Origin of the sequence: Pontibacillus marinus BH030004 = DSM 16465, from assembly GCF_000425225.1 — a bacterium.
Lineage (GTDB): Bacteria > Bacillota > Bacilli > Bacillales > BH030062 > Pontibacillus > Pontibacillus marinus.
In genome coordinates, this window is sequence record NZ_AULJ01000040.1 from 1 (window position 1) to 54,882 (window position 54,882).

59 protein-coding genes, 1 tRNA gene and 1 pseudogene are annotated in these 54,882 nt (G+C 38.6%); 24 read left to right on the top strand and 37 right to left on the bottom strand.

The window, feature by feature from the left end:
* Positions 1–295: 295 nt before the first annotated feature.
* Complete coding sequence (locus H514_RS0109360; protein WP_027446734.1) at positions 296–499, bottom strand: gamma-type small acid-soluble spore protein; 204 nt, start codon at positions 497–499, stop codon at positions 296–298.
* Between the two features lie 151 nt (positions 500–650).
* Here H514_RS0109360 and H514_RS0109365 point away from each other — a divergent pair, with 151 nt between their 5' ends.
* Complete coding sequence (locus tag H514_RS0109365; protein ID WP_027446735.1) at positions 651–875, top strand: hypothetical protein; 225 nt, start codon at positions 651–653, stop codon at positions 873–875.
* Between the two features lie 8 nt (positions 876–883).
* On the opposite strand, the gene mutY is transcribed toward H514_RS0109365, so the two are convergent.
* Entirely contained in the window at positions 884–1,966 is a 1,083-nt protein-coding gene (gene mutY / locus H514_RS0109370; protein ID WP_027446736.1) for an A/G-specific adenine glycosylase, read from the bottom strand.
* Positions 1,967–2,066: 100 nt separating this feature from the next.
* Here mutY and H514_RS0109375 point away from each other — a divergent pair, with 100 nt between their 5' ends.
* On the top strand, positions 2,067–3,047 hold the full coding sequence (locus tag H514_RS0109375; RefSeq protein ID WP_027446737.1) for a metal-dependent hydrolase: 981 nt from the start codon (positions 2,067–2,069) through the stop codon (positions 3,045–3,047).
* A gap of 65 nt (positions 3,048–3,112) precedes the next feature.
* Here the strand turns inward: H514_RS0109375 and H514_RS0109380 are convergent, their stop codons facing one another.
* Positions 3,113–3,406, bottom strand: a complete 294-nt coding sequence (locus tag H514_RS0109380) for a YfhJ family protein (protein ID WP_407946874.1) — start codon at positions 3,404–3,406, stop codon at positions 3,113–3,115.
* A 107-nt stretch (positions 3,407–3,513) separates the two neighbouring features.
* Here H514_RS0109380 and sspK point away from each other — a divergent pair, with 107 nt between their 5' ends.
* On the top strand, positions 3,514–3,666 hold the full coding sequence (gene sspK / locus H514_RS0109385; RefSeq protein ID WP_027446739.1) for a small, acid-soluble spore protein K: 153 nt from the start codon (positions 3,514–3,516) through the stop codon (positions 3,664–3,666).
* Positions 3,667–3,679: 13 nt separating this feature from the next.
* Positions 3,680–3,856, top strand: coding sequence for a YpzG family protein (locus tag H514_RS24305; protein ID WP_081672985.1), 177 nt, complete (start codon positions 3,680–3,682; stop codon positions 3,854–3,856).
* A gap of 82 nt (positions 3,857–3,938) precedes the next feature.
* On the opposite strand, the gene H514_RS23975 is transcribed toward H514_RS24305, so the two are convergent.
* The 3 genes from H514_RS23975 to H514_RS0109405 form a co-directional block, all read right to left on the bottom strand.
* The gene (locus tag H514_RS23975) at positions 3,939–4,550 is read right to left on the bottom strand and encodes a TetR/AcrR family transcriptional regulator (RefSeq protein WP_027446740.1); all 612 of its coding nucleotides are present in this window, start codon (positions 4,548–4,550) and stop codon (positions 3,939–3,941) included.
* A gap of 130 nt (positions 4,551–4,680) precedes the next feature.
* Positions 4,681–4,947: a phosphocarrier protein HPr gene (locus H514_RS0109400; protein ID WP_027446741.1), complete on the bottom strand. Its 267-nt coding sequence runs from the start codon at positions 4,945–4,947 to the stop codon at positions 4,681–4,683.
* A 1,012-nt stretch (positions 4,948–5,959) separates the two neighbouring features.
* Positions 5,960–6,298 (bottom strand): YfhH family protein, encoded by a 339-nt coding sequence (locus H514_RS0109405; RefSeq protein WP_027446742.1) that lies wholly within the window; start codon positions 6,296–6,298, stop codon positions 5,960–5,962.
* 103 nt (positions 6,299–6,401) lie between these two features.
* Between H514_RS0109405 and H514_RS0109410 the strand changes: the two genes are divergently transcribed.
* Positions 6,402–7,061, top strand: a complete 660-nt coding sequence (locus H514_RS0109410) for an SDR family NAD(P)-dependent oxidoreductase (protein WP_027446743.1) — start codon at positions 6,402–6,404, stop codon at positions 7,059–7,061.
* A 41-nt stretch (positions 7,062–7,102) separates the two neighbouring features.
* On the opposite strand, the gene recX is transcribed toward H514_RS0109410, so the two are convergent.
* Positions 7,103–7,909, bottom strand: coding sequence for a recombination regulator RecX (gene recX / locus H514_RS0109415; RefSeq protein WP_027446744.1), 807 nt, complete (start codon positions 7,907–7,909; stop codon positions 7,103–7,105).
* 120 nt (positions 7,910–8,029) lie between these two features.
* Between recX and H514_RS0109420 the strand changes: the two genes are divergently transcribed.
* The 5 genes from H514_RS0109420 (at position 8,030) to H514_RS23980 (ending at position 12,122) form a co-directional block, all read left to right on the top strand.
* Complete coding sequence (locus tag H514_RS0109420) at positions 8,030–8,932, top strand: TIGR01777 family oxidoreductase (RefSeq protein WP_027446745.1); 903 nt, start codon at positions 8,030–8,032, stop codon at positions 8,930–8,932.
* Positions 8,933–8,954: 22 nt separating this feature from the next.
* Complete coding sequence (locus tag H514_RS0109425; protein WP_027446746.1) at positions 8,955–10,067, top strand: amidohydrolase; 1,113 nt, start codon at positions 8,955–8,957, stop codon at positions 10,065–10,067.
* Between the two features lie 364 nt (positions 10,068–10,431).
* Complete coding sequence (locus H514_RS0109435; RefSeq protein ID WP_027446747.1) at positions 10,432–10,983, top strand: GNAT family N-acetyltransferase; 552 nt, start codon at positions 10,432–10,434, stop codon at positions 10,981–10,983.
* 104 nt (positions 10,984–11,087) lie between these two features.
* Positions 11,088–11,210 carry a YfhE family protein gene (locus H514_RS24650; RefSeq protein WP_154657358.1) on the top strand — a complete coding sequence of 41 codons (123 nt, stop codon included), beginning with the start codon at positions 11,088–11,090 and terminating at the stop codon, positions 11,208–11,210.
* A gap of 483 nt (positions 11,211–11,693) precedes the next feature.
* Positions 11,694–12,122, top strand: coding sequence for a helix-turn-helix domain-containing protein (locus H514_RS23980; RefSeq protein ID WP_161625882.1), 429 nt, complete (start codon positions 11,694–11,696; stop codon positions 12,120–12,122).
* Positions 12,123–12,183: 61 nt separating this feature from the next.
* Here the strand turns inward: H514_RS23980 and H514_RS0109450 are convergent, their stop codons facing one another.
* From H514_RS0109450 to nikC, 10 genes are all read right to left on the bottom strand, one after another.
* The gene (locus H514_RS0109450; protein WP_027446748.1) at positions 12,184–12,714 is read right to left on the bottom strand and encodes a chromate transporter; all 531 of its coding nucleotides are present in this window, start codon (positions 12,712–12,714) and stop codon (positions 12,184–12,186) included.
* The gene (locus tag H514_RS0109455) at positions 12,711–13,265 is read right to left on the bottom strand and encodes a chromate transporter (RefSeq protein ID WP_027446749.1); all 555 of its coding nucleotides are present in this window, start codon (positions 13,263–13,265) and stop codon (positions 12,711–12,713) included. Before H514_RS0109455 ends, H514_RS0109450 begins: the two co-directional genes overlap by 4 nt.
* A gap of 56 nt (positions 13,266–13,321) precedes the next feature.
* The gene (ggt, locus tag H514_RS0109460) at positions 13,322–14,932 is read right to left on the bottom strand and encodes a gamma-glutamyltransferase (RefSeq protein WP_027446750.1); all 1,611 of its coding nucleotides are present in this window, start codon (positions 14,930–14,932) and stop codon (positions 13,322–13,324) included.
* 177 nt (positions 14,933–15,109) lie between these two features.
* On the bottom strand, positions 15,110–16,366 hold the full coding sequence (locus tag H514_RS0109465) for a hypothetical protein (RefSeq protein WP_027446751.1): 1,257 nt from the start codon (positions 16,364–16,366) through the stop codon (positions 15,110–15,112).
* A gap of 3 nt (positions 16,367–16,369) precedes the next feature.
* Positions 16,370–17,068 carry a response regulator transcription factor gene (locus tag H514_RS0109470; RefSeq protein ID WP_027446752.1) on the bottom strand — a complete coding sequence of 233 codons (699 nt, stop codon included), beginning with the start codon at positions 17,066–17,068 and terminating at the stop codon, positions 16,370–16,372.
* A 12-nt stretch (positions 17,069–17,080) separates the two neighbouring features.
* Positions 17,081–17,839: a sensor histidine kinase gene (locus H514_RS0109475; RefSeq protein WP_027446753.1), complete on the bottom strand. Its 759-nt coding sequence runs from the start codon at positions 17,837–17,839 to the stop codon at positions 17,081–17,083.
* 143 nt (positions 17,840–17,982) lie between these two features.
* Complete coding sequence (locus tag H514_RS22825; protein WP_036842208.1) at positions 17,983–18,963, bottom strand: ABC transporter ATP-binding protein; 981 nt, start codon at positions 18,961–18,963, stop codon at positions 17,983–17,985.
* Positions 18,950–19,981, bottom strand: a complete 1,032-nt coding sequence (locus tag H514_RS0109485; RefSeq protein ID WP_027446754.1) for an ABC transporter ATP-binding protein — start codon at positions 19,979–19,981, stop codon at positions 18,950–18,952. Before H514_RS0109485 ends, H514_RS22825 begins: the two co-directional genes overlap by 14 nt.
* Positions 19,982–19,995: 14 nt before the next feature.
* Positions 19,996–20,916 (bottom strand): nickel ABC transporter permease, encoded by a 921-nt coding sequence (gene nikB, locus H514_RS0109490; RefSeq protein ID WP_027446755.1) that lies wholly within the window; start codon positions 20,914–20,916, stop codon positions 19,996–19,998.
* A gap of 25 nt (positions 20,917–20,941) precedes the next feature.
* Positions 20,942–21,847: a nickel transporter permease gene (nikC, locus tag H514_RS0109495; protein ID WP_027446756.1), complete on the bottom strand. Its 906-nt coding sequence runs from the start codon at positions 21,845–21,847 to the stop codon at positions 20,942–20,944.
* Between the two features lie 230 nt (positions 21,848–22,077).
* Between nikC and H514_RS0109500 the strand changes: the two genes are divergently transcribed.
* Positions 22,078–23,154: a M24 family metallopeptidase gene (locus H514_RS0109500; protein ID WP_027446757.1), complete on the top strand. Its 1,077-nt coding sequence runs from the start codon at positions 22,078–22,080 to the stop codon at positions 23,152–23,154.
* A gap of 43 nt (positions 23,155–23,197) precedes the next feature.
* Positions 23,198–24,778 (top strand): glutathione ABC transporter substrate-binding protein, encoded by a 1,581-nt coding sequence (locus H514_RS0109505; RefSeq protein ID WP_027446758.1) that lies wholly within the window; start codon positions 23,198–23,200, stop codon positions 24,776–24,778.
* A 125-nt stretch (positions 24,779–24,903) separates the two neighbouring features.
* On the opposite strand, the gene H514_RS0109510 is transcribed toward H514_RS0109505, so the two are convergent.
* From H514_RS0109510 to H514_RS0109565, 12 genes and pseudogenes are all read right to left on the bottom strand, one after another.
* Entirely contained in the window at positions 24,904–26,199 is a 1,296-nt protein-coding gene (locus tag H514_RS0109510) for a (Fe-S)-binding protein (protein ID WP_027446759.1), read from the bottom strand.
* Positions 26,192–27,595, bottom strand: a complete 1,404-nt coding sequence (locus H514_RS0109515; protein ID WP_027446760.1) for an FAD-binding oxidoreductase — start codon at positions 27,593–27,595, stop codon at positions 26,192–26,194. The genes H514_RS0109510 and H514_RS0109515 overlap by 8 nt, the downstream gene beginning before the upstream one ends.
* A 23-nt stretch (positions 27,596–27,618) precedes the next feature.
* Positions 27,619–28,497 carry a DUF6282 family protein gene (locus H514_RS0109520; protein ID WP_027446761.1) on the bottom strand — a complete coding sequence of 293 codons (879 nt, stop codon included), beginning with the start codon at positions 28,495–28,497 and terminating at the stop codon, positions 27,619–27,621.
* Positions 28,498–28,499: 2 nt separating this feature from the next.
* Positions 28,500–29,387: pseudogene (locus tag H514_RS0109525) on the bottom strand (alpha/beta hydrolase); the annotation flags it as partial.
* Between the two features lie 35 nt (positions 29,388–29,422).
* Entirely contained in the window at positions 29,423–30,268 is an 846-nt protein-coding gene (locus H514_RS22830) for a nitrilase-related carbon-nitrogen hydrolase (protein ID WP_051255097.1), read from the bottom strand.
* 76 nt (positions 30,269–30,344) lie between these two features.
* Complete coding sequence (locus H514_RS0109535) at positions 30,345–31,685, bottom strand: MmgE/PrpD family protein (protein ID WP_027446763.1); 1,341 nt, start codon at positions 31,683–31,685, stop codon at positions 30,345–30,347.
* Positions 31,686–31,720: 35 nt separating this feature from the next.
* Complete coding sequence (locus tag H514_RS0109540) at positions 31,721–32,641, bottom strand: glycine betaine ABC transporter substrate-binding protein (protein ID WP_027446764.1); 921 nt, start codon at positions 32,639–32,641, stop codon at positions 31,721–31,723.
* Between the two features lie 16 nt (positions 32,642–32,657).
* Positions 32,658–33,395, bottom strand: a complete 738-nt coding sequence (locus tag H514_RS0109545; RefSeq protein WP_027446765.1) for an ABC transporter permease — start codon at positions 33,393–33,395, stop codon at positions 32,658–32,660.
* 12 nt (positions 33,396–33,407) lie between these two features.
* On the bottom strand, positions 33,408–34,409 hold the full coding sequence (locus tag H514_RS0109550; RefSeq protein ID WP_027446766.1) for an ABC transporter ATP-binding protein: 1,002 nt from the start codon (positions 34,407–34,409) through the stop codon (positions 33,408–33,410).
* Between the two features lie 17 nt (positions 34,410–34,426).
* Positions 34,427–35,077, bottom strand: a complete 651-nt coding sequence (locus tag H514_RS0109555) for an ABC transporter permease (protein WP_027446767.1) — start codon at positions 35,075–35,077, stop codon at positions 34,427–34,429.
* A 192-nt stretch (positions 35,078–35,269) separates the two neighbouring features.
* Positions 35,270–36,622: a sigma-54-dependent transcriptional regulator gene (locus H514_RS0109560; RefSeq protein ID WP_027446768.1), complete on the bottom strand. Its 1,353-nt coding sequence runs from the start codon at positions 36,620–36,622 to the stop codon at positions 35,270–35,272.
* Positions 36,619–38,733 (bottom strand): PAS domain-containing sensor histidine kinase, encoded by a 2,115-nt coding sequence (locus H514_RS0109565; RefSeq protein WP_027446769.1) that lies wholly within the window; start codon positions 38,731–38,733, stop codon positions 36,619–36,621. Before H514_RS0109565 ends, H514_RS0109560 begins: the two co-directional genes overlap by 4 nt.
* Positions 38,734–39,225: 492 nt before the next feature.
* Here H514_RS0109565 and ectA point away from each other — a divergent pair, with 492 nt between their 5' ends.
* Both ectA and ectB read left to right on the top strand, forming a co-directional pair.
* On the top strand, positions 39,226–39,735 hold the full coding sequence (gene ectA, locus H514_RS0109570) for a diaminobutyrate acetyltransferase (RefSeq protein ID WP_027446770.1): 510 nt from the start codon (positions 39,226–39,228) through the stop codon (positions 39,733–39,735).
* 42 nt (positions 39,736–39,777) lie between these two features.
* A complete protein-coding gene (gene ectB / locus H514_RS0109575) occupies positions 39,778–41,058 on the top strand; it encodes a diaminobutyrate--2-oxoglutarate transaminase (RefSeq protein WP_027446771.1) in 1,281 nt (426 codons plus the stop codon).
* A gap of 53 nt (positions 41,059–41,111) precedes the next feature.
* On the opposite strand, the gene H514_RS0109580 is transcribed toward ectB, so the two are convergent.
* Positions 41,112–41,735 carry an NUDIX hydrolase gene (locus H514_RS0109580; protein ID WP_027446772.1) on the bottom strand — a complete coding sequence of 208 codons (624 nt, stop codon included), beginning with the start codon at positions 41,733–41,735 and terminating at the stop codon, positions 41,112–41,114.
* 180 nt (positions 41,736–41,915) lie between these two features.
* On the opposite strand from H514_RS0109580, the gene H514_RS25370 reads away from it, so the two are divergent.
* Positions 41,916–42,974, top strand: coding sequence for a M23 family metallopeptidase (locus H514_RS25370; protein ID WP_051255098.1), 1,059 nt, complete (start codon positions 41,916–41,918; stop codon positions 42,972–42,974).
* Here H514_RS25370 and H514_RS0109590 read toward each other — a convergent pair whose 3' ends face one another.
* The 3 genes from H514_RS0109590 to H514_RS0109600 all read right to left on the bottom strand — a co-directional run bounded on the left by H514_RS0109590 (position 42,975) and on the right by H514_RS0109600 (position 45,406).
* Complete coding sequence (locus tag H514_RS0109590) at positions 42,975–43,532, bottom strand: hypothetical protein (RefSeq protein WP_027446773.1); 558 nt, start codon at positions 43,530–43,532, stop codon at positions 42,975–42,977. It lies immediately after the preceding gene.
* 117 nt (positions 43,533–43,649) lie between these two features.
* Entirely contained in the window at positions 43,650–45,071 is a 1,422-nt protein-coding gene (locus H514_RS0109595) for an MDR family MFS transporter (RefSeq protein ID WP_027446774.1), read from the bottom strand.
* Positions 45,072–45,333: 262 nt separating this feature from the next.
* Positions 45,334–45,406 (bottom strand) — tRNA-Ala (locus tag H514_RS0109600).
* Positions 45,407–45,590: 184 nt separating this feature from the next.
* Here H514_RS0109600 and H514_RS0109605 point away from each other — a divergent pair.
* From H514_RS0109605 to H514_RS0109630, 6 genes are all read left to right on the top strand, one after another.
* Complete coding sequence (locus H514_RS0109605; RefSeq protein ID WP_036842204.1) at positions 45,591–45,800, top strand: PLD nuclease N-terminal domain-containing protein; 210 nt, start codon at positions 45,591–45,593, stop codon at positions 45,798–45,800.
* Complete coding sequence (locus tag H514_RS0109610; RefSeq protein ID WP_027446776.1) at positions 45,801–46,709, top strand: ABC transporter ATP-binding protein; 909 nt, start codon at positions 45,801–45,803, stop codon at positions 46,707–46,709.
* Positions 46,709–47,485, top strand: coding sequence for an ABC transporter permease (locus H514_RS0109615; protein ID WP_027446777.1), 777 nt, complete (start codon positions 46,709–46,711; stop codon positions 47,483–47,485). The genes H514_RS0109610 and H514_RS0109615 overlap by 1 nt, the downstream gene beginning before the upstream one ends.
* Positions 47,486–47,548: 63 nt before the next feature.
* A complete protein-coding gene (locus H514_RS0109620) occupies positions 47,549–48,385 on the top strand; it encodes an alpha/beta fold hydrolase (protein ID WP_027446778.1) in 837 nt (278 codons plus the stop codon).
* Positions 48,378–48,866 carry a tetratricopeptide repeat protein gene (locus tag H514_RS0109625; RefSeq protein WP_027446779.1) on the top strand — a complete coding sequence of 163 codons (489 nt, stop codon included), beginning with the start codon at positions 48,378–48,380 and terminating at the stop codon, positions 48,864–48,866. Before H514_RS0109620 ends, H514_RS0109625 begins: the two co-directional genes overlap by 8 nt.
* Positions 48,867–49,053: 187 nt before the next feature.
* Positions 49,054–49,833: an SDR family NAD(P)-dependent oxidoreductase gene (locus H514_RS0109630; protein WP_027446780.1), complete on the top strand. Its 780-nt coding sequence runs from the start codon at positions 49,054–49,056 to the stop codon at positions 49,831–49,833.
* A gap of 38 nt (positions 49,834–49,871) precedes the next feature.
* On the opposite strand, the gene H514_RS22840 is transcribed toward H514_RS0109630, so the two are convergent.
* Positions 49,872–50,597 carry a peptidoglycan recognition protein family protein gene (locus H514_RS22840; protein ID WP_051255099.1) on the bottom strand — a complete coding sequence of 242 codons (726 nt, stop codon included), beginning with the start codon at positions 50,595–50,597 and terminating at the stop codon, positions 49,872–49,874.
* Positions 50,542–50,811, bottom strand: coding sequence for a hypothetical protein (locus H514_RS25070; RefSeq protein ID WP_197063077.1), 270 nt, complete (start codon positions 50,809–50,811; stop codon positions 50,542–50,544). Before H514_RS25070 ends, H514_RS22840 begins: the two co-directional genes overlap by 56 nt.
* Before the next feature lie 238 nt (positions 50,812–51,049).
* Here H514_RS25070 and H514_RS0109645 point away from each other — a divergent pair, with 238 nt between their 5' ends.
* Together H514_RS0109645 and H514_RS0109650 are read left to right on the top strand one after the other, a co-directional pair.
* Positions 51,050–51,952 (top strand): pseudouridine-5'-phosphate glycosidase, encoded by a 903-nt coding sequence (locus H514_RS0109645; RefSeq protein ID WP_027446781.1) that lies wholly within the window; start codon positions 51,050–51,052, stop codon positions 51,950–51,952.
* Entirely contained in the window at positions 51,949–52,830 is an 882-nt protein-coding gene (locus H514_RS0109650) for a carbohydrate kinase family protein (RefSeq protein ID WP_027446782.1), read from the top strand. The genes H514_RS0109645 and H514_RS0109650 overlap by 4 nt, the downstream gene beginning before the upstream one ends.
* 73 nt (positions 52,831–52,903) lie before the next feature.
* On the opposite strand, the gene H514_RS0109655 is transcribed toward H514_RS0109650, so the two are convergent.
* Positions 52,904–53,233 (bottom strand): DUF3139 domain-containing protein, encoded by a 330-nt coding sequence (locus tag H514_RS0109655; protein WP_027446783.1) that lies wholly within the window; start codon positions 53,231–53,233, stop codon positions 52,904–52,906.
* A 127-nt stretch (positions 53,234–53,360) separates the two neighbouring features.
* Positions 53,361–53,657: a hypothetical protein gene (locus H514_RS0109660; RefSeq protein WP_027446784.1), complete on the bottom strand. Its 297-nt coding sequence runs from the start codon at positions 53,655–53,657 to the stop codon at positions 53,361–53,363.
* Between the two features lie 249 nt (positions 53,658–53,906).
* Here H514_RS0109660 and H514_RS0109665 point away from each other — a divergent pair, with 249 nt between their 5' ends.
* On the top strand, positions 53,907–54,503 hold the full coding sequence (locus H514_RS0109665) for a hypothetical protein (protein ID WP_027446785.1): 597 nt from the start codon (positions 53,907–53,909) through the stop codon (positions 54,501–54,503).
* The last annotated feature ends 379 nt before the right edge of the window (positions 54,504–54,882 follow it).

The window sequence follows — 54,882 nt, forward strand, 5'->3', positions numbered from 1 at the left end:
AAGGTGGGCTGTGGAACGGGTTGACTCCAGCGGAAGAACGGAGTGACGAGACCCCGCAGAGAGCTTGCGAATGAGGAGGCTCGGCGCTTCGTCCGCAGGAAAGCAACCCGTTCCACAGCCCGCCGATCTGCAAAAAAGCAACGGAACCATACGCACTTTATCTCGAAACCAAGTCTTCAAGATAAGGGGGCTTTTCTGGAAGAAGAAATAAAATAAAAGAGCACTCCACTTAAGGAGTGCTCTCTTTTAGGAAGGTCGTAGAGAATTCGGGGGTAACGACTTTCCGTTTATCGTGTTACTGTTGGTTTTTCTTTTGTGCAGACTGTTGGTTCTGTTGCTTAACACGTTGCACATCAGTTTTGCTCTGAGCAAATTCAGCACCGTATTGGCCTTGACCTTGCTGAGCTTGTTGGTTCTGTTGTTTCACGTGTTGAACGTTAGTACCAGCAGCTGTTTGGTTTTGTTGTTGCTGTTGTTGCTGTTGTTGTTTTTTAGCCATCTTAATCACCTCCGCAACAATTAGATTGTGCAAAATCGCAGAGGTTATCCAAAAAAATTAAAACCCATTTATAACCAATAAAGATAAACCGTTCCATGATTGAATAGAACCCTTACCATCGACAAAACATATAGGTAAGGAGGGGTGCAACATGTATGTAGGCCGCGATATGACAGAGCTAACCATGACCAAAAAGGATGACTGGAGCGACTCTGAACTTACCTACTTTCAACATGCTTTAAGTCAAATGGTGCCTTATTTGAATTCAGAAGGTACCACCATCTTACGAGAAATTAATCATGAAATCGAAAGTCGCGGAGGCCTTAGTCGTAAAGAAGCAACTTGGACCTCAGGCACACGACCAATCAGCGATTAGTTTACCGTTTACAGAATGTGCTTCATGATTTTCTGATGAGATACTGGGAATGGAAGTTGTTGCAGTTCTTCTTTTGTAACAAAACGGGCGTCTTCATGTTCAAGTGTCCCGTTTTGGGCTACTCCTGTGACAACTTCTAAATCCCAAATAACATGGGAGAATGTGTGTTTTAACGTATCCATTGTTGTGCCAAATGCAACATCAATTCCATATTCATGATGGAACCATTGCTGAATTTTGTTTCGATCATACTCATGCAATGGCATCATTGGGAACTGCCACATATTTGCTAGTAAACCTTCATCTGATCGTTTTTGTACAACATAACGTCCCATTCCATCTTGGACTAGTACAACAATGTAAGGAACACGTTTTTGTTTCTTTTGAGATGATTTAATAGGCAATTCCTTTTCCTTCCCTTCATGAAAAGCTCGGCAATGTTCTTGAACTGGGCATAACATACATGATGGATTTTTCGGTGTACATACAATAGCTCCTAACTCCATCAAACCCTGATTAAATGCTGAGGGATTCTCTTCTGAAATAGTTTCCCTAATAATCGACTCAAAAATCTTCCTTGTTGCAGGTTTTGCAATATCATCTTCAATCATTAATATTCGAGAAAGGACTCGCATCACATTTCCATCAACAGCTGGAGAGGGAATATTATACGCTATGCTTAAAATGGCTCCCCTTGTATAAGGACCTACGCCTTTTAAAGCACCTAGCTCTTTCTCATTATCAGGGACTTTGCTGTCATAAGAGTGAACAACTTCACGGACAGCCGTTTGTAAATTCCGTGCACGGGAATAGTACCCTAAGCCCTCCCATGCTTTTAATACATCTTGCTCGTCCGCTTCAGCTAGCGCATTTGGTGTAGGGAATTTCTCCATAAAATGATTAAAATAAGGAATAACCGTATCAACACGAGTTTGCTGAAGCATAATTTCGGATACCCATACTTTATAAGGGTCTTGATCTTGTCTCCAAGGAAGCTCTCTTTGCTCTTGTTTAAACCAATGGATAAGGTCTTGTTGAAATTGTTGTTTATCAAAACCTTCAAGGATTTTTACAGTTTGTTCATTTTTCACTACGTTCACCCTTTTTGTTACAATTAGAACATTCAAATGATTATATGGCTTTATTACTTTTATATACCATCCCACATACCTCAAAGGAGGAAACCTATAAATGGATACAGGTACCCATACTGTAATGGGGGTTGCCCTTGGTGGCTTAGCAACATTAGATCCAGCTGTTCAACAAGACCCAATGCTATTTAATGCTGTTTTTGTAGGCACCATGATTGGATCCCAAGCTCCAGACTTAGATACTGTATTAAAACTAAGAAATAATGCCGTCTATATTCGAAATCACCGCGGAATAACCCATTCTATTCCTGCTATTTTATTATGGGGAATCGGACTTTCAGGAGGTATTTTTGCTTTTTACCCTCAAGTAGACTTTTTCCATTTATGGCTGTGGACTTTCTTAGCTGTCATTTTACACGTATTGGTTGATGTGTTTAATGCTTATGGTACACAGGCTTATCGCCCATTTACCAAACGATGGGTAGCATATGGGTTTATCAATACGTTTGACCCATACATCTTCCTTCTTCATGTAGTTGGAATTATCGCTTGGTTATTAGGAGCAAACCCTGGTTATACGTTTCTCATTTTGTATTTTGTGATCATACTGTATTACTTGAAGCGTTACTTTGACAAGCGCCAAATGGTAAAAGAGATCCAAAACTATTATACAAATGTGGAACAAATTGTTACTTCCCCAACAATCCGTCATAACATTTGGCGCATTGCCATCACCACAAGAGATCATTTTTATGTAGGTCGTGCTGAAAATGGTCACATTGAGATTATTGACCAATTTTATCGTAAGCCGTTACCTGACATCCCACTCATGGATAAAGCGATTCAGGACGAAAACCTTGCTGCCTTTTTGTCATTTTCGCCTGTTTATCGTTGGGAGGTCGATGAATTTGATGACTATACAGAAGTTCGCTTTATCGACTTACGTTACCGTTCAAAAGGGAGATATCCTTTCGTAGCCGTTGTTACACTCGATGATGACCATAACATCCTATCTTCTTACACTGGATGGATTTTCTCTGAAGAGAAACTGCAGAAAAAATTGGATGCTGTACCGACCTGAAAAGATTGATCTGCAATATAAAATCCTACCGCTCTGAAATAGAGCGGTAGGATTTTTTCGTTTTTTTAATGCAATCTGCGGTCCTCATCTTGCAATAAATGCTCATATCTTGGGTTATTTGAAACAAAGTCATGAAGGCGCGGGCCATAGCTATTAATCCATTGCGTTACAATACGCTCTGTAACTTCTTTCCCTTCATATTCACGACCAGCTTTTGCACGTGTCGTTTCAAAATCTTCCCACAAATATTCAACCCAAATACGCGCTTGCGTCATAGACAATTCATTATTCATATCGCAAAGACGATTGGCTAATCGTTCAAAAATATCTTCCATGTCAATCACCTCTATTGTTTCCAACTTTCCTCTCCCATTGTATCACATATGTCCTGCAGTTGATGAACATACTAATCATACACCTCAAAAAAGGTGTACATGCGAACAGTTATAGGCTGGAGGTATTTTGTATGGTACGAAATAAAACTGTGCATTTCCCAGAGGAGAAACCTAATGGTGAACCTCAAGCAAAACCCGCATACGCTTCCAAACGAGCGAACGGAACGATCAACACCCGTCCTCAGGAACGCATGCGTAAATCTTCCCAACGTACAGATTCTTAGGAGGGATCCTGTTATGGCCAATAATAAACCGGAAAAACGACCAGATAAGAAGTTTTTCAAGAATTTATACAGCGACCCTTTCCAATCACCACGCGCTAACCCAAAACATGCATTCGATCAAGTGAATGGTGAGACACAACAAACGCAAGCTGAGTATATTACGCAGGTTCAAATGCGTAAACGTTCTTAGCTCGTCCACCGCTTTGTCGAATTTAAATTAAAACGTAACATCTACTGGGCTGAAAAAGGGGAGGTCTTTTACCTCTCCTTTTTTATTTCATGATAAAATTGATTTTCTTTTTTATACCTTGTCGAAACTGCTCTTCTGTATGACTTTCCTGATAAATATAAATGAGGAATTCAAAGGCAAGCGTGCTATAAATCGTTTCCGCTGCCTGGACCGAATCAAATGAGTCATCTAAGACACGCTTCCCTTTTAAATCATCAAGAAATTCAATCAAATCATCTACAAATAAAAAATCTAGTTGGATGAACTTTTTTATCATTTCGGGCTTCGATTTAGCTAAAGATAACCCAAGTGACATTACTTCTTTCATCATTTTCTTTCCAAACAAACGATAACTGTTTAAACGATTCATAATGTAGTCATAAACAATCTCTGATGCAGCTTTATTCAAATCCGTCTTGGCAAAAGTTATTTCTTTGGGATCTTGATCTAACTGAAACTCATTTGCCAGCACTTCAATAAACAAATCACTCTTTGATTCAAAAACCTTAAGAATTTCGCTTTCTTTAAGATCCGTTTCTTGTGCAATTTGATCAAGAGAAGTTTCCTCGAATCCTTGATTTATAAATAACGGCTTAGCAGCACTTAAGATAACCTCTCTTTGCTTTTCTTTAGTACTTTTAAAACCAATCCCCATTGCCCCCACTCCTTATTTCGGAACTATGTTTATCATAACAAAATTAGGTAAGGAGAAAAATGTAGATACTTATTCCATGAATGAAATAAAAAAAGCAGCCCCTATAAAAAGAGCTGCTACCATAAACTTATTATTCACCTAGACCTTGGTCTTTAACAACGTTGATAATTGCTTCAAGTGCTTCGTCTTCGTCGCTACCTTCAGCTTTGAATGTAACCTCTGCACCAGATGGGATACCTAGAGACATGATTCCCATGATGGATTTTAAGTTTACATCTTTACCATTGTACTCAAGATTGATGTCTGCTTTGTATTTCCCTGCTTCTTGAACAAGTACTGTTGCTGGACGTGCGTGAACACCGTCGTTCGCTGTAATTTTAACCGTTTGTTGTGCCATGAAAAATCTCTCCTTTATAAAAATGTTATGCATGAACTTCCTATTATAGCTTCTACCCTATTAGGGTAACCGATAAAGAAGTTATTATTGTGTAATGTTTTTACCAACAATAAATATGCGCTTTATCGAATGTATTGGAGGAATGATCCATACTTAAATATGTATATGGAAACGATTCCCTTTCTGTCTTTAGTGTGTCAAAACACTAAAAAATTATAAAATACCCATGAAGAAAATGCAACCGACTTCAAAAATTCTTCACAAAAAAGCTTCTATTCTTACTTCATTATAGCCCCCTTATCTTGAAGACTTGGTTTCGAGATAAAGTGCGTATGGTTCCGTTGCTTTTGTGCAGAGCGGCGGGCTGTGGAACGGGTTGCTTTCCTGCTGCCCCACACGACGTGGGGTAGTTCGGTGTTGCTACAGAAAGTAGCGGTTTTAACCGAACTTCATTGTTAACTTTAAAGCCTCCTCATTCGCAAGCTCTCTGCGGGGTCTCGTCACTCCGTTCTTCCGCTGGAGTCAACCCGTTCCACAGCCCACCTTTACCGAATGGTGACTAACGGAACCGCCGTAGTTCTGGGAGAGGATGTTCTGATTCCAGGTAGTATAATTCTATCATGCAAAGGTCTGAGCAGCTTCTATGACTATGATTTCCAATACATATGAGGTGGGAAAGTCCAAATTATGGTCCGTTAGCCTCCATAATCGCGTGGAGGGAAGGAAACGGCAAACTGTCGTGGTAACAAAGGGAAGACGAGACCCCGCAGGCACGAGGAGGCTCGGCTATACTATGGAGGTTCTACTAAAACCGCCACATCATGTGGCAACGTAGAACTACCCCACGTCGTGTGGGGCAACAACAGGCTTGCCGTTTCACTGACCGGAACAAATTACTCATCAGCAACGGACTCCTCTCAGTTTCAAGTCTTCAACAATCCTGCCATATAAATGATTAATTATTTATAATACACAAGCAGCCTTTGTTACCAAAGACTGCTGGAAGAATACTTTAATTCACTTTCGGTCCAAACATTGAAATCGGCAGTGCTTCTTCACCTTGTTCACCATGAATTGCGCCATTTTGATCCTTGCGTGTCCCCCATGCAAAAACACCATTCATATAATCAATTTCAAAAAACATGCCTGGGTCACCATCTATTTCATATACTTCACCTGATTTGAAATCTCCTGGATTCATCATATAGGATTTGGCCATAATAATTTTACGTTGATAAACCGCATACTCATTGACCATGCCCATTTGTTCAGCTTTTCTTGCTTGTTCTGTAAGCTGCGCCACTGAATCACGAAGTTCCTCTATTGTCATATCACTATATCTTCTTTCCATTTTCTGAACACCCCTTTGTTTTACATTTTAGCAACGTTTGTACACAATAGAAAATGAATAATTTCAACAACAATGATCCCAACATGAGAAAGGAGCTTACATGATGGCTTATATTGCAATAACCGGAGCGGGTACAGGACTTGGTGCTGCGCTTGCAGAAGAATATGCCAAAAAAGACAACTACATTTACTTATTAGGAAGAACAGAAGATAACTTATCCATCGTTCAACGTAACATTGAGGATGCAGGTGGAAAGTCAGAAGTGATTTTATGCGATGTTACTGAACCTGCTTCTGTCAAAGAAGCGGTCAATAAAATGGAACACCTTGATGTTCTGATTAACAATGCGGGTATTGGGGTGTTCGGTCCTGTTCAGGAATTAGATAGTACAGATATCACACTTATGATGAACACCAATATCAAAGGTACGATTTATATGACTCAGGCTGCTCTACCATTAATCCAGCCAAATGGAGGGCGTATTCTAAATATTATCTCTACAGCTGGCTTGCGTGGTAAAGTGAACGAGTCTGCTTATTGTGCAAGTAAATTTGCTCAACGTGGTTTTACAGAAAGTCTTCAAAAGGAATTTGAGGATACAAACGTTGATGTAACAGCAGTTTATATGGGAGGAATGAACACACCATTCTGGGAGGACTCCGACCATGTCGACAACCCTTCCAAGCTAACATCTCCAATGAATGTTGCTCAGTACATTATCGAGCATGATGATGGACGTAATGAAATTCATGTAAGTAAATAAGAAAAGCAAAAGCGCCCTGAAAATTCTCCAGGGCGTTTTCCTTATTCTCCACCATCCACATATTCTTCAATAAAACGCTCTATCAACTCAAATGAAAAGCCTTTCCGATAAAGAGCACCTTTCAACTTATGCTTTAATTCAAAGCCTTCAGCCTTTTGAGCATATTTTCTTAACGCTTTTTCACCCTGATAAACGACTGCTTCCCATTCCGCGTCCTCATCATTTTCATCTTCGACATTTGCCATTGCTTCTGTAATAACGTCTTTAGGAAACCCTTTTTGCATGAGTGTCTGTTGAACCTTTTGAATTTGTTCACGGAAGGATTTTTTTCCGTCTAATCGAAGCTTTTTCTCTACCCATTTTGTTGCTTTTTCTACCTGGACATCAAACGCATAATGTTGCATGGCATCCTCGGCTACATGAGGCGAGACACCCTTTTCGATTAATTCCTTTTTCACTAGCATAGGGCCTTTACTTGATGTATGGATACGTGTACGAACCAATGCAGCTGCAAATTCTCCATCGTCTATGTAATTCTCTTGCTTGAGTCGATTGACTACATATTCTATTTTCTCTTCATCAATTTCTTTCTCATCTAAATATATACGAATTTCCTTTTCTGAGCGCATCCGATAGCTTAAATAGTTAATAGCAAGGGTAAATGCTTTATGGAACCCATCTTTACGGACCAAATCATCGATCGTTTCCTGATCAATTTCCATCCCTTTTCGAAGGGTATGCTGAACAAGTATATCCTCATCAACACTAAAGGCATACTGATCATCAACAAAAATATTATATCGTTGTTTATTCTTTTTTTGAGTCGTGATTCGCGAAATCTTTGGCACGGTTCTTCACCTCAATTATATTTTAGCAAAATTTAATAGAAAATTTCAGACAATGAAACTTATATCGCTTTTTAAGCAAAACTAATATAAACTAAATGTAATGAAATAGGAGGTTTTCTCATGCGTATTGCTGTGACTGGAGGAACAGGTTTTGTAGGAACACACTTAACACGCCAGCTCGCCCATGAAGGACATGAAATTATCATATTAACGAGAAGTCCGGAAAAGCATTACAATACAGATCAGATTAAATATGTCGGCTGGTTAAAGGAAGGGATGGAACCTGAAAAAGAAATTCAGAGTCTTGATGCCATCGTGAACTTAGCAGGAGAAAATTTAAATAGTGGTCGTTGGACTGAAGACATGAAAAAACGTATCATGAATAGCCGCATAGAGGCAACAGATGCTGTGCTGGATCTTATTGAGAAATTGGAGCAAAAACCAGATGTACTTGTAAATGCATCTGCCGTTGGGTATTATGGGACATCCCAAACCGAAACCTTTACAGAAAAAACAACAACACCTGGCGATGATTTTTTAGCTGATGTTGTAACCGAATGGGAACGACGCGCTCACAAAGCTCAGCAATTTAAAGTGCGTACGGTCTATATGCGGTTTGGAGTTATTTTAGGTGAGGAAGGCGCACTGCAGAAAATGGCTATGCCCTATAAGATGATGGCAGGTGGCCCTGTTGGAGATGGTGAGCAATGGATGTCTTGGGTACATATTCAAGATATTGTTGGGTTAATCCTTTTTTCCATCCACAATTCCGATATCATTGGCCCCGTGAATGCTACGGCACCTAACCCTAAACGAAACAAAGACTTAGGTAAAACCATAGCCAAAGTTCTAAATAAACCGCACTGGTTACCAGCTCCTTCACCTGCTTTAAAGTTAATGCTCGGTGAAATGAGTATGTTGTTATTACAAGGTCAATATGTATATCCACAAAAAGCTCTTGATCACGGATACGAATTCAATTATCCACACCTTGAGCCAGCTTTGAGAGATATCCTTCTATAAAGAGAGGAAAAACCGATACAAAATGCAAACGATCATTAAAAATGTACAGATTCATCCTATTACTTCAGAAGTAATAGAAAGAGGGGAAGTTTTGATTGAGAATGGTAAGATAGTTGCCTTCGGTAAGAGTGTTGAGCATGAAAACGAAGCTGACATCCTTGATGGCGAAGGGCAACATCTTTTCCCTGGATTTATTGATGTTCACACACATCTTGGCTTATATGATGAAGGCACAGGATGGGCAGGAAACGATGCAAATGAAACGATCGATCCGTTAGCGCCACATATACGAGCTCTAGATAGCTGTCATCCTCTTGATACTGCTTTTCATGACGCTCGTAAATACGGGATCACCTCTGCTCATATAATGCCTGGGAGTCAAAATATCATTGGTGGAACAACCTCGGTCATTAAAACAACTGGAAAAAATATAAGTAACATGCTTGTGAGAGAAACAGCTGGATTAAAACTTGCACTTGGTGAAAATCCAAAGCGGATCCACTCGCAATCCACAAACGATTCAATCACACGAATGGGAATTATGGGGATGTTGCGAGAAACATTCACTAGAGCTCAATGGTGCGAGCACCCTGAGGATCCTCGTAATGCCCCTATCATTCAAGCTCTTAAGCGCGAAATCCCAATACGAGTTCATGCTCACAGAGCAGATGATATATTAAGTGCAGTTCGCTTTGCCGATGAATTCAATCTTGATTTGCGTATTGAACATTGTACAGAAGGTCATTTTATAGCAGAGGAACTTGCAGGACGTGATCTACAAGTCTGCGTAGGTCCTACCCTTACTCGAAAATCAAAAATCGAAGTTAAAAATAAATCTTGGCAAACGTATCAAACGTTAACGGATCACGGGATTAATGTCTCCATTACAACTGACCACCCTTACACACCTATTCAATATTTGAATGTTTGTGCTGCTCTCGCTGCCAGAGAAGGGTTATCCCTTGATAAAGCAATGGAAGGCATCACGATTCTACCTGCTCGTAATCTAGGTGTGGATAACCGAATCGGAAGCATTGAAGTTGGCAAGGATGCTGATTTGGTTCTTTGGAACGGCCATCCTTTTGATTTTTTAGCGAAACCTATATGGACCATGATTAATGGTGATATTGTATAAAACTAGAACGGCATTCTTTTGGAATGCCGTCTTTTTTTGTGATCATGAATTAATACTCTATCCCTTTAGCACCAAGGGATAAGCCCATTTGAAAAGTTTACAAAAAATCAACAAAAAACCTATTCCCTTTTTGGAGAAAATCGATTATGATTAATCTAGAAATTATGATGAGAAATCATACGTTTTTACAATACAATTTCCCAGGGAAGGCAAATGGTGCGTCACCGGCTCAGGCTGGTTCTAGTGGGTTCGATTCCCACCCCGGATTTTTGTGAGCAACTGATAAAAATTCGAGGGTGGAATCGACACCACTGGGGACTCCCCTGTCTTTTTCTGCCCTCTTGATACCAGGAGGGTTTTTTTTATGTTAAAAAAGCGAGATTTGTTGGAGTCCCCAGTGTTATTTGATTTAATGTCACACCCTGATGTTTTCCCTTACGTACGACACAAGTGCTACTCATCAGATGAGTTCTACTTCCTAACAAGACAAACATTGGAAGCTGAAGAAAGTGGAGAACTTATCTCCCGTACGATTTTGGATGAATGGCATCAACCCATTGGCACAATTAATCTATTCGACATCCAAGACAACACTGGGTTTTTAGCAACATGGATTGGTAAACCGTATCACGGAAAAGGTTACAATCAAGTAGCAAAAGACGCCTTCTTCTTAGAGTTATTTTTTGAACTAAATATCGAGGCGGTATTTATGAAGATTCGTAAAACAAATATTCGTTCTCAAAAAGCTGCAGAGAAACTATCCTACTGCATAAAAGCTAACGAGTTATACGAGGATGTTTACAACTATATTAACGAGAAAGAAGATGTTTTTGACCTTTATGTTATTACAAAGAATCAGTATGAGTTCCACTACTATCGCACAGCAGATGCAGATGAACACGCACAAGAAGCATAATAGTTTTTAAAAGGGTGCCTCTCTACTCTATGGAGATGCACCCTTTTCGTATATTTCCCACCTTAACAGGCAATACTGTGAACAATATATGAGGAGGTTTTGATATGAAATCCAAAGCAAGAGCAGTACGCGAAGAGAAAAGTAAGCTTTCTAAAACCCAAGAGGTTCTTTATTCTAAACAGTTTGATCGTGCTAGTAAAATCCAAAGAAACACAAAAAAATCGTAGGATTAAAATTATCAAAAAAGGGTACATAGATACTAAAGGATTTGTCATAATCCTACTCCCCCCTGTTGAAGAAAGTTATCCACAGCATTGTGCACAATGTGAACAACCATGTCGACCCCCTGTTACACATATGGTGGTTTTGTGCATAAGGTTGTGTGGATAACTTTCTTTCTTTATGTGGATAATGTGAATAAAAACTTTAATTATGGATGTATAAACTGTTGAGAATGTGGATAAAACTGTGAATAAGAGATTGTTCCACTTCTAGCATCATTAATATGATGTGCACAGATTCCTCCCCTTTTATCGTGCAAGGAAGTAAGGGCAATCAACTGTTAGCGACTGTTCACTCAGTCGCTTTTTTTATCTCATTTTGTTCTCATTTGGAACATATGGAAATATGTTCGTGTAAAGAACAACCAAACGCCATTTTATCCCTCTAAATCATGGTACGATTTATTGAAACAAGGATTTAGAATGGTTGTGAGAGTTGTGGATTTTAATATCTCTGAGAACATTACATACTTCCGTCAAAAATATGACTGGTCTCAAACTCAATTAGCTGAAAAACTAAATATATCAAGATCCACGGTTTCAAAATATGAAAGTGGCCGTCAAATCCCTGATTTAAACACGCTTAAAAGGATCAGTGAGGTATTTGATACGACCCTCGATCAGCTTGTTGGCCTCCCTCTACCAAAAGATGCCTTGTTACGAGAGTTTGAACAAGTATATCAAGCTGAAGAGCAAGCTAACATTAGCCAACATGATATGGTGAGGATCATCAATTACTTGTATATGAACGAAGAGTTTACTGAAGAACTACTACGGTTACTTCAACTTCCTAAACGCAAACAAAATGTCGTACATTCTTCTTTTCAAAATTTAACTTCGAATATAGATAAGTTATAAAAGGTGAACCATAAGAAAGAGCTTGGATTTAAATAATCCAAGCTCTTTTAAATATCTAATGTTAACTCATGAAAAGCGCACCATACCCCAGTGCTCCAACTATAACAAAAGCTGGATGTAGTTTTACTTTCTCAAGCAGAATGAAACTCGTGGCAATCAGAAAGCTCGTATGCCAAAACCCTCCACCTTCATAAGAACTAAAGAAGAAACGAAAGGCAATGAGTCCTAATAACACTGCGATCGTTGGTCTTATGTACATGGTCATTCGTTTGACTTTAGGTGAGTCTTTATATTTGTATAAGATACTTAATAATGCAATCATCAAAATCAAAGATGGGGCAACGGTAGCAAAAATCCCGACAGCAGCCCCCGCTATACCTGCTTGTTGAAAGCCAATGTACCCTGCCATTTTCGTCGCAATCGGACCTGGCAACGCATTTCCCATCGCTAATACCTCACTGAACTCATTGACCGATAACCATTCATACCGTTTCACAACCTCATTTTCAACAAGAGGGATGGACGCTGGCCCACCTCCATACCCTAGTATCCCGGGGATGAAGAAAGCTAAAAAGATCTTCCATAAAATCATGAAGATGCCCCCTCAACGTTTTTATCTTTTTTCAGAAGAGCTGATATAAGTAACAAGGCAATGATGATCCCAGGATGAATATTTAGCCATTGCATAAGAAGTCCTGTAACAATAGCTAGAATAATAGTAGGCATCCACCCTAACCCTTGTTTCGATTTCTTCACAAATTGCCAAGTCAGTACAGCTAGCATCACTCCAACCACCGGTACGACGGCTTGTGTCATGCCTTGAACCCAAGGTTGATCTTTGAGGGAAGCAAGAGATGTGAGTAAGATGATCATAAGAATGATAGTAGGAATAATCGTAGCTAAAACTGCATTGAGCATCCCCATGAACCCTTGAACTCGATATCCAATATATCCTGCCATTTTCGTAGCTATTGGTCCAGGTAGCGTATTCGCTAAAGCGAGTACATCAGAAAAATCATCCTCACTCATCCACTTATATTTTTCTACAACCTCTTTGTGAACGAGCGGAATGGACGCAGGACCTCCTCCATAACCGAGCATCCCTACTCGGAAAAAGGCTAAAAATATATGTAATGCTTTCATGTTGAGTTATCCTTTCTATTAAATATGAAAAGGGGCAAGGTCGCCCCTCCCCTTTATTACCACGCAGCGATTGATCCATCAGTACGAGATTCTGTACCCCCGTACAATACGCCTGTTTCTGGATTACGCCATATAATCTGACCTCTTCCAAATCCAGAGCCATCTAATGTAACCCTGATATTGTGTCCTTTTCTAGCAAGGGCTTGAGCAATATGATTTGGAAAATGTGGTTCTACCGTAACGGTTTTGTCTCCCATCCACTGCCAACGCGGAGCATCTAAAGCAGCCTGAGGATTAAGAAGAAAATCTACAGTATTCATTACGACTTGTACATGGCCCTGTGGTTGCATAAAACCTCCCATTACGCCGAAAGGTCCTACAGGTTGATTATCCTTTGTTAAAAAGCCTGGGATAATCGTGTGATAGGTACGTTTTCCACCTTCAAGAGAGTTATCATGACTAGGATCCATGGAAAAATTATGCCCGCGGTTCTGTAAAGCAATGCCTGTCCCAGGTACTACTAGTCCTGAGCCGAAGCCCATATAGTTACTCTGAATAAAGGAAACCATATTCCCTTCACCATCAGCAGTAGATAAGTAAACCGTTCCGCCTTTTGGAGGCGTTCCTGGTTCAGGAGTAATCGCGTTTTCACCAATCAATTTCCTTCGATCATCTGCATATTCTTTTGATAGCAAGTCTTTGACATCAACAGACATATGAGACTCTTCCGTTATGTATGTTTGTCCATCCACGAAAGCGAGCTTCATGGCTTCTATCATTTTGTGATAGCTTTCCGTCGATTCTTTCTCAGGAAATTCATAGCCTTCTAATGTGTTTAATGCCATTAGAGCAGCTAACCCTTGACCATTTGGAGGGATCTCCCATACATCATACCCTCTGTAATTCGTATGAATAGGATCCACCCATTCGGGTTTATATTGTGCCAAATCTTCCTTTGTTAAGAATCCATCATATTGTTTTGAAAAAGCATCAATCTTATCTGCAATATCACCTTTGTAAAAGCTCTCAGCATTCGTTTCGGCAATAGAGCGAAGTGTTTCAGCATGGCCTGGTGAACGCCATACCTCACCAATTTCAGGTGCTCTTCCATTCGGAGCAAACGTCTCAAACCAAGAGGTGAACTGTTCATCCGTTAAGGTGTCTTTGAATTTATTATAAGCTGATTTCCAAAACTTACCTAGAACTGGGGAGATGGGATAACCTTTTTCTGCATAGTCGATAGCAGGCTGAAGTACATCTTTAAAAGGAAGTTTACCGAATTCCTTTGAAAGCTCAGCCCAGCCAGCAGGTACACCTGGTACTGTCACGGGCATCCAACCGAAAGCCGGGATCTCCTCGTGACCTTTTTCTTTTACTGCATCGATTGAAATAGTAGCTGGAGAAGGTCCGCTTGAGTTTAAGCCATGTAATTTCCCTTTCGTCCAAACTAAAGCAAAGTTATCTCCACCAATGCCATTTGACGTTGGCTCAACTACAGTTAAACAAGCAGCCGTTGCAATCGCTGCATCAATCGCATTTCCACCTTGTTTCATAATATCTAGTCCAGCTTGTGCAGCTAAAGGTTGAGAGGTTGCTACCATCCCATTTTGGGCAAATGTTGTCATACGTTGAGATGAGTATGGATAAGAGTTGAAATCTTGATTCATGTTTTTACCACCTTTACAGAGATCATTGTTTATTTTCGAAATGACTAATCTCCCTACATTATAGAGTACTTAGTTGTGAATTTTCTATATTTTTAAACAATTACTCATGAAACAATAAACTTGAGTAAAAATAAAGAAAACTTACTCATATGTAAGTTTTCAATACATCTCTTTAAATTAAAGCTTAATCTGGTTTATAAAAAACATCGAAGCTTTATACAACAACATAATGAAAAGGGATATAGATACAGCCCCTAAAATAGCCATAAATCTACCTTCAATTACATAAGTAGCTCCCCCGAATAGGATACTTATTAAAAAGGTAAAAGGGATAACCCATCCACCATGTTTTTCAAATATCACCATAAACACCATTGGGATTAGTATAGAAGCGTATAGGATTCCTATCATGAAAAATAGATCGAGTAGTGTTGGCTGAAATATACTATATAACACGTAAGCTATAGGAACGATATACAAATATATGATATGGTTTTTAAACTTAATATCAGTCTCATTAGAACGAATGGATCGAACAATATGACGACCAGCTCTTAAGAAGATTAGCCCTATCATAAATAAAAACACAAACTTTATTATTGGCGAAGGTGTTGAACGCGAAACAAAATAAAAGACTTCTTCTATAGGCCCAATCGTTCCCTGAGAGATCACAGGGTAAAGAAGAGCTGAAAAAGCAATCGGTAAAGTAGCCCAAATGGCACCTGCTAGTAATAAGGAAGATCGAATTTTCATTTTACTTTTATACTCTACTAACTTCCATGCTGAAGGGGAAATCAAGATTCGCCCCATAAAAATAGAAAACACAGCCATGATATACAAAGCAAGTTCTTTTTCTTGGATCACTAATAAGTAAGGATGGTATAGCCTTATGCCATCATATATGGCTTGAATAGGATTCACAAGAAATGGATAAACAATGAAAAACACTAACAGAGCAAAAAAGATACCCAAAATGTATATACGATAGTTTCGGCCCCATTCTGTTTTATCAAAAATCCAAGATATTAAGCCAAGTATAACAAGTGATATTCCTGTTCCAACTACCATTGGTAGGCGCACAGCGGCATACCATAAAGCTCCACCCCCTACCCCTAGTATAAAAATATCTAAACTGTAAAGACCTCTTAATATTCTCTGAAAATACTCACTCTCTAAATCATCCATTTTAAACGATAGCCATTCTGACATAGATTTTAGATTCGGTGATTGTTTTTTAACTCTTAATATAAAAAAGGAAAAACATAAAAATACCAAAAATCCAGTTAAAGCAAACAAAAAACCTGCTAAAACCCCATAATTAAGCATGGATTCTGCACCAACAAAAAGGGCGAACGGCGTGATCCATCTCTCCAGGAGATAGGTTGTCGTTACACCAATACCTAAACCTTGTCTTGGTGGTTTTATAGCATTCAATAGCTAGTCCCCCTTTTCACGAAATTCCTTGGGTGACATCCCTAATTTCTTTTTAAAGGTTGTACTAAAGTAATGAAGACGATTAAAACCCACTTGTTCAGCAACATCTGAAACACTCAGTTCCTTGTTTGAACGAAGGAGATTTTTAGCCATCTCAATACGATAATTCGTAACATATTCTGAAAAAGATAACCCAACTTCATCACTAAACCTACGACTTAAATAAGAAGAATTCACATGAATCATAGAAGCTACATTCGATAGGTTTAGACTCTCGTCATATTTGTCATGAACGATATTTAATGCACGAAGTACAATTTGTGAATAGTTCATAAAATCAACATCATTCGCAAAACGTTTTACGACTTCTTTTAACTCGCTTTCAATCAAAGGCTTAGTTAAATATTCAGCTACCCCTACCTTTATAGATTGCTTAGCATAATCAAAATCTTGATGAGCTGTAATAATAACAATTTCTATATTCGGATATCTCTGCTTTAATTCCGCAGCTAATTCAAGGCCTGATTTCCCAGGCATTTCTATATCTAAAAATGCTAAATGTATAGGTAAATCTTCTATTATATGCATAGCTTGACTGCCATCAACTGCAGGGTAAAGGTTCCACAGAGGGCATAAAGGCTTTATCATCACTTTCAATTGTTCAAGCATCATAGGTTCATCATCTACTAATAATACATTCACATTTAACACCCCTCACACATTATGTTTTTCTCCCGTACGCCATGAAGCTATAGCTCTAACCCCTCCGCTACCAATAGGTTCAAGTCGGACTTCCGCACGTTCATCAAAAAGTAAATGCAATCTTCTTCTAAGATTGTCTAATCCATGTCCACTTTTATCAGTAGCTGATGCTTCCAAATGCTCTTCTGTTATACCTAAACCATTATCCAGCACTTCAAGCGTAACCAAGTCCTCATTTCTTCTAAAACGGATGATGAGAATCACATCTCCAGACTTTTTCTCTAACCCGTGTTTAAAAGCATTCTCAACTAAAGTTTGTAACAAGTAGGGAGGAACTTCTTGGTCCGTATCTCTCACGTCTTCTTCTACACGAAGTCGTTCGCCAAAACGAGACTGTTGAATAGCAAGATAATGTTTTGTGTAAGCATGCTCAGTTGAAAAAGGGATCAGTTGATCTTTGACATGATATTTAAATTGTAGAAATTTCGAAAAATGTTCCATGACCTCAATTAATTGATCAATTCTCTTTAGACGCGCTAGACCTAATAATAAATTCATAGTATTAAATAAAAAGTGAGGCTGGATTTGTTGGTTTAACTGCATGTATTCACTATATTGCAGTTCTTTTTCCATTTTTATTTGTAAGTTTTGGCTTTTTAAAAAGTCGAGCTCTCGATCAAATGCCAAAACCATAAAAAGGGTTATAGCTGCAGCAATAGGAGCTATAATCGAGAAAACAATCATTGTCGTTAGTAAGTTAAGTGTAATCACGGAAAACCACTCACTTTATAAATTCTTTCTATACACTTTAACACTTTTATATACCAATGTGTCAGTGGAAGTTTTTGAAAATTATATCTTAATATAAAAAAATCGAAAGGTTCATTCGTTATAGAACCTTTCGACCATATAAATCAGACGACGTCACAAGCATAAAGTTGTCCATCCTCGCCTCTCCTTAACTCAGGTTCCTTCACTTTACATGATTCCTGAGCTAACGGGCAACGTGTGTGAAAACGGCACCCCGATGGAGGAGAAATAGGTGAAGGAACATCCCCTTGAAGTACAATCCGCTCTTTCTGCTTTTTCCTTGTTGGTTCAGGAATTGCTGATAATAATGCTTTGGTATAAGGATGCTTTGGATTTTCAAATAACGTTTTCTTATCTGCTACCTCTACAATTTTACCTAGGTACATCACAATGATCCGATCAGAAATATGACGAACAACACCTAAGTCATGTGAAATAAATAAATATGTTAAGTTGTATTCCCTTTGCAGTCTTTTTAATAGATTCAACACTTGAGCTTGAACAGAAACATCCAAAGCAGATACAGCTTCGTCACATACAATAAGCTTCGGATTAATGGCAAGCGTTCTAGCAATACCGATTCGTTGCCTTTGTCCCCCACTAAATTCATGAGGGTAACGATCCACTACATCAGCATTTAACCCTACTTGTTCTAATAATTCTATCGTGCGTTCTTTACGTTTCTCTTTTGGGACAGAGTTTAAAATACTCATCCCTTCTTCAATAATACGTCCTACAGTTTGTCTAGGATTTAAAGAAGCAAATGGATCTTGAAAGATAACTTGTAAATCTTTACGCACATCACGCATTTGTCGCTTACTTAAACCTGCTAAATCACGGCCATTAAAATGGATTTCTCCAGATGTCGGATCATCCAACCTAAGAATTGCTCGACCTGTTGTCGATTTCCCACAACCAGATTCTCCAACAATACTAACCGTCTCACCTTCATAAATCTGAAAATCTACGCCATCTACTGCCTTCACATGATTCACTGTACGTCCTAAAACTCCGCCTTTTATATCAAAATACTGCCTTAAGTTTCGTACATCCAATAAAGGTTGTTCAAGCTCAGCTACCGACATTTGCTACCTCTCCTCCCTCTTCAATTGGGTTCTCGCCTTGCCATTGATCCGTATAAATCCAACATCTAGCTTTAACCTGATCCACTTCTTCAAGGTCTGGTGTTTTTTCATGGCAAATCTCTTGTGCAAATGGACAACGAGGTGCAAAAGCACATCCTTTTGGTCTGTTTGTCGGACTCGGAACGTTCCCGTCTATCGCTTCTAACTCTTCCTGGTCCTCGTCTATACGAGGAATTGAGTTTAATAACCCTCTTGTGTATGGGTGTTTAGGTGATTCAAAAAGAGAATCAACATCCGTATGTTCTACTACTTTTCCAGCGTACATAACAACAACCTTATCGCATGTGTCAGCTACAACACCCAGATCATGTGTAATGAACATAATAGCGGAGTTAAATTCCTTTTGTAATTCTTTTAATAAATCTAAGATCTGTGCTTGTATGGTTACATCTAATGCAGTTGTCGGTTCGTCGGCAATAAGTAACTCTGGGTTACATGCAAGAGCCATGGCAATAACCACACGCTGTCTCATACCTCCACTTAACTGGTGAGGCTCTTGTTTAGCTCGTTCTTCAGGAGAAGGAATCCCTACTAATTCAAGCATTTTAACAGCTTGTTTAAAAGCCTCTTTGCGTCCCTTTTTCTGGTGAATGCGAATGGCTTCAGCTATCTGCTCGCCAACCGTATAGACAGGGTTCAAAGATGTCATCGGCTCCTGAAAGATCATAGAAATTTCATTACCACGGATTTTTCGTAATTCATCTTCTGTCTTTTGCAAAAGGTTTTCACCTTTAAAATTAATTTCTCCACCTACGATTTTGCCAGGAGGATTTGGAACCAATTGCATAACAGATAAGGAGGTAATACTCTTTCCACATCCTGATTCCCCTACTATTCCCAGTGTTTCTCCTTTATTTATACTAAAATCCACACCATCGACAGCAGGAATTTCTTCATCATCTACATAGAAATAGGTTTTTAAATCTTTTACATCTAATATCTTTTCTTGTTCAGTCATGTCACCACTCCGTTCTAGTTAAGATCTACACGTTTATTCAGTAGTCGGTACGCTATGTCTACAAACATATTTACAATAACGAAAAGAATAGAGACAACTAGGATCGATCCCTGTACAACCGGTAAATCTCTCATACGAATAGCATCAATAATGAGTCTTCCAAGCCCATTTATAGCAAATACACTTTCCGTTAGAACCGTTCCACCTAACAGCGCTCCAAATTGTAAGCCCACGACTGTAATTACTGGGATTAAAGCATTCTTTAATGCATGCTTGTACACAATATAAGTTTGTTTTACACCTTTTGCTTTTGCCGTACGAATATAATCCTGACTAATCACTTCAAGCATACTTGAACGAGTCATTCTCGCCACGATGGCAGCTCCGGCAGTCCCCAACGTAATTGCTGGTAATACGACATGCATGAAACTTCCCCACCCTGAAACAGGGAAGATTTGAAAGTTAACGGCAAATCCTAGGATCAGCATCAATCCCAGCCAAAAGTTGGGTAGAGAGACTCCTAATAGAGCTACAATCATGATTGAAATATCCGAAATAGAATACTGTTTTGTAGCAGATATAATACCTGCTAATAAACCTAAAACTGTAGTGACAATAATACTCCAGAAAGCAAGCTCAACCGTTACAGGTAAACGGGTGAAAATTTCTTCTGCAACTGGTCTTCCTGAACGGACAGATGTTCCAAGGTCACCAGTAGCTACGTTTTTCACATATTCAAAGTATTGCATATAAAGTGGTTGATTTAACCCTAACTGCTCTCTTAATTGAGCAACCTGTTCTTTGGTTGCACTTTCGCCAGCAAGTAACACGGCTGGATCACCAGGAACCATCTGCATAATTAAAAATACTACAAGGATGACCCCTAGAACGACTGGGATCATTTGAAGCATTCTTCTTATAATAAAAACAAACATCGCGCTCACATCCTTATAGCAAATTTTATTTTTTACTACGTGGGTCTAACGCATCGCGCAGACCGTCTCCGAATAAGTTCAGTCCAAGTACAATAAATGCAATCGCAAGTCCCGGGAACGTTGCAATGTGTGGTGCAGTCCATAAGAAGTTTCTCCCGTCACTTAACATAGCTCCCCATTCTGGTGAAGGAGGTTGAGCTCCCATACCAAGGAAGGATAATCCCGCTGCCGTTAAAATGGCTGTTGCCAGGCGAAGGGTCCCCTGAACAATAATAGGAGAGAAAATATTAGGAAGAATATGGACTACAATAATATGAAAATCTGAAGCCCCTAACGCTCGAATCGCATCTACATATTCCTTCTTTTTCTCACTTAACATTGAACCTCTGACAATTCTTGCGAAGGTTGGAACTGAGAATATTCCAACAGCAATCATGACATTGATTAAACTTGGACCTAGTGCACTAATGATGGCTAAAGCAAGTAATATACCTGGAAAAGCTAACAGGATATCTATGAACCTCATAATTACGGTATCTATTAATTTTCCGTAGTATCCAGCAATCAACCCGAGCATAACGCCTAATACAGCCCCAATGAGAACTGAAACGCTTCCTACTGCTAGTGAAAGCTGTGAACCATAAATCACACGACTTAAAATATCTCTTCCTTTATCGTCTGTGCCCATCCAATGCTCCCAAGATGGACCTTGCAGTTTGTTAACTAAGTCAATCTGTAATGGATCATAAGGGGCAATGATTGGTGCTAATAAGGCAACCAAAAAATAAAAGGCAACTATCCAAGCTCCAACTACCGCCATTTTGTTTTTCTTCAATTGTTTATATACATGAAGCCATCGTTCTACTTTGGAACTTCTTTTCAATACTCCTTTTTTGGCCTCCCCTTTAACTTGTACCGCTGACTGACTCATATTGCTCCCTCCTCGTTTTGATGTTGTACATAAAATTATCAGAAAATAGATAACATTTGTCATATTTTTAATCTTTCGTAAAGAAAACGAAAACTTGGGTCAATATATTACAAACACACTATTCAAAATTTTCATATAATTAGTCCAAGTCATTAACAAGAAATCGATGTTGAGAGAAGTACCCTAAGATTACAATGACCTAAAAAATTGTTAAGGTGGTGAAATCATAAGTGCATAAAAGCCGAATAGAAAAATTACGGAATAAGATGCATACCGTCGGGATCCCAGCTGTATGGATCACTTCTCCAGAAAACCGTTACTATTTCTCAAACTTTAAAGGTTCTAGTGGGTCACTTTTTATAACAAAAGAAAACACCTACCTATTAACTGATTTTCGCTATGTAGATCAGGCGAAAAATGAAGCTCCTTCATACTCAGTTGTAGACCACAAACGAGAAGAAATAACTGAGATCGTAAGGCTTATGGAGGATTATAGTTTTTCAAATTTAGGGATTGAGCTTGATCACATTTCAGCTCAGCAATACCTGCAATTGAATGAACAAACGACAAACAAAGAGTTTCTAGGAATCGATCAACAGTTAAGTGATGTTCGAATGTTAAAAGACGATAGTGAAATTCAGTCTCTCCAAAAGGCAGTTAAGATTTGCGATCAAGCTTTTGAACATATCACAACATTCATTAAACCTGGTCTAACTGAAAAAGAAATTGGACTAGAACTAGAAACCTTTATGAGAAGAGCTGGCGCTGAATCCATTAAAACGAATCATGTCATTGCTTCAGGTGAACGATCTTCCCTTCCGCATGGCCAAGCTACTGACCGTGTGGTTCAAAAAGGAGACTTCATCAAAATGGACATTGGTGCACGTGTAAATGGGTATTATTCTGATTTCACCAGAACCGTCATTCTTGGTGAACCTTCTGATAAGCAAAAGGAAATATACTCCATTGTGAAAGAAGCCCAAGAGAAATCGCTCGAATCCGTAGGTCCAGGTAAAACTTGTTCTGAAGTAGATAAAGTTGGACGAGGTATTATAGAATCATATGGTTATGGAGAAAACTTCGGACATAGTTTAGGGCATTCTATTGGATTGGCCCTCCACGAAAAACCTGTTATGCGTTCTACAGACGAAACAAAATTAGAGCCTGGCATGGTTATTACTGTAGAGCCCGGAATTTATATTCAAGGGTTTGGCGGTGTAAGGATTGAAGATTTAGTTGTGATTACTGAGAAGGGTCACATGAACCTTACACAAGCAACGAAAGATCTCATCATCATCCCTGCATAAGCAGGAATTCATACAACAATTAGAAAAAGGGAGAGAATCTAATATGAGAAGAAACCGATTTGGAGCGCTACTTTTCGCCGGACTACTTACACTTATGCTTACACTAGTTGGTTGTGCTAGCGAACCTTCTAATTCGGCTGATGGCCAAGGAAATAACGATGAAACTAAAAAATCAGGTGAAGCAGGTGGTGAACTGAAGCTAGCAGTGCTATCTGATGCAACAAAATTAGACCCACATAAAGGAACAGACATCCCTTCTGCCAATGTTTATCATGGCAAAATCTATGAAGGTCTAGTAAAACAAGATAAAAACATGAAAGTACAACCTGCCCTTGCTACAGAATGGGAGCAGATCAACGATAAGACATGGGAATTCAAATTGCGTGAAGGCGTTAAATTCCATGATGGTACAGAATTCACAGCAGAAGCTGTAAAGAAGACTTTCGAACGTATCTTAGATCCAGAAACTGCTTCACCACGTAAAAAGCTTTTTGAGATGATTACAGAAATTAAAGTAGTAGATCAGTACACAGTTCAATTAAAAACAGAATATCCTTTTGCACCGTTACTCTCTAACCTTGCTCACTACTCAGCAGGAATCATCAGCCCTAAAGCTATCGAAAAACATGGAGCTGACCTTGGACAAAACCCTGTAGGTACAGGTCCTTTCAAGTTTGATAGTTGGACACCGGGTTCTCAAATCAAGCTAACGAAAAATGAAAATTATTGGGGCGATAATGCCAAAGTTGATAGTGTGGTATTTGAAGTAATCCCTGAAGACTCTACACGTATTGCTATGGTTGAGACTGGACAAGCTCACCTTGCTAACCCTGTCCCTGTTAACCAAGTCAAACGAGTTGAACAAAATCAAGATATGAAACTAAATCGTAGCGAAGGCTTAGGTATCGACTACCTTGGATTTAATCTTCAGAAAGAACCTTTTGATAACAAAAAGGTACGTCAAGCTATTAACCTTGCTGTAGATACTGACGCTATTCTTAAAGGTGTTTATAACAACGTTGGTACAGAAGCAACTGCACCTATGGGACCTGGCGTTTGGGGACATAACGAAAACCTAGATGGTTGGGGATATGATGTTGAAAAAGCTAAGCAACTTCTAAAAGAAGCCGGTTATGAAGATGGCTTCAAAACTTCTATCTGGACAAATGACAACAAAGCTCGTGTAGACGTAGCAGAAGTTGTTCAGTCTCAATTAAAAGGCGTTGGAATTGACGTTGAGATCAAAGTAATGGAATGGGGCGCTTACCTAGACGCAACTGCTAAAGGTGAGCACGACATGTTCGTACTTGGTTGGTCTAACATGACGGGTGATGCTGATTATAACCAGTATTTCTTATTCCACTCCGAAGCAATGGGTACACCTGGTAACCGTACATTCTTCCAAAATGACCGAGTTGATGAGTTAATTGATAAAGGCCGTGAAGAATCCGATCCAGCTAAACGCCAAAAAATCTACAATGAAGCACAAAAAATTGAAATGGAAGAAGCTCCAATGATTTTCCTTCGTAACGATGAAGATCTGGTAGCTGTAGGCAACAACGTAAATGGTTTCTGGATGCATCCAGCAGGTATTTATATGCTGAATGATGTCACAGTAAAATAAAACCCTTAACATGAGTAAAACCTCCTGAATCTATCAGGAGGTTTTATTATTGGCTTTAGAACCGATCATCTCACTAATTCAAACAAAAAGACCCAGAAGCACTTCTCCTGAGTCTCACTAATCTTTTAAACTTGTGGTCCTGCTTCTAATAATAAATCTACTAAATGGACAGCATCCATTTGCTCTGACTGTCCTTCTCGCTCAATACCTAGCTTCATTTGCAATAGGCATCCTGGATTTGTCGTCACAACCCGCTCAGGATGTACAGAACATACATCTTTCATTTTCACATCTAGAATCTCCATAGACTCTTCATAATTTACAATATTATAGATTCCGGCTGAGCCACAGCAAAACTCTGGGCGTTCTAATTCTTTCAACTCTAATCCGGGTACTTTTTTCAACAGTTCTAATGGCGGCGTTTTGACACCTTGGACATTCGACATATGGCAAGAAGGTTGATAAGTGATGGTTTTATCAACAGGCTTAGTGAAATGCAATCCTTCTACATCAACTAAAATTTGTGAAATGTCTTTCACTCGAGATACAAACTGTTCAGCACGTTCTCTCCATTTTGTTCCTTCTTCAAACAGGTGATGATACTCAATCAAACGAGCCCCACAACCTCCAGCATTATTCACAATATAATCAATCTCTTCTTCTTCAAACGCACGAATGTTTCGCTTCGCCAGTTCAACGGAGTTTTGCACTTTTCCCGCATGAGCATGTAACGCACCGCAACAGGTTTGCTGTTCAGGGATCACAATCTCCAGCCCGCTTCGTACCATTAAATCAATTGTGTTCTGATTCGTTTCAAAAAACACACTGTCCATCACACACCCTGTAAAAAAGGCTACTTTAGCAGAAGCTTTTCGCTTTGGTAAGTACCGCTTCGTCCGTTTAGCTCTTTTTCTCGGAGATGGCTGTTTCGGTATAATCTGTTCAAAGTATCCTAAATGAAGAGGTGCCATCTTGGATACTGACGTTAGATTCGCAAAAGACTGGAGGCCCGATTTTTGATAAAACCACGTCATATTCCCTAGTGTCTTCATCCACCCTTTGGAAGGGAAAAATGATCCAAATAAGAAGTCCTCCGTTCGCTTTTGAGCTTGGGATTTCACTTCATGATCTTCAATCACTTCTTTAGCTCCCTCAAGGATTTGGCCATATTGAACATCTGTAGGACAAACCGTGGTACAAGCCATACAGCCTAGGCATTTTTCGATCGGATCACGTAAGTCTTCAACAGATGCTTTTCCTTCTGCCACCATTTTCACGAGGTTAATGCGTCCCCGAGGAGAATGGGTTTCCTTTTCCATCGTTTCATAGGTTGGGCAGGCTGGCAGACAATACCCGCACTGGACGCAATCAAATGTTTTGTCATAGTTGATGGTCTTCTGTAACTCTTGTAGATTACTCATCGCGTAACACCAACTTCTGTCCCTTCTCGGCAAAAATCTTACCAGGATTCATAATCCCATTTGGATCCCATGCGTCTTTGATACGGCGCATCATACCTACCCCAGTAGCCCCAAGCTCACTCTCCATGAACGGAGCTTTCATTGTTCCAATTCCATGCTCCCCAGAAAGGGTCCCACCCAGGTCAATCGCAGCTTGGAAAAGTTCTTCTACAGCTTGTTCTGCTCGTTTCATCTCTTCCTGATCACGTTTGTCGCATAAGATATTGGGATGCAGATTTCCATCGCCAGCATGACCAAAACAAACGACCTCGACATTGTACTTTTGCTTAATGTCTTCAAGACGCGCCATCATATCAGGTATTTTACTACGTGGTACCGTTGCATCCTCTGAAACTTTTGTTGGCTTGATTTTCGCTATAGCAGGAGATACTTGTTTTCGTGCATGCCATATTTGATCTGCCTCTTCTTGGTTTCCTGGTACGACAACATCTGTAGCGCCAATCGACTCCATGATCTCTTGAACGATTTCTTTTTCAACTTTTAGCGCTTCAGGATGCCCGTCCAATTCAACTATGACAATCGCTGCCGCATGAGTTGGTAGACCGATTGGGTTGAAGTTTTCAACAGCTTGAATACAAGCCTGATCCATAAACTCTAGCTTGGAAGGTAAAACTCCTGAGGTAAGCGTTTTAGATATTGCTTTCCCTGCCGTATGTACATTATCAAATGTCACCATAAGAGTTTGGACAGCTGGAGGCTTTGGAACAAGCTTTAAAGTTGCTTCTGTAATAACACCCAAAGTTCCTTCAGACCCTACTAACAATTTAGTTAAGTCAAAGCCTGTGACGTTTTTAATCGTTTGTCCACCAGTGCGGATGACCTCCCCTTCAGGAGTAACGACCTCAAGACCTAAAACAAAGTCCTTGGTAACTCCATATTTCAAGCCACGGGGACCACCTGAGTTTTCAGCTAAGTTACCTCCGATTGTCGCTACATGTGCGCTACTTGGATCGGGTGCATACATCAGTCCATGCTTCATCGCTTCTTCATTAATACGAGCGGTTAACACACTCGGGGATACAGTGACTGTTAAATCATCTACTCTTAAGTCAATGCTTTCTGGCCACTGGGACATATCAAGAACAATCCCACCATGAACAGGTAATGGACCACCACTCAAACAAGTCCCCTGCCCTCTCGGATATACTGGAACTTTATACTCGTTGGCCACTTTCAAGATCCCAACGACTTCATCTCGATTACTTGGTTGAACGACTACTTCCGGAAGGTGCTCGCCAAAGGAAGCATCAAAGCTATAACTATATCGATCTGCTAAACTCGTTAAAATGCGCTCTTCCTGTATATGCTTTTGTAAAGCTTCCTTCCACTGTTCCATATAAACGTGCTCCTTTCATTGAATCAAAACAATAATGTTTCTGGATTTTGAACGATCATCCTTTTTATCTCTTCTTCCCTAATTCCACACTCTAATAAACGAACGACGAATTCTTGTAACCCCTGGACTGGTGTAATGTTATGGGGCTGTCCATAGTCTGTGACTAAAACACAAGCATCCACCCCAACTTCCTTGATACTATCAGCCATTTGTTGGATCGTACAATTTTGGAAATCTTCCCCGCAAGCTAAGTAACACTTTTCAATAAGACACCCTTGAGCCGCTAATTTCTTTTGAAGATCCATTGGAACTTGAGCAATGCCTAAATCTGCATGTTGTATCAAAATTCGTTTCACGCCTATTTTTTGAGCTTCATCTACTAAGACATCCACCTCATCAGGTGCAAGATGCCCTGTTGCTAAAATCGCATCATAAGAAGCGATCCCCTCTAAAATGCGTTTAACTTCATCTTTGATACTTCCGTCATTATTCAGGACAGTTAAGGTTGAAGCTGAATCATCGAGCTCCTTTTTACTATTAAAAAAACGACCTTGTTTATGCTCAGCAAAATATTTTGCATGCTGTTTTGCTGAAATAGTGGGCATCCAAATCACTTTTGCTCCCATTCGAAGTGCCATGTCTACTGCATAAGATGAGAGTCCGCCTGTATACAAATTACACACCAAACCACCATAGATATTCATATCGGGCACCTTGTCACGAATTAGCGTAGCACGATCATGTGTAGTACCTTCATGTGCTTTCAGTAATAGGCCTCCCATACCTGCTCGCCTAGCCTCTTCAACCAATTCCCAATCTGTTTGCTTTCTCGGAAATGCGCTAGGGGAGCTATGAACATGAAGATCATAAGCTCCCTTTAGTAATGGGTGATAAGTTGTCATAACTACAACGCCTCTTGGAAAAAGGTATCGAGTTCTTCTACCAATGCTGTAAACTCTTCATGTTCGCTGTACATAAAGTCATTATGTTTTCCATCGATTTCATAAAACGTTTTTGGACCTGTCGCAGATCGATAAAGTGCTATGGATTCTTCAATTGGATGTAGAAGATTTTTCTTTCCATGTGCGACAAAAAGCGGTGTTTCCACAAGATTTTTAGCGGATTTTTCTGCATCTAAGTCAATGACAGACTCTGTGAATTGAAGCTGGGTCTGGCCACCAAAACCTTTCTTCGAAGCGAGTTCCTTCTGTACATAATCCTTAGTAGCTGGGTCTAATGGATAATGGAAAAATGGGTCTTCTAGCTTCGATTTACCTGTGGTCACACGTTTAATACGGTCTTCACGCACAGCTTCTAAAACCTTGGACCAGCTCTCATAAGAATGAACTGTTTTTAGCCAGCGCTCTCCATGATAAAAGCCATTTAATGCAGCTACACCTGCAACATCATTCTGTTCAGCAACCCGGACTACATTAGAACCACCCATGCCCCAGCCGATTAAGCCTATTCGATCTTCATCCACTTCATTTTGGAAGCGTAAAAAGGTTAGCGCATTGTGAATATCCTCCACTTGTTCTTCTAGCAGTACACGAGTCGGATCTCCTTCACTATCAGCAAACCCACGATAGTCAAAGCCCATACAGATATATCCCTTCTCTGTTAGGAATTTAGCAAACATCTTTGGATAAAATTCATTTACTCCCTGGTAACCTGAGTTTATGATAATGGCTGGATATTGTTTATTTGGGTTATAGGAATCTGGATAATAAAAAGTACCCTCTAATTTTAGTCCATCACTGTAAAATTGAATTGCTTTCTCGATCATATAAAAATCTCCCTTCTGGCATACTAAAAATTAATTTTTATTCAATCAGCATTTTCTTGGCTAGCAATCTCTTGGTAATGTCGAATGGTTAAGTCCACATCTTCATCTCTCATGATCGGCAAAATCTTTCGAATTTCTTTCACTTTAGAATAATCGATTTCACATGTCTGAGTAGATTCATCATTAAATGGACATTGATCGACCACTTGACCATACGGATCAATAACTTTTGAATTCCCGTAAAATGATTTATCCTCTTCTTCCCCTACACGGTTTACGATAATGACATAACATCCATAAATCCCTGCATAGAATTGTCCAAGTCTCTCCCAGCCTATGGAACTTGAATATGTACTTCCAAGCCCTCCTTCAGGACTGTTTATCAAACAAACTAATAAGGAACAATGTTTGTGTGCCGCGATGTGAGGGAGTGATGGATGCCAAAGGTCGTTACAAATGAGCATAGAGGATGTGAAATCTTGTATCTCATCAACTTTCACCTTCTTCCCTCTGGCGAAATATTTTCCCTCTTCGAAAATGCCATATGTTGTAGGGTAGATTTTTCGTTGAATAGAACTTACTTCACCATCTTTAATAAAAACAGAAGAATTATAAACACGTGTCCCTTTTCCATTTTCTATAAATCCAAACATTACATTAATTCCTGTCTCTCTTGAAACTTCACAAATTTGCTTTATTTCATGAGACCCTAAGGTAATGGCTAAATCGTACACTTTTTCCTTCAATAAATACCCTGTTAGAGACAATTCAGGAAAAACAATCAAGTCTGTCTCGTTTTTGTATTGATAGATTAACGTGATCATGTTTTCTAAGTTTTCTTGGACATCTCCAAATACTGGATTGGTTTGAGCCATAGTGACTCTCATACAAAACACTCCAATTACTAGTTTCGAGCACTAATTCTTATTACTCCCAGGTCCTTTATGCCTTGCCTCTCATTACTTATGGTTTATAAAAAGGGAAATTAATTAATCTTGTTAATTCCTTAATATTCAGTAGTTGTTCTATTGAATGAATCATTTTATAGAGTTCATTGCTTCTTTCTTGACCTAAATGCGGAACGACTAATCGATAAAATTTCTCTTGTTTATCTACCTTACTTAAAGGATAATCCCAATCCCCTTGAGCTTGTTGAACTGCAGAAGAATGTACCTTTCCATCATTCATATACACTTCTATCCAACATAATGCTTTTTTCGGAAATTCCTTATCAAGTTCTTCATCAACATAAACCTCTACCTTCTTCATTAAATCTACTACGTCTTGATTGCTCAATTTCTTAGTCACTTCATTTGGACCTACATTTTGAAAAACAAAATAACAAGCCATTGGGTAAGGAAGATTGTATTGTGCCTCTTCAGTATTGTTTGGTGGCTTTTTAGAGAGACTAGCAGCCTCTTTAAATGTATAAACCTTCACACTATTTACATCTTTGTATAAAATCTTGTTCTTCTCCATGAGTTCCTTTATTGCTTCAATAGGTGGTTGCGCCCATCTACAACACGCATAAGGTTTATAATAAAGCTCTTCTATTCTGTATCTTTGCTTTAGATCATTAATCAATCCTCTAGAATTCTCTGTATTAAATAAAGAGGGGATACCTGTAAACCCTTCTTGCGCTAATATTGCTGAACTAACTCCTGTCATGCATCCCCATGAGATCCCATCTTTCAACATAGAGGGATGATCGATGCCCCTGAGCATGGGGGAATAAGTAGAATGATATTCAGCAACTCCTAAAGCGTGATAGATTTTATCTACAGATAGATTTAAAATTCTACTCACTCCTGCAGCTGCTCCTATAGCCCCCCATGATCCGGTACAATGATATTCAGGTCTTAATTCATGTGCTATTATGCCAGCTCGTATCCCGACCTCATATGACATAAGAAGAGTTGAAAGGAATTCCTCTCCTGTAATTTGCTTTTCTTCCCCGACTGCTAATATAGCAGGGAATAAGACTGCGCCAGGATGTCCTTTTACAAGTCGGTGGCCATCATCAATATCCAGTGCATTTGCCATAGTTGCATTGACAAAGGAAGCTCCAGTAGCACTTAATTGACCTGATGTGAGCAATATTGAACTTGCTCCCTCTTTCCATTGGCTCTGAGCAAAGCGTTTAGCATGTTCAACTACTGGTGTGTTTGAACCTGCTATTGAGCTAGCCACTATATCAGCCAAAGCATCCTTTAGAGATTCCATAACCTCTTCAGGGATTGTGGTGATAGATTCTTCTAAAATGTACTCATGTAACCTATCTTGTAATTGTGTAATAAATTTCATCCTCACCTTAATTCCTATATTCCCTAGAGATGATCCTATTCAATTAAGCCTTGTTCTTTTAACCAATTTCGTGCTACCTTTGAAACTTCTTTATGCTCTACATCAACCTTATAATTTAATTGCATCATGGCTTCTGTGTTTAAATTACCAGAGACCTTGTTCATTAAATCGTTTAACTCAGGATATTTATTTAATACTTTCTCCCTTACAACTGGAGCGACATTATATGCAGGGAAGAAATTTTTGTCATCTTCTAATGCTAATAAATTAAACCCTTTAATTCTTCCATCTGTTGCAAAACCAACCGAGACATCAACTTGTCCATCTTTTAAAGCATTATAAAGTAATCCTGAATCCATCTTTACTACATTTTTAGATGGAAATTCGAATCCATAATGTTCTTGCAGTCCTTTCATGCCGTCCTCACGAGCATAAAATTCTGCGTTTGATGCGAATTTTAATTTATTCGGATTTTTATCAACGTAATTAGCTAAATCGGATATGGATTTAATCCCTAGATTCTTTGCCTTTTCCTCCTTCATTAATATGGAGTATGTGTTATTTAAATCAGCTTTTTCTAACCACATAAGGCCATCTTTTTCATCTGTTTCTTTTACTTTTTGATAAGCTTTTTCTGAATCAGCTAGTGGATCTTGTTTCTGAAAAATAACTAAAGCTGTTCCTGTGTACTCCCAATACATATCAACCTGCCCATTCTCTAGTGCTTTCCTAACCACAGTGCTTCCCATATTACTGGCTTCTTCAACATCATAGCCTTTTTCCTTAAGGTAGATAGACGTCATTGTGGAAAGAATCTGTTGTTCGGTAAATCCTTTACCCCCTACCTTAATTGTCCCTTCGGAATTCCCTGAGCTTCCACCTGATGCGTTACTACAAGCAACAAGACTAAAAACTAATAACAGAACCATAGTTCCAATTAAAGAAAACTTTTTCATTTTTATTTCCTCCTTTTTAAGCCATATCTAAATCTCTTTTTAACCCTTTCGATATAACAAGCTTCTCAAATCCACCGAGTAAAAAGTCGATGGAGATTGCTAGAATGATAACGGGTACTGTTCCAGCTAACATAATTCCAGTATCGTATAAGGAGATTCCAGTAAAGATCAAGTCACCTAGTCCTCCTCCTCCTATAAGAAAAGCTAGTGCAGCTGACCCAACATTTATTACCACCGCAGTTCGGATTCCACCCATAATGGCATACATCGCATTTGGTAATTCTAATTTCCATAAAATTTGTCCTTCTTTCATCCCCATCCCTCTACCTGCATCTATAATAGAAGAATCTACATTGTTGATGCCTGCAAGTGTATTACGGAGGATAGGTAATAATGAGTTAAACCAAAGTGCAAAGACAGCAGTCTGCCAACCAAGACCCAAGTAACTCATAACCAATGCTAATATAGCTAAACTCGGCACGGTTTGCCCAACATTTGCAAAGTTCATCACTACTCCTTCAAACTTTTTAAATTTTGGTCTTGTAATAAACACACCTAATGAAACCGCTACCAAAATTGCTAAAATAGAAGAGATACTTACAAGCTTAATGTGTTGTTTAGTTAAATAGAGTAGATCACCAGGGTTATCAACAATAAACTGAAAGGCTCCAGCAAAATAAGCCCAAAGTAAAATTGCAACTATAACCACATAAAGTGAAACTTTAATAACACCTACCATTCTACGATTCGACAACTTTATCCCTCCTTACCTCGCAGCTAATAACTGATCAGGATGAACATTCGTCAACTGATCAAAATCAGAAACCTTTATAACCCCTAAAACATTTTGAAATTCATCTACAACTTTTCCTTCACCAACTGGACTAGCCAGTAAAAGAGATAGTGCAGTTTTTAGCGTATCTTGATTAGATACTTCTGGCGTATTATTGCTTATTTCTCTAACTTGTCTGGTTTGAAAACCTACAATATGTGATACAAGATCTTCAACTTTCAATAAAGTTAAACGCTTCAGCATGCGATCCTGACCAATGAATTCTACTACCTTATCATTTTTAGGATTAGATAATATTTGATCAGGGGTATCATGTTGCATAAGGTTTCCAGAATCAAAGATCGCTATTTTATCTCCAAGCCTTAAAGCCTCATCTACATCATGACTTACAAACAAGATCGTTTTCTTTAATTCCTTTTGAATTCGTTTAAATTCATTCTGAAGATGCTCACGAATAACTGGATCCAATGCCCCGAATGGTTCATCCATTAACATTACAGGTGGATCGCCAGCTAATGCACGAGCTACACCTATCCTCTGTTGCTGACCACCTGACAGTTCAAAAGGGAAGCGCTTTCTAAATTCATCTGGATTAAGTCCCATCATCTCCATTAACTCATTGTATCTTGTTTTTATTTTAGACTGATCCCAGCCTAACATTTTTGGAACAACACAGATGTTATCTTCAATTGTCATATTAGGAAATAAACCATTTTGTTGGATGACATATCCAATTGACCGTCTAAGCTTGATGGTGTCCATATCTTTAATGTCTTTCCCATTCACTTCAATTGTTCCATCAGTTATTGAAATAAGTCGATTTACCATTCTTAGGAGTGTGGTTTTCCCGCAACCTGAAGGACCTAAGAAGACACAAGTTTCTCCTTCATCTACATGTAAATTAATATGGTTAACAGCTGTAACTTCTTTATCACCAGTTTTATAAACTTTCGATACATCTTTAAATTGAATCAACCTTTACTCACCACCTGTTATGATTTTACTCCCTTGTATGAAAGCTTTTTTTGTAATACACCTAAGGCAAAATCTACGGATATCGCTAACAAAGCAACAGAAATCGCCCCAACCTGAATCATTGTTGTATAACTTGTAGAAATACCTCTTGCGATGTACATCCCTAATCCTCCAGCCCCTATGTAAGCAGCAATGGCACAAATCCCGATCGTCAACACAATAGCCATTCTTACACCTGCCATAATTACCGGGAGGGCTAATGGAATTTCCACCTTGAAGAGACGTTGCTTCGTTGTCATCCCCATTCCAACTGCTGCATCCTTCGTATTTGGATCAACATTTTTAATCGCAATATACGTATTACGGATTATAGGCAGTTGAGAATATAGAATTAAAGCTACAATCGCTGGCACAAATCCAATACCTTGATTAATTAATGAAAAAAGAGGAATCATGAGTCCAAATAAGGCTATACTTGGAATTGTCATAATAATTCCTGCAATAGCCAAAACTAAGTTCGCTAAAGACTCATGTTGAGAAATATAAATCCCAAAAGGGACTCCTGTTAAAACTGAAATTCCGACTGCTAGTCCTACCAACTTGATGTGCTCTAAGGTTAAGTTGAGCAATTCAATCCAATTAGATTGAATAAATTCTAGAATCTCCATCGTTTCACCCCCTCTATCCTATTACAAATTAATAATGCAAATTTCATGCCAACATAAAACCCTTTTTTATCAGAATTTTTAAAATTATTACGTAAAAACATTATGCAGCTTTGTAAAAATTTTTTGACAAAAGTACGTTAGTAAAAAAATTCATAACAAAAGCTACTAACTTGGATGTTAGTAGCTTTTGTTTCACCTATTTTCTGAGAAGTGCTTGTTCATTTTGTAAAGAAGGCTTTGTCGTGAAATCCCTAACCTTTTGGCTGCAGCTGCTGGTTGGCCAAGTCCTTCATCAAGAGCTTCTAAAATCATTTTCTTTTCTACATCTGCGATTCGTTCTGGTAATGACGAGCTTTTCGATACTGTTGAGGACTCTTTTCTTTCGCTAATCTCTTGTGGGAAATCATCTATTGACAATTGATCTCCAGGACAAAGAACAACAGCTCTCTCTATCGCATTTTGAAGCTCACGTACATTACCGGGCCAATGATAATCCATAAGTAGATTTATTAGTTTCGTTGAAGCCTGAAAATCTTTACCGTGCTTCTGCCTATGATATTCTAAAAAACTCTCTACAAGCATTGGTATATCATCACTACGTTCTCTAAGTGGCGGAATATAAATGTCTACAATATTTAGACGATAAAACAAGTCTTCACGAAACTCTTTAAGATTTACTAATTCTTTAAGGTTTTTATTAGTTGCTGTTATAATCCTCACATCAACAGTCTGTAACTTGTCACTTCCAACGCGCATAAAGGATTTATCTTGGGTAACTTGAAGTAACTTTGCCTGAAATGCTGTAGAAATTTCCCCTATCTCATCTAAAAAAATCGTCCCTCCATTGGCCGCTTCAAATTTCCCCTTACGTGTAGAGGTTGCTCCTGTAAATGATCCTTTTTCATGTCCAAATAATTCGCTTTCTAAAAGCTGTTCAGGTATGGATGCACAATTGACCGGAACAAAGGGAGCATTCCTTCTTTCACTTTGTTCGTGTATCATCTGAGCTACTTTGCTTTTTCCTGTCCCACTTTCTCCCTGCAATAAAACACTTGCGTCAGTTGGAGCAACTCGTTGCACTAGCTGATAAATTCGTTTCATTATACTGCTAATGCCAAGTAACTCATTTGAAGTCTCCATTCTATGTAATTTTTCCTTTAAGCTTTGGTTTTCTTGATTCACTGAAAGCCAATCCAAGGCTTTCTGAATGATAATCAATAACTCATTTAATTGAATTGGCTTAATAATATAATCGAAAGCTCCTACCTTCATTGCAGCAACAGCATTTTCAACATTGCCATAAGCTGTCATCATTATATAAATTTTGTTAGGATACATTCCCCTGAATTCTTCCAGCAGTTCTAATCCACTTGTGTCAGGAAGCTTGAGATCAAGGAAGACTAACTCAGGATCATGTTCTAATATTTTATTTCTAGCCTCTTGTCCATTCGCTGCTGTTTGAACATCATAACCTTTTTTCGTTAAGGACGAGTGAAAAATTTTCAGGATCTTCGGTTCATCATCTACTAGTAAAATGCGCTTCATAACTCATCCTCCCCTTCACTTTGGTGCGTGATTTTCGGCAACTGAATTTCCATAGTTGTATGGCCCCCTTCTGAGGAAGCTGTTACTTTTCCACCATGTTGGGTTACAATTTCATGTGCTATGGCTAGTCCTAAGCCTGTTCCCTCGTTCTTCGTTGTATAAAAAGGTGTAAAAATCCAATTTAAATGAGATTCAGGTATTCCTCCACCATTGTCCTCTAATATAATATTCCAACCATCTTCTTGATCTGATATTTCCACTTTAAAGGTGCCCTGACTTTCAATAGCTTGTATCCCATTTAAGATCACATTTAAGAATACCTGTGAAAGATGACTAGAATCTCCAAGTACATAAGCTTCTTCTACTCCATAATTCTTTACCAACTGAATTCTACGGTCTTCAAATTGGTTCCGTAATAATGTGAGTAACTCATTTAATAATACGACAAGATTCACCTTTTCTCTGTGCTCAGTCATATCACCTCTAGACATTTTTAAGAAATCAGCAAGTAAATCATTTAACCTTTCAGAGGTTTCAAGGATATCATCAGTCATCTCTTTAATTAGATTTTCATCAATTTCATCTTCAGATAAATCGATTTGTATCGCTTCTGTTGCAGCTTGAATAATGCTAATTGGGTTTTTAATCTCATGAGCAATCCCAGCAGTTAATTGTCCAAGTGAGGCTAAGCGTTCGCTTTGTCTTAAAAACTCTTCTAACTTTTTGATCTCTCCCACATCACGTATGACAAGAATCGCTCCAATAATTTGATCCTCATCACCAGTGAATAAGGAAGAATACATTCGAACGTCATGCTTTTTTCCTTCTTTGTCATATATGTAACTTTCGAGTTCATCAAATTGCTTTCCCTCTTTTAACGTTTTCCACGAAATAAACTCATGTTTTGCTGCCTTCAAGGGCAAATCAATAATATATTTTCCTAATGCTTCTTCTCTTTCAAATAAAGTGAGCTGTTCTGCCCCTTTATTAAAAGTCATAATGCGTCCATCTTGGTCAGTTGTGATCACTCCATAAGGGACGGATTCCAAAATATAAAAGAGTCTTCTCTCTTTATCCTTCAAATCACTAGCCATTTCATTCATGGTGAAGGATAAGTTTTCAATCTCATCTCCTGTTTCAATAAGATCGAAACTTGACCGACTTCCCTCCTTATATTGATGTGCTTGATTTGTTAATTTGGTAATAGGTTTAACCACCTTTGAGACCCCAACAAATGTGAATAAAATGGTAACCAGTAATGCTATGATAAATCCACGCAGAAGTACAGATTGAACATTATTAGCAGGCATCAAAGCTTGGTCTATAGACTCACCTACAATGAGTCCAAATCCTCCTGACTCAATAGGACGATATGCTAAGAGCATTTCACTTCCGAATAATTCTCCACGCCAAATTCCGAATCGACTCTTATACAAATAATTTTTTAAGGTTGAATTCCTTAATGTCTTTCCTAAATAGTAGTCATTCGTATGTGCAAGAATGGTACCATTTTGATCAACTAAGGCGTTAACACCTTCCTTACCTAACTTTACCTGTCTTAAGTACTCAGACAAGACATGTAAGTTTACATATCCAATTACCGCACCATTATAATCCCCTTTTTCGTTAAGGATGGGATAACCTAAAGCAATAGTCCTTCTACCATCATCTAATTCAATAAGGTTTGAAATATAGTAAGTTTTACTCCATTCTAATCGCTCCACAATTTTCTTATAGGAAGTAGAACTGGAATGAACATTTGGAATCGTTGAAACTGGAGTTCCTGATTTATTAACAATATTCATATATAGATAGAGTGGATTGTTGACAATAATTCGTTCCATTTCTTCTCTATATAAGTCCTGATTATCATTTATACGATAAAACTCAGAAATCACTCGCGCATCATTGACCATTTTCTCAAACATAAAGCTAGTTTTTTTACTGATGGATTTTGCCATCAAATCATTTCGATACTCAATTTCCTCTCTCATTGAATGGAAAAGTAATTGGGTAGTAAAGTAATAGATTGCCGTTAAAGAAACAGTAGCAACAATGATTGCAACGATTAAGTAACGCTTTGTTAACTTCGAGTATATGAGATCTCGCAATGTTTCACCCCAATCTTTACATTTCCATTTTTAAAAAATAATTAATTCCAACATATTTGCTTGCCTCTTTATTTTAAAAATTTTCTGACGTTTACACAATATAAAATTGGAATGAAATGAGGACCTTTAATAACCCAATGGAATCCAACTGTATCTTTTTAAAAGAAGAACCAATCTCCCCCATCCCTTTAAAAAAATATATGCAATTATGTCAAAAATGAATGAATTCAATGAATTCTTAACGTACTCCTTGATATTTAAACTAAACCCAACATGAGAATGAATGCATCATGGTTCATTCGCTATTAAGTCACATAATCACGATATAACTAGTTTGATAATCTTACTCCATCACACTATTATATAAACATTGACAAGGAATAATTTGGTTCATCATACCTCAAGCCACCCTTCCTTGTTCAATGTGTACCTATAAACATTAAAGGAGGAAAACACTATTAAATTCTTTGAAATCATTGAAGGTGATTCAATATGACCTCAAAAACTGAATCCCCAATTGTTGATCAAGTAACATTTGATATACCAAGTGTTAAAGATGGAACATCCATGTGGGAGCTTGTTAACAATTCATCCCTCGATCAAAACTCTCCCTATAAATACCTAATGATGTGTGAATACTTTTCCGAAACCTGTGTGGTTGCAAAGGAAAAAGATAAACTAGTTGGGTTTATAACCGCTTTTATCCCACCCCAACGTAGTAATGTTATTTTTATTTGGCAAATTGGGATCGACTCTTCGTACCGTGGCAATGGCATTGCATCGAAAATGTTAAATACTTTAGTGGAACGTGAGAGCTGTAAATTTGTTTGCTACATGGAAGCCACAGTCACGCCATCGAACGAAGCATCTCAATCATTATTTAAACGCTTCGCTCGCGACCATGACACAACGTGTGAAGTGACAACCGGCTTTCCTGAGGAATTGTTCCCTGAAGAAGGCCATGAAGAAGAACTCACCTTTAGAATTGGCCCCTTTTCATAAAAGCACAAGAAGGACGAAAAAATTCAAGGAGGACGATCTTAAATGAATAATAGCTTAAAAGTATTTGAAGAACTTGAATCCAATGTACGTTCCTATTGCAGAAGCTTCCCAACTAAGTTCACGAAAGCAAAAGGACATAAGTTGTGGGATGTTAACCAAAAAGAATACTTAGACTTCTTTAGTGGTGCTGGAGCATTAAACTACGGTCATAACGACCCAAACATGAAGGAAAAACTAATCGAATACATTACGGATGACGGCATTACCCACAGCTTAGATATGGCTTCTACTACTAAAGAGAAATTCCTAACTACCTTTAATGAAACAATCCTGAAACCCCGCAACTTGGATTATAAAGTCATGTTCCCTGGACCAACTGGTACAAACACTGTTGAAAGTGCGCTAAAGCTTGCACGAAAAGTAACGGGACGTACTGAAGTGGTTAGCTTTACGAACGGTTTTCATGGCATGACGATAGGATCATTATCTGTAACAGGTAATGCAATGAAACGAAAAGGTGCAGGGATCCCCCTTCAAAACGCAGTTACCATGCCTTTTGACAACTACATGGACCATGAATTTGACACCATTGATTATCTTGAGCACTATTTAAACGATAGTGGTAGTGGTGTAGAAATTCCTGCAGCTGTTATTTTAGAAACCGTTCAAGGAGAAGGCGGCCTGAACACAGCTCGCTTTGAATGGTTGAAAAAACTCGAGAACTTATGTGAACGTTGGGGGATCTTTCTAATCATTGATGATGTTCAGGCTGGAGTAGGAAGAACCGGAACATTCTTCAGCTTTGAGCCAGCGCAAATTAAACCGGATATTGTATGTATGTCTAAATCCCTTAGTGGATATGGTCTACCGTTTGCCATCACATTGATTAAGCCTGAGCACGACAAATGGCTACCCGGCGAACATAACGGTACATTCCGTGGAAACAATATGGCGTTTGTTACAGCAACAGAGGCACTGAATTATTGGAAAGACCCTTCCTTTGAAAAGAATGTTCAAGAAAATGCTAAAAAAATCACCCACTTCTTAAATGGAATGATTTCTAAGTACCCTGATATGAAAGGGCTACGTAAAGGCCGAGGTATCATGCAAGGAATATCAGTAAGCAAAGAAGGTTTTTCTGAAAAAGTTGCTGCATTAGCATTTGAAAAAGGGCTTATTATGGAAACAGCTGGAGCAAATGATGAAGTATTTAAGCTTTTCCCACCTATTAACATTGATGAAAAAGCCCTTGAAGAAGGTTTTGAAATCATTGAAGCTGCTGTTCAAGAAGTTGTGGAAGAAAAAGAACTCGTTACTTCCTAATATGAATAAGATCACAAAAGGTTGCTATTCTTAGATGAATGGCAACCTTTATTTTAATGCTTCCTTATTTCTTTAATAAAGTCATGTAAAATACGAGCTGTTAACCCCCAAATCACCTGGTCCCCATAGTAATAAAAATGCTCCGCATAACGTCTCCTGGACCACTTATAGTTTTCACCATTAGGTATTAAATGATAAGGAAATTCCCCTTCAGGCTGAACCTCCATCTGAATATAATGAATATCAGGCTCTGTGTTTAGAAGAAAATCCAAAGGAACTGTGAATACTTCCCCTACCTCTTTTGGATTTAAGGTTAAATCTTGTTCATCACAATCTAAGAACCCCACATACGCATCTACTTTCATTCCAAATGGCGACACCATATAACCGAAAGAGTAAATATCCTTTATTCTATCTCTTCGCACACCTAGCTCTTCAACTGCTTCACGGATAGCTGTAAATTGCGTATCCTCATCTTCCTCATCCACTTTTCCTCCAGGAAAACAAACCTCACCTGGCTGACGCCGCATATTTAAAGAACGAACTTCAAACAATAGATGCATGCCATCCTCTTTTTCTATAAGTGGCAGTAAAAGAGAGTACCTTTTAATATGATCCTGACCAATAAGCTTAGGTGTAGCTGCCTTTAGCTTTTCATGAATAGATTTATGATTCATATCGTTCATCCTTTTATTAATCGTTGTCTCTACTATATCAGATTGACTGAGAAAATCATTTTTTGTTGATTTTAGTCATTAAGTAGCATGCCCGTTTTGTTTACATCTGGAAATGTTTTGGCGATAATAGTATGTAAGAACTTGTACTTTTTGGGAATATTTTAAGGAGGCATAACCCTTTTGAAAACTCATAAGAGAAGGCAGAAAAATAAGACGGGGAAGAAATCCTTTGTTGTATTCACCACCCTATTGTTTATGGGACTAATCGGTTTTGTATTTATTTCACAGACTGGAGCGAAAACGACAATTCCAGGAAAGTATGGAGAAACCTCTCTTGGAACATTCGCCCCAGGTGTTATTCGTGAAATTACGCTGAAACAAAAGCAAGAAGAGATCAGACTTTTACAAGAACGAAAAAAAGCGAATATGGAAGCAGCCTACTTTTCTACTGATCAAACCGCAGAAAGTATTATGAATTCTGAATGGGCGATTATGCCTGAGGTGGCATCAAGAGGCGATGTCGTTTTAGTAAGACACAATAAGCCTGGAAAGGTAAGCTGGCAAGGAAAAGAATACACATTAACCTCATTTGGCACTGGATATTACACCTACCTTCCCATTCCTATCAATTTAGACTCTGGAAGTTATTCAATTGGCAATAAAACCTTAACGATTCAACCTAAAACATTCGAAAAGCAATACATTCAAGTATCAGAAGAAAATCAAAACATTGCCCGGGACACGGAACAAATCATGAAAGACCAAGCTAAAATTGATAAAGCCCGAAGTCAATCAGCTGATGAATTTCTATTCCCTGCAGATTCGGCATTCATTAAACCTATTGAGGGTCCTGTAACAACACCATTCGGTTACACACGCTATATAAATGGCGAATACTCTGGCAGCCATACAGCTATTGATTGGGCTGCACCAACAGGAACGCCAGTAAAAGCAACAAATGATGGCGTAGTGGCACTTGCCGACAACCTTCATTTAACAGGTAACTCAGTCTATATCGATCACGGCATGGACATGTTCTCTCAATACATTCACATGTCTGAACTCAATGTGGAAGCAGGAGATAAAGTCGAAAAGGGTGACATCATTGGAAAAGTCGGAAGCACCGGCTTCTCTACTGGCCCCCATATGCACTTCACCTTTTGGGTACACAATGTTCCGGTTAACCCAAATTTATATTTAGGCACAACACCTTTTCAAACAGACAAGCAGGTTGAGTAATCAACCTGCTTTTTTTAATAGGTATTTTTCTTCGAATTCTTTAAAGCGATCCCATACGTCTTGTGATAATTGAGAATCATGATTACGCAATTCCTTATACCAATGCTTTGAACTACTATTGTTTAATTCATCTTCCACATACTCTAAAGTTTCTATAATAAAAGTTAGATGGTGTTTAATATACTCTCGCTGATCTTGATAATCCTCTCCATTTCTGATTCGACTCGCTAATTCATAATACTTTTTTTCCATGGCATCTATAGCCATTCCAATCACTGAAATTTTGCCATTCATTCTATGTATCTCACGGCTGAACCGCTCGAGCTCTCCTAGATATCTCCCGAACCCAATATAATCTTCTTCCTCCTGCAAACTTTCAATCCAAAAATCCACATCATCCTGTCTAATGTTGAACAATGCTAACCCTACTGTACTTTTGTATTCCCATCCTTTACTCTTTCTAAGACCTCCATTTTCCTCGTAAAGGTAATAGTTTAAAACGAGCGAACCAATTAAAACGAATAAAAATATATATCTGATTACTTTTTGCTTTCTCATTTTTCCCCTCCATAAATTTGGGTCAACTCATTATTCCATATTATTACACAAACCTCCTTCCCTCTATATAAATTTCTCATAAAAAACAGGCTGGATACCCAGCCTGCTTTTAAATATTTATGAGTTCTCTTGTTGTTGCTCTTCATTTTCTTCCTCAGGAGAAGTTTTTCGAATAAAGAATGAAAGAACTAGTCCAATAAATGAGAGAGCCGTTACAACGATAAAGGCAATATTAACGCCATAGATATCTGGTCGTTCAACGGATAAGTTTTGTGAAGCGAAACTTTCTGTGCTCGTCATAACCGTAACGATAATCGCAGTACCAACAGATGCAGCAACCTGGCGCATGGTATTACTTACCGCTGCTCCGTGCGGAATTAATCGGTTTGGCAACTGATTTAATCCAGCTGTTGTGACAGGCATCATCACCATAGAGAAACCAAACATTCTGATACTATATACCACCGTAATAAAGATGAATGAAGTGGTGGGATCCAAGTTTGTGAAGAAGAACGTTGTAATGGTGATAATCGTTAGCCCTACAACAGACAACCAACGACCTCCAACACGGTCAAAAATTCGACCCGTAATTGGAGACATGAAACCAGCAATTAAAGCTCCTGGCAAAATAACAAGTCCCGTTTCCATTGGTGTAAAGTTACGCATATTTTGCATATAAAGCGGAATTAATGTCTCGGTTCCGATTAACCCCATAAATCCGATCATGCCAATAATAACTGTAATCGTGAATATATTGAACTTGAACACTCTGAATTCAAGCATAGGATATTTTAATCGTAACTGCCTCATGATAAACCAGCTTAAAGCAATGACACCTAAAACTAAGGAAGCAATTGTAATGGAACTATCCCAGCCATTGTTCCCTGCAGAAGTGAATCCATATAACAGTCCACCGAAACCAAGTGTAGACAGCGCGATTGATAGAACATCAATTTTCGGATTCTTCAACTCTGTCACGTTTTTCATAGCAAAATAGGCAACAATGATATCAATAATAGCAATCGGCAGAATGATATAAAATAGCATACGCCATGAATAATTTTCTAATACCCAACCAGATAATGTTGGGCCAATTGCTGGAGCAAATGAAATCACAAGACCGACTAAGCCCATCGCAGATCCTCGTTTATTTACAGGAAAAATCAAAAGAAACACGGTCTGCATAAGTGGAAGCATAATCCCTGCTCCGGCTGATTGAATGACACGCGCTACAAGTAAAAACTCAAAATTTGGTGCCACCGCGCCAACTGCTGTACCTGCAACGAAAATCCCCATCGCACTCATAAATAACTGTCGGGTTGTAAAACGTTCAAGTAAAAACGCACTAATCGGAATCATAATCCCGTTTACGAGCATAAATACCGTAGTCAGCCACTGTGCTGAGTTCTCACTGACATTCATCTCATCCATAATGGGAGGAATGGCAGTAATCATTAACGTCTGATTAAGAATGGCAATAAACGTCCCAGCTAAAAGCAGCGCCACGATCGATGCTCTATTGTAACTCTGAGGTTGCATGTTGTATCCTCCTTGATGCTTTAACTCTTTCTAATAATCTATTTATTATAGTAACAATATCAGTTCATTTTTTAGCACACTTAATCCATTGTACTCCTCTTTACATTCTTTGTCATTCATGAGAACTTCAATATTTGCCCTGATTTAATAGAAATTATTAACAAGTAAAAATAGAGCCAATAATGTCCTCAAGACCTCACGGCGCTCCTACACTCAATCAAAAAAAGGACACCAGATCATATCTGATGCCCTTCCATTATGATGGAGCATGCCGGGCTCGAACCGGCGACCTCATGGCTGCCAGCCAGGCGCTCTCCCAACTGAGCTAATGCCCCGTATTTCATTTCTGCACATATTATACAATATCTTCACGATTGTATAAAGCCCCTCTTTTCAGACGGATAAATCTCCTCCACCAAGCATAATCATAATCGTTTCCAAAAAAACTCAACCTATTTATTGAACTTTTTTCCCTGTTCATTCGTATTACCTAGTAAAGACGAAAAAGGAGGTCCTTTTATGAACATACAAGAAATATTTCAAGCTGTCCCTTGGGTCATCATAGCTCCCATTTTATTAATCGAATCAATCCTACTTATTGTGGCACTCATTGATCTTGCACGGAATGATTCTCCAAATGGTCCAAAGTGGTTATGGGTACTCATCATAATATTAATGAATATCATCGGTCCAATTCTATACTTCATTATAGGAAGGAGACAAGACTAAATGGCATTCGTTTCCGTCGATCAATTATCGAAGACATTTGATAAAACAGCTGTCATTAAAGATTTATCTTTTCAGTTAGAAAAGGGAAAGTGTGTATCATTGCTTGGCCAGAATGGTGCGGGCAAAACCACAACATTACGTATGTTGTCGGGATTAATGAAACCAACAAAAGGAACGATCTCCATTGATGGGGCTTCTCCCTCTTCAGATATTCGTTCATTCATTGGTTATCTTCCTCAACACCCAGTCTTTCACAACTGGATGACAGGGAAGGAATTTTTAGTCTATGTGGGACGGTTGGCTCACCTATCAAAAAAAGAAGCTACTACTCGAGCTGAATCTCTATTAAAACAAGTAGGAATTGAGGACGCAAAAAATCGTCGCATCGGAAAATACTCTGGAGGAATGAAGCAACGCCTTGGTATTGCTCAAGCCATGATTCACAAACCCAAACTGATTATGCTCGACGAACCTGTTTCTTCTCTGGATCCTGTTGGGAGACGTGAAGTTCTTACATTATTAGAAGAGTTAAAACAAGAAACTACCGTTTTATTTTCTACTCATATCTTAAGTGATGCCGAAGAAGTAAGTGATGAGCTCCTTCTATTACATGATGGGCATATTGTTGAATCCGGGACAATGGACGATCTTCAGAGCCAACACGATTCAACTAGGATTGACCTTTCTTTCAGTAAAGAAGCCCACGCTTTTGAAGTCCCTATCAGCCAAATCGATTCGGTTGAGAACGTTCAACGAGAAGGAAACCAGCTACATATTTACGCCAAAAACATTGAAAATGCTCGCACTGAAATTCTAAAGCTAGCTTCAGAACAAGACTGGCCAATGACAAAATTTGAAGTCAGTCGAACATCGCTCGAAGATTTATTCATGAAGGTGGTGAATCAGTAATGCAGTGGATTACAATCTTTCAAAAAGAATTATTAGAAAATGCTCGTAACTTTAAATGGATTTGGGTGCCTCTTGTCTTTATATTACTTTCGGTTATGGACCCATTAACCACTTACTATATGCCCGTTCTACTTGATAACTTTGGAAATCTACCAGAAGGGGCTCAAATAAACATCCCTACTCCTCCTCCACCAGAAGTCTTTTGGATGAGTTTTAGCCAGTTGAACGTATTAGGGATCTTAGTCGTTTTGCTTATGTCCATGGGGTTAATTTCTGCAGAACGTAAAAGTGGTGTGTCCGAAATGGTACTTGTTAAACCTGTTTCTTACACTTCTTATGTTACAGCTAAATTTGTGAGCACATTATTACTGACGCTTATCAGTGCTTTTATCGGATTATTGGCAAGCTGGTATTATGTAAATCTATTATTTGGAGAGATTCCTTTTTCTTATTACATCGGCTCGGTCTCTTTCTATAGTGTATGGCTGATGTTTATTGTATCGATCTCGATTATCCTTAACACAGCATTTCGCACACCAGGTTTAGTCGGCTTCTTATCTATTGCAGCTTTACTTCTAGCAAGCGCTATTAACTCGGTATTCAAAACTCGAATCGAATGGCTACCTCCACAGATCAATGCATATATTAAAGGCTACCTCTCAACAGGTTCAATCACAGATGATTTATGGATAACAGCTTTTTTAACGATCGGCGTGACAGTTATTCTTCTTGTAGCTAGTGTGTTTATCTTACGAAAAAAGGAACTTGCAGCCTAAACCTAGAATACATTAAGAAATCAGTGTCTCTTAGCAGAGGCACTTTTTTTGTAGGAGGTAACCATGAAAAGATCCATTACTCTAAGAAACCAAGACATTACCTACTATGAATGGGGGAACAACCAAAATACCACCATTGTATTTTTACATGGTTTAGGTTCCAATGCCTATACTTTTTCAGAAGTAGCTTTCAAGCTTAAGGCCTCCTACCATATCATCTCTATCGATCTTCCGGGCCACGGTGAAACAGACCTCCATCAAGAAGAGTCATTTTCATTAGAGGTGCTAGCAATTTGGTTACACCAAGCACTTTTACAACTTGGTGTTTCAAACAGTCATATTGCAGGTCATTCATGGGGAGCTTACATCGCCTTGGTATATAGCAGTCTGTATAAGACTAAATCAGTCATTCTGCTTGATGGAGGATACATCAATGCAAGTCTCATACCAGGGACTTCATTAGAAGAAGAGCTTGAAGGAGCAACCTCTCACCTTCAAAGTTATCAGTTCCCATCAATAGAAGCTTTTACCGCTTCACTGAATAGTAATAAAACGGAATTAAACATTGAAGCTCAAAAAAGGTCTCTTTTTTATAATGGAGATAAGTGGAGGCTAATTGTTAGTGAATCAACAGCCCATGCTATCATTAAAGCTAATTTTGAACATCCAACTTTAAACACACTTTCTAGTATCGATAACCCTGTGTTGTTGTTGAGAAGCACAATACCAGAAGAAATGAACGAAATAAGAAAACTTGCAACAGATCGATTGCTGAAAATGCTTGATTTAATGGTCCATGATATCCATGCATCCCACGACGTTTATTTAGAAAAACCAGATAGAGTAAAAACCATACTCATTCAATGGCTAAAACAACTTAAGGAGAGAAACCATGTCTAACCTGCTAAAAGACGCCCAATCCCTACTAAAAGAACAACAATTTCAAAAAGCAGAAACTCTACTCCAATCCATATTAAAGGACGACGCTCAAAACGGTAGCGCCCTCTTCACACTTGCCTGCAAGTACGATGCAACTGGTGAAGAGAAAATGGCTGTTATCTATTACAACCGGGCTCTTGAACATTCATTATCACAAGAGGAACATAAAAAAGCTTTCATTCAGTTGGGAAGTACATATCGAACACTTGGTGATTATCAAAAAGCAAAGGATACTCTTGAAAAAGGAAAAGAGGCGTTTCCTGAGGAACATGTTTTTGATGTATTTTATGCGATGGTCTTACACAATATAAATCAACATGAAGAAGCTGTTCAACTCCTCCTTAAAAAAGTTGTTCAAACTAGCGCTGATAAGGGTATATTGTCATACCAAAAGGCTTTAGAATTTTATGCTGACCATCTAAATGAAATTTGGGAGGCGTAGTAAAAAGGAGCTAGTGAGACATGTACCTAGTCATGACTTCAATTGTTATTGTGTTAGCTGTCATTCTATTTTTGATTTTTGGGCGACTACGTAAGTAAACCATAATTCTTTGATTTTCTAATATCCCTATTGTATGGTTTAAATAATTAAACATTTAAGCAGGAAACTTTTTGGATGAGGTGATGAAATGAAACCAACCGTTCTAATTACTGGCGCTTCAAGTGGTTTAGGTTACGAATTTGCTAAACTTTTTGCTGCAAATGGCTATAACTTAGTCCTAACTGCACGAAATGAGGAGAAGCTCCAACAAATCAAAGAGGAACTTTCCCATGTAGATGTAATGGTAGCACCTAAAGATTTATCACAACCCCATTCTGGTGAGGAGCTCTATCAGCAGCTTCTTGATCAGGACGTTTCCATTAATGTACTCGTGAATAATGCTGGCTTCGGATTAAACGGTGAGTTCGACAAGCTATCCTTAAAGCAACAACAAGAAATGATTCAAGTAAACATGACTTCTCTTACAGACTTAACGTATTGTTTCCTACCTGAAATCAAGAAGCAAGCAAATGCAGGTCATTTCTCTGGCATCCTGAATGTTGCGAGCACCGCCGCTTTTCAGCCAGGTCCATATATGTCTGTGTACTATGCTTCAAAAGCGTATGTATTATCCTTATCAGAAGGAATTGCTGGTGAGTTAAAAGGAACGGATGTTCAAATGACAACACTATGTCCAGGAGCTACAGAAACAAACTTCTTCAAAACCGCAAAAGCAGAGAATGCAAAACTAGCACAAAGTACGATGAGTGCTGGGGCTGTAGCTAAAGAAGGTTTTGAAGGATTTATAAAACGTCAACAAATCGTGATTCCAGGTCGTATGAATGCGGTAGGCGCATTCGCTGCTAAATTCCTACCTCGCTCTCTAGCTTCCAATTTAGCGAAGAGATTTAATGGTGCTCAATCATAAAGATTGGCACCATTTTTTCATTTGTGCCTAGAGAGAATTCAGGCATCAATAACATATACTTTCCAACCAAGATGTTCTTCGATGTCTCTGGCATGTTTCTCCGCTTCCTCCTGTGTAATAAAAGTTCCCGTCACAATTCGAAACGGGGGATTAAAATGAGTGTGATCAGCACGTTCATAAAGCGTCCAACTGTATCTCTCCATAAGAGCTTTTTTACCGTGAATAAGCTCTTCAGCCGATTGGAAGATCCCCGTCATTAACCGAAAACGCTGCACATCAGCTTCCTGGCGTTTTTCATCAAGAACAGTACGATAATCAAAACAAGGGCACGATTTCCATTCATATCCGAGAAATTCATTATGTCCTCTTGTACGCTTGTAATCCGTCATCTCCATTTTCAAGATTGTGTGAAGACGTCGGAGTGATCGTTTTTGAGCTCGGGTTGGCTCATAATAACGAAAATCTCCTACCAAACAAATTCCAACTGCCTGTTTATTAGCTTTACCGACATGAAAGCTCATCACACCCAAATCATGATTCCATTCAATCGTTCCATCTTTCAAAATAACAAAGTGATACGCTATGCCTGGCCAATGTTGGTGTCTGACATGATAACGGGCAAATGATGCGGAGTCTCCTTCATCAGTCAACGAGTGATGGATTGCAATATCTGTTTTACATTTCACATCGTAGACTTTATATTTTCCATCACTCTCCGTCTTCCCTCTCAGATCCTTTACGTTCGGTATCTCCTTGATTTTCATTATCCTGATTCTCCTTCTTCTCCTGATTTGAAAGATCAACAGGTGGCACTTCAGCAGGGGCACGAATAATTCCTAATAGAATAAGAATCATTAGGATCACATTTACATACCCTTCAAAACGATCCAACATCGTAATGATGCCTAAATCCTGCAATACCATTCCGATCAAAGCTGCGATGGCGAGCCATAAGCGATAGCTTCTCCAACGGCTCATGATGAACCTCCTCCCTGTTTTTCATAGGAATTTAGTACTCCTATTGGTACAGAATATGATATTGAAACCGTTTTTGACTGTATAATTTCACCAAAAGTTAACCTCACTACTATAATCACAATCAATAACCCATATGGTGTTTCATAGCTTAGAAAGTAGGATAATTTAACTGAAGATGATATAAACTGACAGGACCTATAAAATCGCTTACAATGATTAAAAAGGAGGTTGAGCGACAATGAAATTATTACGACTAAGTGATGAGATTCAAGAAGCCATCATAGGAAAGAAGCCGATTGTAGCGCTCGAATCAACCATCATTTCACATGGCATGCCTTATCCAGAGAACGTTGAAATGGCCCATTCTGTTGAAGAGATCATTCGAGAAGAAGGAGCAGTACCTGCTACTATCGCTGTTTTGGATGGTTATATAAAAGTAGGTTTATCCCATGAGGAAATCGAAAGACTCTCTAAAGAAGAACATGTAGTAAAAACAAGTATTAGAGACCTACCAGGTGTGTTAACTAAACATCAGACAGGTGCTACCACTGTCGCTACAACCTCATATGCCGCGAAACAAGCTGGAATCCGTTTTTTTGCTACAGGAGGACTTGGAGGTGTACACCGTGGAGTGGCTGAACACCTCGACATTTCGAATGACTTAGTCACCTTAGCTCAGAGCAATATGTGCGTTTTCTCAGCTGGTGTCAAATCTATTCTCGATGTTCCGAAAACATTAGAAATGCTTGAAACGTTAGGTGTACCCGTTTATGGTTATGAAACAACAGAATACCCAGGATTCTATACAAGAGAAAGTGGGATTAATGTTGAATCAATCACCCAAGCTGAGATTGCCGAATTGATGAAAACAAAAGATCACTTAGTTCTCAATCAATCTGTTCATATAGCCGTTCCAGCACCAGAGCAATACGCTTTATCCAAATCTCATATTCAAAAAATAATCAACGAATCACTTACTGAAGCTGATGAACAAGGAATAACAGGGAAACAAATCACTCCATTTTTATTGTCATCTATAAAGGAAAAAACAGACGGCGACAGCTTGAAAGCAAACATTGAACTCGTTAAAAATAATGCTAGGATCGCAGCCCAAACCGCTGTGAAGTATCACTCCAAATGATTACGGTTATTGGAGATATAGTCGTCGATTTATTTGTTCAGAAATCTGGTAATCATTATGCCACTGACACAGAATCTACTATTACGACAAAAGCTGGCGGTCAGGGGAATCATGTTGCTGCAGGGATTTCCTCAACTGGAGAAGAAAGCACACTGATTGGTCGTATAGGTGATGATGTACATGGAGAATTTCTCAGAAGAGAAGCTAAACAATTAGGTATAAGACTGGCATTAGAAATTGATCAAAGTGTAGAAACTGGAAAGATCGTCATATTGGTAGATGAGAATAATGGCGAGCGTTCTATGTTTAATGACCGTGGAGCAAACAAACGTCTGACTGTAGAGCAAATTGAGGAAATCGAATCCATTATACAAAATAGCACACTTTTATATATTTCCGGTTATAGCTTATTTGATCCTCTGACAAGAAAAGCAGTGGAGAAAGCAAAAGAAATAGCAGAAAAACACCATACGCCTATCGCCATCGATCCAAGCTCAACCTATTTCCTAGACAAACACCATGATTATGTAAGTGAGTTCATTCGTGGAACGGACTTTTTATTCCCTAATTATGAAGAAGGAATCATACTTACTGGAAAACAAAGGCCTGAAGATATTATGAGAAAGCTTAAGATCTTTGTTAAAAATCCTGTACTTACATTAGGACAAGATGGGTGCATGGTGTTCCATGAAGATCGTCTTCTTCATATAAAAGGACATGGCGTTCAAGTGGTGGACACAACTGGCGCTGGCGATTCATTTATAGGTTCGTTTCTCTCACATTACTCCAAGTCATCTAACCTAAAGGAAGCAGCCCAATACGCAAATGCTCAAGCTGCAAAAACCGTTCAGTATATCGGGGGGCGCCCTCCTCAATAATAAAAAGCACTGTTGCTAGTCCACCCTAACTAGCAACAGTGCTTTTTTAATTAAATGAGATCTTAACCATACGTTATTCTAAGTGTTCAAGATTTTGGTGATTAAGTTGTTTCGAAAATCCTTGTACGAGTCCATACCCCATTTGCCTTATGTCCCCACTTAAGAAATGATAGCGGTATTGAACTTCGGGCTCGCTTACAAAAACAACGATGGCTTCGGTTACATTCTTTCTTGTTTTAGTGGTGATTTGTTGAATATCTTCACTTTCGTATCCTCGTTCTTCAATCAAATAACTCTTCACACGATTTTCTAGAATCCATTCTTGGGTTTCAGTAAACACAAATGTCAGTACAGGTAAAATCATTAGACCATACACGATCAAATGCCGAGCTTTATTCTTCACTTAGTTTATCCTCCTAGGTTCATAGCTCCTTTACCAACACAGTTTAGTTATTTAGAAGAACTCCATCACCCTCATCAAATTATTGGAAGTCCTAAGATTTATGTAACCAATATCTCTTGTGTATATTTTAAGAATGTAGCATTGCACAACCTCTACAAAATTCGTAAATAAATTCTGCATCTACTTCTTTACGACTTCCATTTACGGAACAAAAGAAAAATGCTCCATTTTGATTTAGAATATGATCTCCTGACCCTACAAAAAATCCGTTCCGTAATTCAAATAAGCAATCCGGACACTCAATCTTTTCTTTATTTCTAAATTCTCGTAATACATTTTCTGTTTGATAGTCATTCTCTACTTTAGCTTTCGATATCAGTTTTAATATAGCTACATCTGACTGTAAGTTTGTTGCTTTAATCATTTTCCATTACCTCCTAGTTCTACTATCACAATACCCAAAATTAGAGTTTTTCTAACATCTTCAGCATATTTCCTAGGAAATACCGTCGAATTTTATCAATAAGTTTCTCTATTAAATTCTGAATATTCCTTCAAATTAACTATAATATTTGGTACTCTAGTAATAGATAGCTTTTAGGAAAAAAGACTTCTTTTTTCGTCGGTGACGGTTTTTCTATGAGAGCAAAAATAAACACAAAGGGTGGATGACATGAGGATCACGAAACTTCTTTTGCTTTCTCTTTCCATATTGGTTTTTGCAGGGTGTAGTAATACAGCAGGAGCTAATACAAAAGAAGAAAAAGTTAAGCAATTGGAGCAAGAAAAAGAAGACCTGCAAACTCAATTGAATGAATTGAAAAGCAAGAATGAGGAATTGAATGAAAAATTCAACTCCTTTACGAAAGAATATGAAAAGCAACGAAATGCAGCTTATAATCATGAGCTATATCAATTCAATACAACCAGCCAGGTGATTTTTCAGGCCATGATCCAAGGTGATGTTGCAGCTTTAAAGTCAAATACAGGCGATAATATTGAAGTTGCATCTAATAAACTAACCATCGCAAACCCTGAGGGCAAAAAACTGGACTTCTCTTTAGATACTTTTCAAAGCGGATCATTTACAAAAGATAGCGTGATTGTTCTAAAGCAATTCTCTCATTCAGAGAACTATAATCACTTTAATATGACATACGCTGTACGTAGTACGAAGGAAAATCCTGAAGGAGATTATTACCTGTACTTAACATACAGTAAGAATCAACAAGGGAAATGGACGTTAAGCAACATTTCTATGAATCCATAATACAAAAAGCCTAGGGGGGTGCCTTAGGCTTTTTTGATTGTTTTATTCAAGATTAGCCCCCCTTATGTGGAAGACATGGTTTCGAGATAATAATGTGAGGAGTCCGTTGCTGTTGAGTAATTTGTTGCGGTCAGTGAAACGGCAAGCCTGTTGTGGAAGAAAAGCCGAGCCTCCTCGTGCCTGCGGGGTCTCGTCTTCCCTTTGTTACCACGACAGTTTCCCGTTTCCTTCCCTCCACGCGATTATGGAGACTAACGGACCATTATTTTGACTTTCCCACCACATATTGATTGGAAAACATATTCACAGAAGTTGCTTAGACCCTTGTCATGATAGGATTATACTACCTTGGAATTAGAACACCTCATCCTAGAACTAC

What these genes read in the sequence shown, in the direction of transcription:
- H514_RS0109360 (WP_027446734.1), bottom strand. Translation starts at nt 499, where the DNA reads ATGGCTAAAAAACAACAACAGCAACAACAGCAACAACAAAACCAAACA.
- H514_RS0109365 (WP_027446735.1), top strand. Translation starts at nt 651, where the DNA reads ATGTATGTAGGCCGCGATATGACAGAGCTAACCATGACCAAAAAGGAT.
- H514_RS0109375 (WP_027446737.1), top strand. Translation starts at nt 2,067, where the DNA reads ATGGATACAGGTACCCATACTGTAATGGGGGTTGCCCTTGGTGGCTTA.
- sspK (WP_027446739.1), top strand. Translation starts at nt 3,514, where the DNA reads ATGGTACGAAATAAAACTGTGCATTTCCCAGAGGAGAAACCTAATGGT.
- H514_RS24305 (WP_081672985.1), top strand. Translation starts at nt 3,680, where the DNA reads ATGGCCAATAATAAACCGGAAAAACGACCAGATAAGAAGTTTTTCAAG.
- H514_RS23975 (WP_027446740.1), bottom strand. Translation starts at nt 4,550, where the DNA reads ATGGGGATTGGTTTTAAAAGTACTAAAGAAAAGCAAAGAGAGGTTATC.
- H514_RS0109400 (WP_027446741.1), bottom strand. Translation starts at nt 4,947, where the DNA reads ATGGCACAACAAACGGTTAAAATTACAGCGAACGACGGTGTTCACGCA.
- H514_RS0109405 (WP_027446742.1), bottom strand. Translation starts at nt 6,298, where the DNA reads ATGGAAAGAAGATATAGTGATATGACAATAGAGGAACTTCGTGATTCA.
- H514_RS0109410 (WP_027446743.1), top strand. Translation starts at nt 6,402, where the DNA reads ATGGCTTATATTGCAATAACCGGAGCGGGTACAGGACTTGGTGCTGCG.
- H514_RS0109420 (WP_027446745.1), top strand. Translation starts at nt 8,030, where the DNA reads ATGCGTATTGCTGTGACTGGAGGAACAGGTTTTGTAGGAACACACTTA.
- H514_RS0109425 (WP_027446746.1), top strand. Translation starts at nt 8,955, where the DNA reads ATGCAAACGATCATTAAAAATGTACAGATTCATCCTATTACTTCAGAA.
- H514_RS0109435 (WP_027446747.1), top strand. Translation starts at nt 10,432, where the DNA reads ATGTTAAAAAAGCGAGATTTGTTGGAGTCCCCAGTGTTATTTGATTTA.
- H514_RS24650 (WP_154657358.1), top strand. Translation starts at nt 11,088, where the DNA reads ATGAAATCCAAAGCAAGAGCAGTACGCGAAGAGAAAAGTAAGCTTTCT.
- H514_RS0109450 (WP_027446748.1), bottom strand. Translation starts at nt 12,714, where the DNA reads ATGATTTTATGGAAGATCTTTTTAGCTTTCTTCATCCCCGGGATACTA.
- H514_RS0109455 (WP_027446749.1), bottom strand. Translation starts at nt 13,265, where the DNA reads ATGAAAGCATTACATATATTTTTAGCCTTTTTCCGAGTAGGGATGCTC.
- ggt (WP_027446750.1), bottom strand. Translation starts at nt 14,932, where the DNA reads ATGAATCAAGATTTCAACTCTTATCCATACTCATCTCAACGTATGACA.
- H514_RS22825 (WP_036842208.1), bottom strand. Translation starts at nt 18,963, where the DNA reads ATGTCGGTAGCTGAGCTTGAACAACCTTTATTGGATGTACGAAACTTA.
- H514_RS0109485 (WP_027446754.1), bottom strand. Translation starts at nt 19,981, where the DNA reads ATGACTGAACAAGAAAAGATATTAGATGTAAAAGATTTAAAAACCTAT.
- nikB (WP_027446755.1), bottom strand. Translation starts at nt 20,916, where the DNA reads ATGTTTGTTTTTATTATAAGAAGAATGCTTCAAATGATCCCAGTCGTT.
- nikC (WP_027446756.1), bottom strand. Translation starts at nt 21,847, where the DNA reads ATGAGTCAGTCAGCGGTACAAGTTAAAGGGGAGGCCAAAAAAGGAGTA.
- H514_RS0109505 (WP_027446758.1), top strand. Translation starts at nt 23,198, where the DNA reads ATGAGAAGAAACCGATTTGGAGCGCTACTTTTCGCCGGACTACTTACA.
- H514_RS0109510 (WP_027446759.1), bottom strand. Translation starts at nt 26,199, where the DNA reads ATGAGTAATCTACAAGAGTTACAGAAGACCATCAACTATGACAAAACA.
- H514_RS0109515 (WP_027446760.1), bottom strand. Translation starts at nt 27,595, where the DNA reads ATGGAACAGTGGAAGGAAGCTTTACAAAAGCATATACAGGAAGAGCGC.
- H514_RS0109520 (WP_027446761.1), bottom strand. Translation starts at nt 28,497, where the DNA reads ATGACAACTTATCACCCATTACTAAAGGGAGCTTATGATCTTCATGTT.
- H514_RS22830 (WP_051255097.1), bottom strand. Translation starts at nt 30,268, where the DNA reads ATGAGAGTCACTATGGCTCAAACCAATCCAGTATTTGGAGATGTCCAA.
- H514_RS0109535 (WP_027446763.1), bottom strand. Translation starts at nt 31,685, where the DNA reads ATGAAATTTATTACACAATTACAAGATAGGTTACATGAGTACATTTTA.
- H514_RS0109540 (WP_027446764.1), bottom strand. Translation starts at nt 32,641, where the DNA reads ATGAAAAAGTTTTCTTTAATTGGAACTATGGTTCTGTTATTAGTTTTT.
- H514_RS0109555 (WP_027446767.1), bottom strand. Translation starts at nt 35,077, where the DNA reads ATGGAGATTCTAGAATTTATTCAATCTAATTGGATTGAATTGCTCAAC.
- H514_RS0109560 (WP_027446768.1), bottom strand. Translation starts at nt 36,622, where the DNA reads ATGAAGCGCATTTTACTAGTAGATGATGAACCGAAGATCCTGAAAATT.
- ectA (WP_027446770.1), top strand. Translation starts at nt 39,226, where the DNA reads ATGACCTCAAAAACTGAATCCCCAATTGTTGATCAAGTAACATTTGAT.
- ectB (WP_027446771.1), top strand. Translation starts at nt 39,778, where the DNA reads ATGAATAATAGCTTAAAAGTATTTGAAGAACTTGAATCCAATGTACGT.
- H514_RS0109580 (WP_027446772.1), bottom strand. Translation starts at nt 41,735, where the DNA reads ATGAATCATAAATCTATTCATGAAAAGCTAAAGGCAGCTACACCTAAG.
- H514_RS0109590 (WP_027446773.1), bottom strand. Translation starts at nt 43,532, where the DNA reads ATGAGAAAGCAAAAAGTAATCAGATATATATTTTTATTCGTTTTAATT.
- H514_RS0109595 (WP_027446774.1), bottom strand. Translation starts at nt 45,071, where the DNA reads ATGCAACCTCAGAGTTACAATAGAGCATCGATCGTGGCGCTGCTTTTA.
- H514_RS0109605 (WP_036842204.1), top strand. Translation starts at nt 45,591, where the DNA reads ATGAACATACAAGAAATATTTCAAGCTGTCCCTTGGGTCATCATAGCT.
- H514_RS0109610 (WP_027446776.1), top strand. Translation starts at nt 45,801, where the DNA reads ATGGCATTCGTTTCCGTCGATCAATTATCGAAGACATTTGATAAAACA.
- H514_RS0109615 (WP_027446777.1), top strand. Translation starts at nt 46,709, where the DNA reads ATGCAGTGGATTACAATCTTTCAAAAAGAATTATTAGAAAATGCTCGT.
- H514_RS0109620 (WP_027446778.1), top strand. Translation starts at nt 47,549, where the DNA reads ATGAAAAGATCCATTACTCTAAGAAACCAAGACATTACCTACTATGAA.
- H514_RS0109625 (WP_027446779.1), top strand. Translation starts at nt 48,378, where the DNA reads ATGTCTAACCTGCTAAAAGACGCCCAATCCCTACTAAAAGAACAACAA.
- H514_RS0109630 (WP_027446780.1), top strand. Translation starts at nt 49,054, where the DNA reads ATGAAACCAACCGTTCTAATTACTGGCGCTTCAAGTGGTTTAGGTTAC.
- H514_RS22840 (WP_051255099.1), bottom strand. Translation starts at nt 50,597, where the DNA reads ATGAAAATCAAGGAGATACCGAACGTAAAGGATCTGAGAGGGAAGACG.
- H514_RS25070 (WP_197063077.1), bottom strand. Translation starts at nt 50,811, where the DNA reads ATGAGCCGTTGGAGAAGCTATCGCTTATGGCTCGCCATCGCAGCTTTG.
- H514_RS0109645 (WP_027446781.1), top strand. Translation starts at nt 51,050, where the DNA reads ATGAAATTATTACGACTAAGTGATGAGATTCAAGAAGCCATCATAGGA.
- H514_RS0109650 (WP_027446782.1), top strand. Translation starts at nt 51,949, where the DNA reads ATGATTACGGTTATTGGAGATATAGTCGTCGATTTATTTGTTCAGAAA.
- H514_RS0109660 (WP_027446784.1), bottom strand. Translation starts at nt 53,657, where the DNA reads ATGATTAAAGCAACAAACTTACAGTCAGATGTAGCTATATTAAAACTG.
- H514_RS0109665 (WP_027446785.1), top strand. Translation starts at nt 53,907, where the DNA reads ATGAGGATCACGAAACTTCTTTTGCTTTCTCTTTCCATATTGGTTTTT.